The 57671-nt window shown below is 34.0% G+C and carries 57 protein-coding genes and 4 pseudogenes (1 of these 61 running past the window's edge); 27 read left to right on the top strand and 34 right to left on the bottom strand.

Features of this window, described 5'->3' with window-relative positions:
* From uvrA to D1003_RS00755, 4 genes are all read right to left on the bottom strand, one after another.
* On the bottom strand, positions 1-1209 hold the 5' portion of the coding sequence (uvrA, locus tag D1003_RS00770) for an excinuclease ABC subunit UvrA (protein ID WP_153935327.1). The gene continues 1557 nt to the left of window position 1, outside the view; only the first 1209 of its 2766 coding nucleotides appear in the window; its start codon is at positions 1207-1209; its stop codon lies beyond the left edge, outside the window.
* A gap of 47 nt (positions 1210-1256) precedes the next feature.
* Entirely contained in the window at positions 1257-2780 is a 1524-nt protein-coding gene (gene eptA / locus D1003_RS00765) for a phosphoethanolamine--lipid A transferase EptA (RefSeq protein ID WP_153935326.1), read from the bottom strand.
* Complete coding sequence (locus D1003_RS00760) at positions 2767-3600, bottom strand: phosphatase PAP2 family protein (protein ID WP_153935325.1); 834 nt, start codon at positions 3598-3600, stop codon at positions 2767-2769. The genes eptA and D1003_RS00760 overlap by 14 nt, the downstream gene beginning before the upstream one ends.
* A 121-nt stretch (positions 3601-3721) precedes the next feature.
* A complete protein-coding gene (locus D1003_RS00755) occupies positions 3722-4375 on the bottom strand; it encodes a hypothetical protein (protein ID WP_052911254.1) in 654 nt (217 codons plus the stop codon).
* Positions 4376-4809: 434 nt separating this feature from the next.
* Between D1003_RS00755 and tsaE the strand changes: the two genes are divergently transcribed.
* The 9 genes from tsaE to D1003_RS00710 are packed head-to-tail and all read left to right on the top strand — an operon-like array spanning position 4810 to position 12183.
* A complete protein-coding gene (gene tsaE, locus D1003_RS00750) occupies positions 4810-5217 on the top strand; it encodes a tRNA (adenosine(37)-N6)-threonylcarbamoyltransferase complex ATPase subunit type 1 TsaE (RefSeq protein WP_153935324.1) in 408 nt (135 codons plus the stop codon).
* Between the two features lie 49 nt (positions 5218-5266).
* Positions 5267-6457, top strand: coding sequence for an alanine dehydrogenase (locus D1003_RS00745; protein WP_004917747.1), 1191 nt, complete (start codon positions 5267-5269; stop codon positions 6455-6457).
* Positions 6457-6828, top strand: coding sequence for a hypothetical protein (locus D1003_RS00740; protein ID WP_004917745.1), 372 nt, complete (start codon positions 6457-6459; stop codon positions 6826-6828). Before D1003_RS00745 ends, D1003_RS00740 begins: the two co-directional genes overlap by 1 nt.
* Complete coding sequence (locus D1003_RS00735; RefSeq protein WP_052911256.1) at positions 6828-7670, top strand: prephenate dehydrogenase; 843 nt, start codon at positions 6828-6830, stop codon at positions 7668-7670. Before D1003_RS00740 ends, D1003_RS00735 begins: the two co-directional genes overlap by 1 nt.
* A gap of 10 nt (positions 7671-7680) precedes the next feature.
* Entirely contained in the window at positions 7681-9429 is a 1749-nt protein-coding gene (locus D1003_RS00730) for a TrkH family potassium uptake protein (protein ID WP_153935323.1), read from the top strand.
* Positions 9430-9436: 7 nt separating this feature from the next.
* The gene (locus D1003_RS00725; RefSeq protein ID WP_014938997.1) at positions 9437-10129 is read left to right on the top strand and encodes a TrkA family potassium uptake protein; all 693 of its coding nucleotides are present in this window, start codon (positions 9437-9439) and stop codon (positions 10127-10129) included.
* Between the two features lie 3 nt (positions 10130-10132).
* Positions 10133-10753, top strand: coding sequence for a CoA pyrophosphatase (locus tag D1003_RS00720; RefSeq protein ID WP_153935322.1), 621 nt, complete (start codon positions 10133-10135; stop codon positions 10751-10753).
* 28 nt (positions 10754-10781) lie between these two features.
* Positions 10782-11588 (top strand): 1-acyl-sn-glycerol-3-phosphate acyltransferase, encoded by an 807-nt coding sequence (locus D1003_RS00715; protein ID WP_153935321.1) that lies wholly within the window; start codon positions 10782-10784, stop codon positions 11586-11588.
* Positions 11572-12183 carry an L-threonylcarbamoyladenylate synthase gene (locus D1003_RS00710; RefSeq protein ID WP_153935320.1) on the top strand — a complete coding sequence of 204 codons (612 nt, stop codon included), beginning with the start codon at positions 11572-11574 and terminating at the stop codon, positions 12181-12183. The genes D1003_RS00715 and D1003_RS00710 overlap by 17 nt, the downstream gene beginning before the upstream one ends.
* On the opposite strand, the gene D1003_RS00705 is transcribed toward D1003_RS00710, so the two are convergent.
* Positions 12180-13457, bottom strand: coding sequence for a replication-associated recombination protein A (locus D1003_RS00705; protein WP_153935563.1), 1278 nt, complete (start codon positions 13455-13457; stop codon positions 12180-12182). The genes D1003_RS00710 and D1003_RS00705 overlap by 4 nt on opposite strands.
* Before the next feature lie 79 nt (positions 13458-13536).
* On the opposite strand from D1003_RS00705, the gene yidD reads away from it, so the two are divergent.
* The 10 genes from yidD (at position 13537) to clpP (ending at position 23098) form a co-directional block, all read left to right on the top strand.
* The gene (yidD, locus tag D1003_RS00700) at positions 13537-13791 is read left to right on the top strand and encodes a membrane protein insertion efficiency factor YidD (RefSeq protein WP_153935319.1); all 255 of its coding nucleotides are present in this window, start codon (positions 13537-13539) and stop codon (positions 13789-13791) included.
* 6 nt (positions 13792-13797) lie between these two features.
* Positions 13798-14661: a prolipoprotein diacylglyceryl transferase gene (gene lgt / locus D1003_RS00695; protein ID WP_153935318.1), complete on the top strand. Its 864-nt coding sequence runs from the start codon at positions 13798-13800 to the stop codon at positions 14659-14661.
* Between the two features lie 113 nt (positions 14662-14774).
* A complete protein-coding gene (gene mscL, locus D1003_RS00690) occupies positions 14775-15146 on the top strand; it encodes a large conductance mechanosensitive channel protein MscL (RefSeq protein WP_153935317.1) in 372 nt (123 codons plus the stop codon).
* Between the two features lie 73 nt (positions 15147-15219).
* The gene (locus tag D1003_RS00685) at positions 15220-15876 is read left to right on the top strand and encodes a YggS family pyridoxal phosphate-dependent enzyme (protein WP_153935316.1); all 657 of its coding nucleotides are present in this window, start codon (positions 15220-15222) and stop codon (positions 15874-15876) included.
* Between the two features lie 29 nt (positions 15877-15905).
* The gene (locus D1003_RS00680; protein WP_052911265.1) at positions 15906-17090 is read left to right on the top strand and encodes a sigma-54 dependent transcriptional regulator; all 1185 of its coding nucleotides are present in this window, start codon (positions 15906-15908) and stop codon (positions 17088-17090) included.
* Between the two features lie 38 nt (positions 17091-17128).
* A complete protein-coding gene (locus tag D1003_RS00675; protein ID WP_153935315.1) occupies positions 17129-18466 on the top strand; it encodes an MATE family efflux transporter in 1338 nt (445 codons plus the stop codon).
* A gap of 72 nt (positions 18467-18538) precedes the next feature.
* Positions 18539-19651 carry a peptide chain release factor 2 gene (gene prfB, locus D1003_RS00670; protein WP_311709584.1) on the top strand — a complete coding sequence of 371 codons (1113 nt, stop codon included), beginning with the start codon at positions 18539-18541 and terminating at the stop codon, positions 19649-19651.
* 77 nt (positions 19652-19728) lie between these two features.
* Positions 19729-20406 (top strand): DedA family protein, encoded by a 678-nt coding sequence (locus tag D1003_RS00665; RefSeq protein WP_153935313.1) that lies wholly within the window; start codon positions 19729-19731, stop codon positions 20404-20406.
* 15 nt (positions 20407-20421) lie between these two features.
* Entirely contained in the window at positions 20422-22344 is a 1923-nt protein-coding gene (gene dnaG, locus D1003_RS00660) for a DNA primase (RefSeq protein WP_153935312.1), read from the top strand.
* A 79-nt stretch (positions 22345-22423) separates the two neighbouring features.
* Positions 22424-23098: an ATP-dependent Clp endopeptidase proteolytic subunit ClpP gene (gene clpP / locus D1003_RS00655; protein ID WP_052911268.1), complete on the top strand. Its 675-nt coding sequence runs from the start codon at positions 22424-22426 to the stop codon at positions 23096-23098.
* A gap of 143 nt (positions 23099-23241) precedes the next feature.
* Here clpP and frr read toward each other — a convergent pair whose 3' ends face one another.
* Positions 23242-23796, bottom strand: a complete 555-nt coding sequence (gene frr / locus D1003_RS00650; RefSeq protein WP_014938951.1) for a ribosome recycling factor — start codon at positions 23794-23796, stop codon at positions 23242-23244.
* A gap of 37 nt (positions 23797-23833) precedes the next feature.
* Entirely contained in the window at positions 23834-24541 is a 708-nt protein-coding gene (gene pyrH / locus D1003_RS00645) for a UMP kinase (RefSeq protein WP_004917986.1), read from the bottom strand.
* A 207-nt stretch (positions 24542-24748) separates the two neighbouring features.
* Here pyrH and truB point away from each other — a divergent pair, with 207 nt between their 5' ends.
* Genes truB through rluF form a run of 3 tightly spaced genes read left to right on the top strand, consistent with a single transcriptional unit; the run spans position 24749 to position 26738 of the window.
* Positions 24749-25447, top strand: a complete 699-nt coding sequence (gene truB / locus D1003_RS00640) for a tRNA pseudouridine(55) synthase TruB (RefSeq protein WP_052911223.1) — start codon at positions 24749-24751, stop codon at positions 25445-25447.
* 4 nt (positions 25448-25451) lie between these two features.
* The gene (locus tag D1003_RS00635) at positions 25452-26012 is read left to right on the top strand and encodes a hypothetical protein (protein ID WP_185114019.1); all 561 of its coding nucleotides are present in this window, start codon (positions 25452-25454) and stop codon (positions 26010-26012) included.
* 3 nt (positions 26013-26015) lie between these two features.
* Positions 26016-26738 (top strand): 23S rRNA pseudouridine(2604) synthase RluF, encoded by a 723-nt coding sequence (gene rluF, locus D1003_RS00630; RefSeq protein ID WP_015345531.1) that lies wholly within the window; start codon positions 26016-26018, stop codon positions 26736-26738.
* Here rluF and D1003_RS00625 read toward each other — a convergent pair.
* From D1003_RS00625 to D1003_RS00615, 3 genes are read right to left on the bottom strand one after another with little or no spacing between them, the layout of a single operon-like run.
* Positions 26735-27190, bottom strand: coding sequence for a phosphohydrolase (locus tag D1003_RS00625; RefSeq protein WP_014938946.1), 456 nt, complete (start codon positions 27188-27190; stop codon positions 26735-26737). The genes rluF and D1003_RS00625 overlap by 4 nt on opposite strands.
* A gap of 48 nt (positions 27191-27238) precedes the next feature.
* Positions 27239-27625 (bottom strand): acyl-CoA thioesterase, encoded by a 387-nt coding sequence (locus tag D1003_RS00620; RefSeq protein WP_004917996.1) that lies wholly within the window; start codon positions 27623-27625, stop codon positions 27239-27241.
* A 48-nt stretch (positions 27626-27673) separates the two neighbouring features.
* Positions 27674-29347, bottom strand: a complete 1674-nt coding sequence (locus D1003_RS00615) for an APC family permease (RefSeq protein ID WP_153935311.1) — start codon at positions 29345-29347, stop codon at positions 27674-27676.
* Between the two features lie 124 nt (positions 29348-29471).
* Between D1003_RS00615 and D1003_RS00610 the strand changes: the two genes are divergently transcribed.
* Together D1003_RS00610 and pepE are read left to right on the top strand one after the other, a co-directional pair.
* The gene (locus D1003_RS00610; protein ID WP_153935310.1) at positions 29472-32999 is read left to right on the top strand and encodes a T9SS type B sorting domain-containing protein; all 3528 of its coding nucleotides are present in this window, start codon (positions 29472-29474) and stop codon (positions 32997-32999) included.
* A 34-nt stretch (positions 33000-33033) separates the two neighbouring features.
* On the top strand, positions 33034-33726 hold the full coding sequence (gene pepE, locus D1003_RS00605; protein ID WP_153935309.1) for a dipeptidase PepE: 693 nt from the start codon (positions 33034-33036) through the stop codon (positions 33724-33726).
* A 483-nt stretch (positions 33727-34209) separates the two neighbouring features.
* On the opposite strand, the pseudogene D1003_RS11420 reads toward pepE, so the two are convergent.
* A pseudogene (locus D1003_RS11420) lies at positions 34210-34290 on the bottom strand (hypothetical protein); the annotation flags it as partial.
* An 11-nt stretch (positions 34291-34301) separates the two neighbouring features.
* Positions 34302-34547 (bottom strand): annotated as a pseudogene (locus D1003_RS00600) (AAA family ATPase); the annotation flags it as partial.
* A gap of 409 nt (positions 34548-34956) precedes the next feature.
* Here D1003_RS00600 and D1003_RS00595 point away from each other — a divergent pair.
* Together D1003_RS00595 and D1003_RS00590 are read left to right on the top strand one after the other, a co-directional pair.
* Positions 34957-37317 (top strand): outer membrane beta-barrel family protein, encoded by a 2361-nt coding sequence (locus D1003_RS00595; RefSeq protein ID WP_153935308.1) that lies wholly within the window; start codon positions 34957-34959, stop codon positions 37315-37317.
* Positions 37318-37494: 177 nt separating this feature from the next.
* Positions 37495-38151 carry a TetR/AcrR family transcriptional regulator gene (locus D1003_RS00590; RefSeq protein ID WP_153935307.1) on the top strand — a complete coding sequence of 219 codons (657 nt, stop codon included), beginning with the start codon at positions 37495-37497 and terminating at the stop codon, positions 38149-38151.
* A 291-nt stretch (positions 38152-38442) separates the two neighbouring features.
* On the opposite strand, the gene D1003_RS00585 is transcribed toward D1003_RS00590, so the two are convergent.
* From D1003_RS00585 to D1003_RS00565, 6 genes and pseudogenes are all read right to left on the bottom strand, one after another.
* Positions 38443-38613, bottom strand: coding sequence for a topoisomerase C-terminal repeat-containing protein (locus tag D1003_RS00585; protein WP_260393262.1), 171 nt, complete (start codon positions 38611-38613; stop codon positions 38443-38445).
* Positions 38610-38867, bottom strand: coding sequence for a hypothetical protein (locus D1003_RS11000; protein ID WP_185148327.1), 258 nt, complete (start codon positions 38865-38867; stop codon positions 38610-38612). Before D1003_RS11000 ends, D1003_RS00585 begins: the two co-directional genes overlap by 4 nt.
* Positions 38842-39324: a hypothetical protein gene (locus D1003_RS00580; protein ID WP_153935306.1), complete on the bottom strand. Its 483-nt coding sequence runs from the start codon at positions 39322-39324 to the stop codon at positions 38842-38844. The genes D1003_RS11000 and D1003_RS00580 overlap by 26 nt, the downstream gene beginning before the upstream one ends.
* A gap of 142 nt (positions 39325-39466) precedes the next feature.
* Positions 39467-39831, bottom strand: a pseudogene (locus tag D1003_RS00575) (DNA-binding protein).
* Between the two features lie 564 nt (positions 39832-40395).
* Positions 40396-41223: a carboxypeptidase-like regulatory domain-containing protein gene (locus D1003_RS00570; RefSeq protein WP_153935304.1), complete on the bottom strand. Its 828-nt coding sequence runs from the start codon at positions 41221-41223 to the stop codon at positions 40396-40398.
* Between the two features lie 163 nt (positions 41224-41386).
* Positions 41387-41878 (bottom strand): GNAT family N-acetyltransferase, encoded by a 492-nt coding sequence (locus D1003_RS00565; protein WP_153935303.1) that lies wholly within the window; start codon positions 41876-41878, stop codon positions 41387-41389.
* A gap of 115 nt (positions 41879-41993) precedes the next feature.
* Between D1003_RS00565 and D1003_RS00560 the strand changes: the two genes are divergently transcribed.
* Complete coding sequence (locus tag D1003_RS00560; RefSeq protein ID WP_153935302.1) at positions 41994-42959, top strand: NAD-dependent epimerase/dehydratase family protein; 966 nt, start codon at positions 41994-41996, stop codon at positions 42957-42959.
* A gap of 57 nt (positions 42960-43016) precedes the next feature.
* Here D1003_RS00560 and D1003_RS00555 read toward each other — a convergent pair whose 3' ends face one another.
* The 16 genes and pseudogenes from D1003_RS00555 to D1003_RS00485 all read right to left on the bottom strand — a co-directional run.
* The gene (locus tag D1003_RS00555) at positions 43017-43850 is read right to left on the bottom strand and encodes a hypothetical protein (protein ID WP_260393260.1); all 834 of its coding nucleotides are present in this window, start codon (positions 43848-43850) and stop codon (positions 43017-43019) included.
* Positions 43851-43930: 80 nt separating this feature from the next.
* Positions 43931-44140: a hypothetical protein gene (locus D1003_RS11140; protein WP_260393259.1), complete on the bottom strand. Its 210-nt coding sequence runs from the start codon at positions 44138-44140 to the stop codon at positions 43931-43933.
* 116 nt (positions 44141-44256) lie between these two features.
* On the bottom strand, positions 44257-45072 hold the full coding sequence (locus D1003_RS00550) for a hypothetical protein (protein ID WP_153935301.1): 816 nt from the start codon (positions 45070-45072) through the stop codon (positions 44257-44259).
* A complete protein-coding gene (locus D1003_RS00545; RefSeq protein WP_153935300.1) occupies positions 45072-45680 on the bottom strand; it encodes a hypothetical protein in 609 nt (202 codons plus the stop codon). Before D1003_RS00545 ends, D1003_RS00550 begins: the two co-directional genes overlap by 1 nt.
* Before the next feature lie 7 nt (positions 45681-45687).
* The gene (locus D1003_RS00540; RefSeq protein ID WP_153935299.1) at positions 45688-46791 is read right to left on the bottom strand and encodes a glycosyltransferase family 4 protein; all 1104 of its coding nucleotides are present in this window, start codon (positions 46789-46791) and stop codon (positions 45688-45690) included.
* Positions 46791-47162 (bottom strand): hypothetical protein, encoded by a 372-nt coding sequence (locus D1003_RS00535; RefSeq protein ID WP_153935298.1) that lies wholly within the window; start codon positions 47160-47162, stop codon positions 46791-46793. Before D1003_RS00535 ends, D1003_RS00540 begins: the two co-directional genes overlap by 1 nt.
* Positions 47163-48083, bottom strand: a complete 921-nt coding sequence (locus D1003_RS00530; RefSeq protein WP_153935297.1) for a hypothetical protein — start codon at positions 48081-48083, stop codon at positions 47163-47165. It abuts the gene before it with no gap.
* Positions 48084-48086: 3 nt separating this feature from the next.
* Positions 48087-49232, bottom strand: a complete 1146-nt coding sequence (locus D1003_RS00525) for a glycosyltransferase family 4 protein (RefSeq protein ID WP_153935296.1) — start codon at positions 49230-49232, stop codon at positions 48087-48089.
* 11 nt (positions 49233-49243) lie between these two features.
* Positions 49244-49798, bottom strand: a complete 555-nt coding sequence (locus D1003_RS00520) for a LemA family protein (RefSeq protein WP_153935295.1) — start codon at positions 49796-49798, stop codon at positions 49244-49246.
* Between the two features lie 256 nt (positions 49799-50054).
* A complete protein-coding gene (groL, locus tag D1003_RS00515) occupies positions 50055-51683 on the bottom strand; it encodes a chaperonin GroEL (RefSeq protein ID WP_153935294.1) in 1629 nt (542 codons plus the stop codon).
* 77 nt (positions 51684-51760) lie between these two features.
* A complete protein-coding gene (gene groES, locus D1003_RS00510; RefSeq protein WP_153935293.1) occupies positions 51761-52039 on the bottom strand; it encodes a co-chaperone GroES in 279 nt (92 codons plus the stop codon).
* A gap of 241 nt (positions 52040-52280) precedes the next feature.
* Positions 52281-52694, bottom strand: coding sequence for an META domain-containing protein (locus D1003_RS00505; protein WP_153935292.1), 414 nt, complete (start codon positions 52692-52694; stop codon positions 52281-52283).
* Between the two features lie 15 nt (positions 52695-52709).
* On the bottom strand, positions 52710-55109 hold the full coding sequence (gene pheT / locus D1003_RS00500; protein WP_153935291.1) for a phenylalanine--tRNA ligase subunit beta: 2400 nt from the start codon (positions 55107-55109) through the stop codon (positions 52710-52712).
* Between the two features lie 138 nt (positions 55110-55247).
* A complete protein-coding gene (dnaN, locus tag D1003_RS00495; RefSeq protein WP_153935290.1) occupies positions 55248-56378 on the bottom strand; it encodes a DNA polymerase III subunit beta in 1131 nt (376 codons plus the stop codon).
* 157 nt (positions 56379-56535) lie between these two features.
* The gene (locus D1003_RS00490; protein ID WP_153935289.1) at positions 56536-56748 is read right to left on the bottom strand and encodes a hypothetical protein; all 213 of its coding nucleotides are present in this window, start codon (positions 56746-56748) and stop codon (positions 56536-56538) included.
* Between the two features lie 159 nt (positions 56749-56907).
* Positions 56908-57671, bottom strand: a pseudogene (locus D1003_RS00485) (ATP-dependent helicase); the annotation flags it as partial.

Below are 57671 nucleotides of genomic sequence, written 5' to 3'. Positions count from 1 at the left end.
TACCCATTCGGTTTCTTTTCTTAATCTTAGACCTTCGCAGTCAGGACATTTGGTTTTACCTCTGTAACGAGAGAGCATCACTCGGTATTGTATCTTATACAAATTCTCCTCCAGCATACGGAAAAACTGGTCTATACACGGAAAGTTTTTAGCTCCCGTTCCTCTCCATAAGAGTTGTTTTTGCTCTTTAGTAAGTTCAAAATAGGGTTTATGGATTGGAAAATCTGGAGCGTTTTTGATAAAGTGCATTTTCCACTCGCTCATCGTTTCTCCTTTCCAACAGGCCACGGCATCTTCGTAAACCGAAAGCCTTTTATTAGGAATTACTAAATCTTCGTCTATCCCAACTACTTTACCATAACCCTCGCAAGTAGGACACGCTCCGTAAGGATTATTAAAACTAAAAAAATGAAGGTTAGGTTCTAAAAACGAAATCCCATCAGCTTCAAAAAGGTTAGAAAAATGTTTTATATTTTGAGTTTCAATATTTTTTAAAGCACAAGAGCCGTGCCCCTCGTAGAACGCCGTCTGGATAGAATCTGCTAAGCGTTGCAGAAAATACTCTTCGTCCTCGTAAACAAAGCGGTCAATAACCAAATTAAGCAACATCTCTTTTTCAGGAACGAAGCCAAAACTCTCTAAATCTTCTATTTCAGCAATATTTCCGTTAATTTCTAATCTAGTAAATCCTGAAACTTTTAGCGTATTTAATAGTGATTTAAAATCACCATCAGCAAAAGAAAGCGGTGCTGTGAGTAGAAACTCTTGATTAGGATTTTCTTCTATGTAAGTAATAACATCAGAAATGCTGTCCTTTTTCACCTCATCACCAGATACAGGCGAATAGGTACGCCCCACACGAGCAAACAATAATTTAAGATAATCGTAAATTTCGGTGGAAGTTCCTACTGTGGACCTTGGATTAGAAGAAATTACTTTCTGTTGTATGGCGATAGATGGTGCTAAGCCTTTAATATCGTCTATCTTTGGCTTTTCCAATCGTCCCAAAAACTGTCTAGCATAGGAGCTTAAACTCTCCACATAACGCCTTTGCCCTTCGGCATAAATAGTATCAAAGGCTAAAGACGATTTCCCACTACCAGACACGCCAGTTACTACCACTAGTTTGTTTTTAGGTATGAGAACATCTATGTTTTTAAGGTTGTTAAGATGTGCGTTTTTAACAAAAATATTATTTTTAATATTCATAAAATCCTTTGACTACATTAAAAAATTTAATAAAAAAGAAAAACTATCTATTTAAAAATATTCATTTCTTCTTTATAGATAGGGCTTTCTACTCCTAAAAAGTTAAGCACACTGTGAAATACATGGTTTTGAGAAAGCACCTCGTTTGGCTTTAATTTTTTATGACTATTATCCGACAACCAAACAATAAATGGTATTTCATACTGCTCTTTAGGTGCAATACTTAAAGGTACTCCGTGCATATATAAGTTTTTCTCTCCCAAAGACTCGCCGTGGTCAGAAACAAATAACATTGTACTTTTATAATCCTTTAACTCTTTTAAATTCTCGATAACATTATGTAAGATATAATCTGTATAAACAATCGTGTTATCGTAAGCGTTTACCAATTCTGTTTGAGAACATTTGCCCAACTCTACGCTATTGCAAACAGGTTTAAACACTTCAAATTTTGATGGATATTTTTGACTATAAGTAGGTCCGTGGCTGGTACTTGTGTGTAACACTACCAATACTTTATTCTTTTTACTTGCTAATATCTGCTCCTTTAATCCGTTTACAAGCACCTCATCATAATCACATTCGGGCTTGTTGCAGTCTTTCATTAGAGCTTCTTTGTTTTGATAATTTGCAATATGTAGTGGCGGTTCACCCCAGTTGGTCGTTCGCCAAATCACTTCTACATCGTTACGATATAAATAGTTGGGTAGTATTTCATACAAATCATCAGTATTGGTATGTTCTAAAATACATTTAACTCCTGCTGTGGTATAAGTGGCACAAGAATTAGCCTTAAAATGAAAAACATTACTCGTTTTTGATAGTAATGGATTGGTATTTTTATTATAGCCATAAAGCGAAAAATTCTGACTTCTCGCCGATTCTCCTATCACCAATACCACCACCGACTTTTCGTTGTCTTTTATCTTGGCATTCGGTAGCAAAATTTCCTTTTCATTCTTTTTATACTTGTGAATGTGATACAACGCCGTGTTCACACTATAAGACCAAGGCATTGCCAAACCACCTAACTGTTTAGAGTTTTTGTCTACCCAAAGCCAATTACTCGCGTTTACAAAAGCCATCACCACCATAAACAACAACGCCATCGCCATCGTCTTAGCAAACTGCTTGAAGGTGCTTGGGATAATTTTAGTCCTAACAATATAAATACTCGGCAAAATGCCTAACAGAACTAAATACAACACCAACTTAATTGAAAAGAAACTACTAGACTCTTCATAATTGGTATTAAATACATTGCTTATCATACTTTCGTCTATAATCACACCATAAGTAGTGATAAAATAGACTGAAACCGCATTGATAAGGAAGAATAACACTAATAAAAACTTACCCACAAAGCGTGATAAATACAAAAATAAATAGAATGCAAAAAAATTAGCCACTACCATTACCACCACTAAACTTGCAATAAGCAGCACTCCATTAAAACTTGTATAATCTATATTATTAACCACATAAGTGTAAAACGGAATGTGAAATAATAACAAATGTAACACACTCATCAAAAGTGCGAAGTGAGTTACTTTTAAACTACTTTTTAACATAGAGAAATCCTATTTTAAATAATGATATTACTAAACACACCAGTGGGAGATAAAACACCACTAAGCCTTCGGTAAAGATATTTTTTGAAATAATGATGATACAAGCTGTAAATAGTACCATAAAAATGGGAGAATACTTCTTATCAGCTATCCAACTCCAGATTTTATATTTTTGGCTAAAGAGTATTCCCAAAACTCCTGAAATATAACCTATAATACCACCAACAATAGTGTCAAGAGGATAATGAGCTCCCACGCCTACCCTTGTAGATACTAGCATTAAACCCATAATGATAATAAAGAAAGACCACAGCATCTTATAAATTAAATTCCTCGGCATAAAACTGAACATCAGCACTGTAAGTATCGTAAAAACAGTAATAGAATGTCCCGATGGCAAACTGCTATGCCCCGTAAGTTTTTCGCCAACAATGATGAAAGTATCAACATCAAACATTGCAGCTGGTCTTGGCACTGAAAATAAATTTTTAAGCCCTTTTGAAAATAAAAGCGAAACAAGCGATGCCGAAATCAAAGCCTCCCAGAGTTTCGGAGCATAAATAATGAAAATACTCAAACACGATAAGAATACCAACGCATTTCCGAATTGTGTAAGATTTATCATCAAACTAGGATATTGCCCCAACTGATGATTGATATAAAGAAATACTTCCTTCTGAACTGCAACATAACCACTGACAGACAAGGATTCTTGACTCCAAAGAAACAAGGCTATCATCAACAACAAGGCTGCCGGCAAATAAAGAAATGAAACCACTACCTTAGATTGGTTCTTTACGACATTTGTATTCATTACCATTACTAAATCTATTCTGGCAAAGATACAGATATTTTTATCCTTATGAAATTTTGTATTGTATTACAATCTAACCTAAAGTAGTGGTTCATTAGTAGCTCTTATGCCTTAACATTTATTACGACTAGCTTCTAACGAATTTTGCCAAACTTTCTAATAATTGCGGTTTATCCTCTAAGGCAATCTTGGCAATGCTATAAAACTCTCTCACCCACTTATCCACCTTTGTTAGTGCTTCGTTTTTATCTTTGGTGGCTTGTTGGCTTTCGCCTTTTTCTTGAATGTAGGCAGCATAGGCTTTTTCGGTTTTAGTGAGCTGTGCTAATTGTGCCTCAATGGTAGTTTCTGTAACTTTGAGCCTTTGGAGCGGAGTGCGAAGGCTTTCTTCTGCCTTTAGTGTGTTATAGAATACCCCAATGTTTTCTAGCAAAGAGGCAAGGGCATAAGGCGGACGCCCTTTAAGACGTAAGTTATTCAGCACCTCTGGGTTTTCTTTGTAGATGATGCGTGCCTTCTTTCGGTCGGTAGCATAGGTTGCATTAAGTAGGTCTAGCTCTTGCTTAAAGTTGGCGTAGGCTTGGGTTTCTTCCTGCCCCTCTCGAATGTTAGTTTGGTAGAGATTTTGGGCTTGTGTGTAGAGGGCTTTTCCTTTTTCTATTTCATCTTTGGTGTAGCCATATTCCGCCAATTCGGTGGCAAGAGGAGTGCCTTCTGTGAGATTGTTAAATAAAATACCAATGTTTTGTAAACTCTTCTGTTCGCTGATATACTTGCTCATATTCTTCTATTTTTAATAATTTTATAATTTTTCTATCTGTTTTTTGAATTATCCATCGTTGGTTTCTATTTCTACCTGGTTAGTTTCTATATCTGCTCAGTTAGTTTAGTTATCTGCCTAGTTGGTTTCTATATCTGCTTGGTTGGTCTGGTTACCTGCCTAGTTGGTTTCTGTATCTGCTCGGTTAGACTTTATTTTTATATTGAAGTATCGGTTATCTGCTTATTAGTTGCGTTAAAGATAAAAATTTTTCTGTAAATCTGTAAGAAATAAACTTAAAATAATTATCAAATGCTACCTCGTTACTATTGTCTTGCTTTATTTTTAGTTTTAATCCTGTCACGAATCAGAAAAATCCCCTAGCTCCTCCCCCATAATCTCTCTGTTTTTTATTTAATTTCATAAATATAGCTTAACTTTGCTCCTTAAAAAAAATGGAATTTACAATCTCTACCATAGAAGAGTGGCAGGAAGTTATCCGCCAGATTTTGCCTCAACTGAAACACCCTATCCTTTTATTGAAGGGTAACTTGGGGGTTGGTAAAACTTCTTTCACTCAATTTTTACTAAAGGCACTTGGTAGTACCGATGAGGTTTCTTCTCCTACTTATGCTATTGTGAATGAGTATACTTGCCCGAAAGGCAACATTTATCACTTTGATTTATACCGAATGAAATCTGCCGATGAAGCCTTTGACATCGGTATTGAAGAATATCTGGAAACGGGGTTTTTGTCTATTATAGAATGGCCAGAAATCTACGAGACTGAACTTGAGGGACTCCACTACCACGAAATGAAAATAGAAAATATAGAAGGAGAAAGGCATATTGTGTTTAAATGATTCTTATATTTGCTTATATTTTTCATATACTGAATAATTCCTAATAACTATGAGTAGTACGATATTTACTCCATTTAAAGAAGAACAACTTCTACCAAAAGAAGAACGATTAGAAATTATAAAAAAAGGGCAAAGGCTTTTCATAGGTATTCCTAAAGAAACTTGCCTAAACGAAAAAAGGCTCTGCCTAACTCCCGATGCGGTGCAGGTTCTCACGCAAAATGGGCATCAGGTTATTATAGAAAGTGGGGCTGGTGAAGGCTCGTTTTTCACCGATTTGCAATACTCCGAGGCGGGAGCCATCATCACCAACGACCCTAAAGAAACTTTTGGGCAACAGCTTGTGCTAAAGATAAATCCTCCTACAGAAGAAGAAATTGAGTATCTAAAACCGTCTTCTTTTCTAATTTCAGCGTTACAAGTTAATCTTCAGACGCCTCATTATTTTAAAAAATTAGCCGAAAGAAAAATCACTGCCATTGCTTTTGAATTTATTAAAGATGAATACCAGCAGTTGGCATTAGTAAGATTGATTGGCGAAATTGCGGGCAATGTTGCTATTCTTTATGCTTCGGAACTTTTGGCACAGTCCAACGGCTTGATGTTAGGCGGTCTTACAGGCGTAAGACCTACCGAAGTGGTGGTTTTAGGGGCGGGTATTGTAGGTGAGTTTGCGGCAAAAACGGCTATTGGACTTGGGGCTAATGTTAGGGTTTTTGATAACTCTCTGGCAAAGCTAAGACGACTGCACAACTTTATAGATAATAGAGTTTCTACCTCGATTATAGACCCTAAAGAGCTAACGAAAAGCCTTAGAAGAGCCGATGTTGTAATAGGAGCCTTGCAAAGGCACAATCTGCCTCCTGTTGTAACGGAAGAGATGGTACAACTGATGAAAAAGGGCAGCGTTGTTATAGACCTTACCATTGATTACGGTAAATCTATTGAAACCGCAGAACTAACTACCCAAAGCAACCCTATTGTTATAAAACACGAGATTGTTCATTCTGGAATTCCGAACCTAACGTCTAAAACGCCTAGAACTACTACCAAAGCCATTAGTAATTTCTTCTTGAGCTATCTGCTACAGTCTGACCACGAAGGTGGATTGGAAACGATGCTCCTAAAAGATAGCAGTAGCAAAGATGCTATCTATATGTATAAAGGCCGACATACGAAGAAAATTGTTTGTGAAAAATTTGGATTAAACTACCACGATATAAACTTATTAACCTTCTAATGAGAAAACTCAAATTTTATTTAATAGGACTTATACCAGGATTTATTATTGTATTTTTTGTACTTAATCAGAAAGGAGTGAGTTGTAGTGGCTACCTTCCTAACAGCCGTGTAATTGCAGAAACACTGTCTAAAGAGTTCAGCTACTCCGAAGAGTTCAAGGTTCAAATGCAACATCTACAAATCACCGAAAGTTTTTTAAAAGATAGCCTTATTACCCACGGCGAGATAAACTTCCAAAAGAGTAATGCTCAAAAAAAGCCTTGCCCTTCTTATCTACTCTACTATCCTAAAAAAAATCCGATGTACGAAATCAGTTTTGAAAAATGTGAGAAAGAAGCTCGTTTCTTTAACCTTAAATCTCTTAAATAATGGTTGTAGGACTAATTGGCGTTGGGCTAATTGGCGGCTCAATGGCTCTAAAACTGAAAAGTAAAAACACTTCAATACAAATATGTGGTACAGATAACTCCACTGACCACCTCAACGAAGCCCTAGCATTGGGCATCATAGATGAAGCTGATGATTTGGAAAATACGGTAAAAAAGGCTGACCTCATCATCATAGCGATTCCTGTAGATGCTACCCAAAAGATACTACCTAATGTATTGGATTTACTAGACCAACATCAAACCGTAATGGATACTGGTTCTACAAAATTGGGAATTGTAAATGCTATCAAAAATCACCGAAATAGAACTCGTTTCGTAGCTTCGCACCCTATGTGGGGGACGGAAAACAGCGGACCTAAGTCAGCCCAATTAGACTCTTTTTCTGGCAGAGTAGCCGTTCTTTGCGATGCTGAAGATTCTGCAAAAGACGCTGTGGAAAAAGTATCCGAAGTTTACCAACTTTTGGAAATGAACCTCGTGGAAATGACTTCCGAACAGCACGATATACACACGGCTTATATTTCGCACATTTCACACATTACCTCTTATGCTCTAGCCAATACGGTTTTAGAGAAAGAGAAGGAAGAAGATACTATTTTCCAGTTAGCCAGTTCGGGATTTTCTAGCACGGTAAGGTTAGCAAAATCTCACCCCGAAATGTGGGTTCCTATCTTTAAACAAAATAAAGAGAATGTACTAGATGTACTTAATGAGCATATTTCTCAATTAAGAAAATTTAAAGCCGCATTAGAGAAAGAAAATTATGATTTCCTAGAAGAACTCATCAAAAATGCTAACAGAATAAGAGGTATTTTGAAATAAATTTTTAATAATGATTATTAACTTTAAACTTCTCTATATATTTTCCTTTATCATCAGCACCCTAGGGATTGTTGCGTTCTTTGGTGATTTTGGTTTTAACCAATCTAAAGATTCTAGAATGATGTTTGATGGCTACTACCACTTCGCTATTGCTATAGGACTCATTTCCACTGCTGCCAGATATTATGAGAAAAGAACTTCTGTTAATCGGAAAGCTTTCATTTTTGATTTAGCTACGGTAATATTTACGGTGGTTATTTTCTACTTTCATTTTTTAAGCCCATTGTACGGTAGCCTAGACCGTTTTTTTGAAAGTAGATATTGGGTTATTATGGCAGTGGTATTTACTTTTATAAGAGAGTTTTCGGATTTGAAAATCAATTTTAAAAGGACGATACTCAATCCAGCCCAATTATTCATCAGTAGTTTTATTGTGATTATACTAATGGGAGCTTTTCTGCTCACGCTCCCCAAAGCTACCACACACGGGATTTCGTTTTTAGATGCTTTGTTTACCTCTACTAGTGCGGTTTGTGTTACGGGCTTATCGGTACTGAATACAGGCAGTGACTTTACAACTTTTGGTAAACTTATCATTATTATTTTAATTCAAATTGGAGGTTTAGGAATTTTAACTTTCGCAAGTTATTTTAGCTACTTTTTCAAAGGTGGCACTTCTTACGAAAACCAATTGGCTCTAAGCGATATGACGAGTTCAAAAAAACTCAGCGATGTGTTCTCTACTCTAAAAAACATTATTCTCATTACTTTTGGAATAGAACTCTTCTCTGGAGTTTTGATATATACAAGTGTAAGCTCCACTCTGTTTACATCGGAGTTTCAACATATCTTTTTTTCTGTTTTTCATTCTGTATCTGCCTTTTGTAACGCAGGGTTTTCTACTCTAGATGCTAATCTTTATGATAGTGCTTACAAATACAACTACTATTTACATTTAGTTGTTATTTTTACTTTTGTTTTCGGAGGTTTAGGCTTCCCTATCGTGGTAAATATCATCAATTATATTAAATATAAAATCGCCCATATAAGTCCATTCTCCGAACAAAAAAGAAGGTACAGACCTTGGGTATTAACCTTAGATAGCCGTATCACTTTGGTAACTACCGTATCTCTCACAATAGTTGGTACTATTATTTTTTACATTTTAGAATATCACAACACTTTAGCAGAACATGAAGGTTTTGGGAAATTCGTAACCGCTTTATTCGGTGCTACTACACCTAGAACGGCAGGGTTTAACACCATTAACAATGCCTCTATGTCCTTCCCTACCATTATGGTTATATTTTTACTTATGTGGGTAGGAGCTTCGCCACAATCTACCGGTGGTGGTATTAAAACAAATACTTTTGCCATAGCGTTCCTCAATGTGTTAAGCCTTGCCAAAGGCAAATCTAAAGTAGAAATTTTCCGAAGAGAAATCGCTGATATTTCTATACGAAGAGCCTTTGCTATTATGACGTTATCTCTTATGGCGATAGGATTGGGCGTGATGCTCATTACTTTTTTTGACCCAGACAAAAACCTTCTAGATATTTCTTTTGAATGTTTCTCTGCTTATAGTACCGTAGGACTAAGCTTAGGCATTACCGCCTCTCTAAGTGAAGCCTCTAAAATGGTACTCATAGGCATTATGTTTGTGGGGCGTATCAGTATGTTGTCATTAGCTATTGCTATAGTTAAAAAATCTAAGTATAAAAATTATAGCTATCCAAAAGAAGAAATAACCATAAATTAAAAACGAAATGAAATATATTATAGTAGGATTAGGAAACTTTGGAGCTTCTTTAGCCCAAAAACTAACGGCTCAAGGCAACGAAGTTATCGGGATAGATAATAGTGCCGCCAAAGTAGATGCCTATAAAGAAAAAATATCGCATACCATCTGTATGGATTCTACCGATGAATTTACCGTTTCGGGACTTCCCATCAAAGAGACAGATATTTTCGTGGTTGCCATTGGCGAAGACCAAGGCGCTAATGTAATGACCACCGCTCTACTTAAAAACTTACAAGTGAAACGACTCATCAGCCGTGCCATCAATCCTCTGCACGAAAAAGTATTACAAGCCATCGGCGTTGATGAAATAGTACACCCTGAAGAAGAAACAGCAGAAAGATGGGCGAAAAAATTATGCCTAAGCAATATTGTAGATTCTTTTGAGTTGAATCAAGAATACAGTATCATAGAAGCTAAAGTACCAGAGGAATATATTGGGAAGACCATTCGTGAAATAGATTTCCGCCAAAAATACAACTTAGTTGTACTCACTATTATAAGAAAAGTAGAAGTTAAAAGTCTTTTAGGCAAAACCAAAACAGAAAACAAAGTACTAGGTGTGGCAGCTACAGATACTCTACTAGAAACTAATGATATACTAGTAATTTATGGTTCTAACAAAGATTTAAAAGGTTTTTTAAAACAAAAAATGGATTAAAAAATGAAACTTGGTAGAGATTTAATCAAACGAATTAAAGCCGCTCCTCTAGAAGGAGAAAATGCTCATAAAATTTATGCTCCACCCCAAAGACCTCTCTACTCCTATGACGAAATAATGGTTAAAAAACCAAAGTTAGCTGCTGTTAACATTTTACTTTATCTCAAAAATAACCAATGGCATATCCCACTTATGGTAAGAACAGCTAATGTTAATGACAAACATAGTGGACAAATCTCTTTACCTGGTGGAAAAAAAGAAGTTTCTGATGAAACATTTGCCCACACCGCTCTGCGTGAAACTACAGAGGAACTAGGCATTATTCGTCCTTACTTGAGGTTGATACGAAGTTTAAGTCCGTTGTATATTCCGCCTAGTAATTTTTATGTTCATACTTATGTTTCGTATACTAAAAAAAATCCAAAATTCACTCTACAAGAATCTGAAGCCCAAGAGCTGATAGAACTACCTCTATCCTTACTTTTAGACCTACCAAAACAACCCTCTAAAATTTTATTTGACAAACATATAGAAGTCCCTGTGATACAATATAAAAACTATAATATCTGGGGAGCCACCTCTATGATTTTGTACGAGTTTAGCCAGTTGTTAAAAAATATGTAAATTTGCACGCTAAACACAGGCGTAACCGATGGCAAAAAAAACAATATTTACCGATTCATTCGGGAATTTATACTTTCTTAAAAGATTTATTATTTTCATTTTAGGGATAATATCTTACAGAAGGTTCAACGGATTTAATAAACTTAAAATATCAGGTACTGAACATTTGGTAGACTTACCAGAAAGTAATGTTTTGTTTGTATCTAACCACCAAACCTACTTTGCTGATGTTGCAGCTATGTATCACGCTTTTTGTGCCGTAAATAATGGTTATCATAATACGATAAAAAATCCTGTTTACTTACTTAATCCTAAAGTAGATTTCTACTATGTGGCCGCTGAAGAAACGATGAATAAAGGTATCCTTGCCCGAATTTTCAAACTGGCAGGTGCTGTAACAGTAAAAAGAACTTGGCGCGCCGAAGGTAAAAATATCAATCGTATGGTAGATATGAGTGAGGTAGAAAACATCATTAAAGCTTTGGATAACGGTTGGGTAATCACTTTCCCACAAGGGACAACTTCGGCATTTGCACAAGGGAGAAAAGGAACTGCCAAATTGGTAAAACAACAACGCCCTATTGTAATACCTATCAAAATCAATGGATTTAGAAGGGCTTTTGACAAAAAAGGGCTTAAAATTAAAGTAACAGGCGTAGAACCAACTATGGAATTTAAACCTGCTCTTGATATTGATTATGAAAACGAATCTGCACAAGAGATTTTACAAAAAATAATGGAAGCTATAGAACAAACTCCTGAACATAATATCCTCCACGAATACGACGAGGAACTGAAACGAAAAAAAGAAAAAAACTATGGCGAAAGTCATTAAAATCTATCCCGAAAATCCCCAAGAAAACCTTATAAAAGAGGTAATTAAAACCTTAGATAATGGGGGGCTAATCATTTATCCTTCCGATACAGTTTACGCCTTGGGGTGCGACATCAATAACATTAAAGCAATGGAAAAACTAGCTTCTCTAAAGAAAATAAAACTAGAGAAAGCTCATTTTTCTATTATTTGTAACGATTTAAGTCATCTTTCGTCTTTCACTAAACCTATTGACAATTCTGTTTTTAGATTATTAAAAAGTCATATTCCTGGACCGTTTACCTTTATTCTAGAAGCTAATAAGAATTTACCTCTTTCTTATAAAGGTCATAAAACCGTTGGTATTAGAGTGCCAGACCACCCTATTCCGCAACTTATTGTAGAAAAATTAGGCCGTCCTATTGCTTCCACTTCTATAAAAGACGACGATGAAATTATAGAGTATTCCACAGACCCAGAACTTATCGCTGAAAAGTATGACCACTTAGTGGATATTGTCATTGATTCAGGCTATGGTGATAATGTGGCTTCTACCATTGTAGATTTAACTTCTGGTATTGCAGAAATCATTAGACAAGGTAAGGGCGAACTCTAATATTTATCGCCCCACTTTTTAGAAATTTGTTCTTTTATTTTTCTTTCGGTAGCATTATCTCCTGAACGATAAAAAGAAACTCCAGATAATTCTTCAGGAAAAAATTCTTGTGATACAAAATTTCCCTCGTAGGCGTGAGCGTAGCGGTAATTTTTACCATAGTCCATTTCTTTCATAAGTTTTGTAGGTGCATTTCTTAGGTGCAACGGCACAGGCAAATGAGTCGTTTTTGTCGCCATCGCCATTGCCTCATTGATAGCTTGATACGCTGAATTACTCTTAGGTGAGGCCGCTAAATAAATCACACATTCGCTAAGGATAATACGAGATTCTGGATAACCTATAACATTAACCGACTGAAAACAACTGTTAGCCATTGTAAGAGCGTTAGGGTTAGCCAAGCCTATATCTTCTGCCGCCAATATCAAAAGTCGCCTTGCAATAAACTTAATATCTTCGCCCCCCACGAGCATTCTCCCTAACCAATACAAAGCAGCATTAACATCGCTCCCTCTAATGGATTTTATAAAAGCCGAAATTACATCATAATGCTGCTCTCCATTTTTATCGTAAACAGGTACAGTTTCTTGTAAAACTTTCAGAATAGCCTCACTAGATAACTGGTTTTGTCCAGAACCTTTATACTGATTAAGCACCCACTCTACTGAATTGATGAGTTTTCTAGCATCTCCTCCCGAATATTGTATAAACCCTTGATTATCTTCAATAGTAAACTCTGTATTTTCATCTTGATTGAAACGAGCGACCGCAATAGTAGCTAATTCCTCCAATTTTTCGTAGCTCAATGGTTTTAAAACGTAAACTTGAGAGCGAGACAATAATGCAGAAACTACTTCAAAACTAGGATTTTCGGTCGTTGCTCCTATCAGAATCACCCAGCCTTTTTCCACAGCGTGAAGCAAAGAATCCTGTTGTGATTTGTTGAATCTATGGATTTCATCTATAAACAAAATAGGAGATTTACCAGAAAATAAGTGTTGTTTTTTAGCATCATCTATCACTTCTCTTACCTCTTTCACCCCACTAGAAACCGCAGAAAGTTTAAAAAATTTTCGTCCCGATTGCTCCGAAAGAATTTCTGCTAAGGTAGTTTTACCCGTTCCTGGAGGGCCCCATAAAATCAGAGAATTAAGCCGGTCGGTTTCCAGCATTTTTCTTATAGTTCCGTCTTTACCTGTAAGATGTTCTTGCCCAAGCATTTCATCTAAGGTTTTTGGGCGTAATTTCTCTGCTAAAGGAATATTTGAATTCAAAGTATGAGGCATTAAAATTATTTAAACTTGAAACAAAATTAAACTAATTTTCATTTTTTTAGTCTATTTTTGCAATGTTTTGAAAGCAAATTTTAATAACATATTGATTTTCCCCTTGGTAATTCTCATCAAGTTTTACCAAAATGCCATCTCTCCTTGGTTAGGAAATAATTGTCGTTATCAGCCCACCTGTTCACATTATATGCTACAAGCCTTGAGAAAACACGGACTTCTAAGTGGATTTTGGCTAGGTATAAAAAGAATTGGGCGATGCCACCCATGGGGAGGAAGTGGCTACGACCCTGTACCAGAAAAGAAACATAAAATAAACTAAAACATAATGACACCATTTTTATACACCACCTGGAATCCATCTAAAGGAATAGAGTTAGGTAATTTTTTCACTATTCACTATTACAGTCTAATGTTTGTTTTAGCATTCGGCTTAGGCTTTTTGATTATGAAAAAGTTTTTCAAGATAGACGGTGTAGATGAAAAATATTTAGAACCTCTATTTACATGGACTTTAGTCGGTACCATCTTTGGAGCGAGGTTAGGACATGTTATTTTTTATCAGCCTGAACTTTTTAAGGAAGATTTTTGGTCAGTTTTTCTGCCTATTCGTACGCAACCTAGCTTTGCCTTTACAGGTTTTTCTGGACTTGCAAGCCACGGAGCTGCCATTGCGCTTATACTTACCACGCTCTATTATAGTTTAAAAATCATCAAAAAAAATCCGTTTTGGGTCTATGATAGGTTAGGTATTGTAATTGCCTTAGCTGGTGTTTTCATTAGGATAGGAAACTTTTTCAATTCAGAAATTATCGGAAAACCAGCCCCAGAGGGTTCTCCTTTTGCCGTATTATTCCCTCAACAGAGTATGGAATATGGTGCAATTGTCCCTAGATACCCTACACAATTATTCGAGTCTTTTGGCTACCTATGTCTATTTATTTTACTCATTTTCTTATACTTTAAAACCAAAAAGAAATATCAACAAGGGTGGTTATTTGGTTTATTTTTGGCTCTCTTGTGGGCAATAAGATTTACTGTAGAATTTTGGAAAGAACCACAAGGTGATGAGTTTATTCAGTTTGCAGGGCTTAACACAGGTCAAATTTTATCTATCCCATTTATGATAGCCGGAGTAGCCATTATGTTTATATCAAAACGATTTAAAATTAGCAACAATTTATATAACTAACTATTAACATATTACATTATTTTAATAGATTTTATTTGTACTAAATCATAATACTTAACGATACGATTAACATTTTTGAATATCTTTGCACGAAGGAAAATGTAAAAATTATTATGGGATTTGTTAAAGAATTTAAAGAATTTGCTGTTAGGGGCAATGTTATCGACTTAGCTGTCGGTGTAATCATAGGGGGAGCTTTCGGAAAGATAGTGAACTCTCTTGTAGAAGATGTTATTACGCCTGCACTTCTGAGTCCAATGCTAGAAAAAATTGGAGCAGAAAATATAGCTCAATTATCTTGGAATGGTATTAAATATGGGAGTTTTCTTTCTGCAATTATTAGCTTTCTATGTATTGCTTTCGTACTTTTTGTGATGATTAAGGGCATTAACAAACTGAAAAAAGAGGAAAAAGTAGAAGAAGTTCCAGCTGGCCCTACACAAGAAGAACTTTTAGCGGAGATAAGAGATTTACTAAAAAAATAATTTCAAGAATATTTTTAAACCGCCATAAGGCGGTTTTTTTTATTTTTGCTCAATATTGTTATAATCTTGTATTATGTCTATAGAAACTAATTATACCCAACTTATATCACAAATTCCTAAAACTGTAAATCTTGTAGCAGTTTCTAAAACTTATCCAGTTGAAGATATACAAAAAATTTACAATTTAGGGCATAAAGTATTTGGAGAAAACAAGGTACAGGAGTTGGTTGCTAAACATACTAAGTTGCCAACTGATATACAGTGGCATCTTATAGGTCATCTACAAACCAATAAGGTTAAATATATTGCCTCTTTTGTACATACTATACAAAGCGTGGATTCGGAAAAACTACTACAGGAAATAGATAAACAAGCAAGAAAAAACAAGAGAATCATCAATATTTTACTTCAAGTTAAAATTGCAGAAGAAGATACCAAAACAGGTATGGAAGTTAATGAAGTAAAAGAGTTATGTGTTAAAATAAAACAAGGTGAATTTCCTAATATCAAGCTACAAGGATTGATGGGAATGGCAACTTTCACCAACGATGAAACACAAATTCGCAGAGAGTTCTCATTCTTAAAACAGATGTACAACCAACTTTCGCTCACTTATCAACTTAGCACCTTATCTATGGGTATGAGTGGTGATTTTCCATTAGCAATAGAATGTGGAGCTAATTCTATTAGGGTTGGGTCTGCTATATTTGGTATGAGAAATTATCAGTAATTTAGAATTTAAATAATTATCTTTGTTCTATGCAAAAAATATTAATCGTAGAAGACGAAAAAGCCATTTCAGGTTTACTTAAAAATATTCTTTCTGAGGAAGTTAAAGATTATGAAATTTTAGTAGCAGACGACGGATTAGAAGCTTATAAACTAATAGAAAAAGAAGATTTTTCTTTAGTAATATCCGATATAAAGATGCCCAAAGTATCAGGTACAGAACTTTTACAAAAAGCATTGGAAATAAAACCAGATACTGCTTTTGTGATGATTTCTGCCCACGGAGACATCAATACAGCGGTGCAATGCCTTAAACAAGGAGCTTACGACTTTATAGAGAAGCCTATAGACCTCAACCGACTCATCACGAGTGTGAGAAATACTTTGGAGCGAAAGGAACTAAAGACTTCTAATCAAATTTTAAAGAAGGAAAATACTCAACTTAAGAAAAAAGTAAATAAGAAATATCAAATGATTGGTAGTTCGGAAGCCCTTAAGAAAATCCAAAATATGATAGACAAAGTGGCTCCGTCTGATGCTAGAGTTCTCATTACTGGACCTAATGGTGCTGGTAAGGAACTAGTGGCTCACGCTTTACATTCCCAAAGTGAACGCTCCAAGGGACCTATGGTAGAAGTAAACTGTGCTGCAATACCTTCAGAATTGATAGAAAGTGAATTGTTCGGACATATGAAAGGTTCTTTTACAGGTGCGGTTAAGGATAAGTCTGGTAAATTTGAGCAAGCTAATGGAGGAACGATATTTTTAGACGAAATAGGTGATATGAGTTTGGTGGCACAAGCCAAAGTGCTCAGAGCCTTACAAGAACATAAAGTATCTCCTGTGGGAAGTGATAAAGAAATAAAAATAGATGTAAGAGTCTTAGCAGCGACTAATAAAAACTTACAAAAAGAGATAGAGGAAGGACGATTTAGGGAAGATTTATACCACCGACTTTCGGTAATAGAAATACAAGTTCCTGCTCTTAATGATAGAAAAGAAGATATACCTCTACTAGTGGAACATTTTGCACAAAATATAGCTTCTGAGAATGGTAGCCCTGTAAAAGAATTTAGTAAGGAAGCTCTAAAAGCTCTTCAAAATTATGATTGGACAGGTAACATTCGTGAGTTAAGAAATGTGGTGGAAAGGCTAATTATATTAGGCGAAAACCCTGTAAGTGAGAATGATATTTCCAACTTTGTTAAAAAATAACAAGAGAAATATTAGCCCTATAAACTTATCATAATGTTATGTCTTTCTTAGATACAGCTTATACCAAACGACTTATGAAACTTGCCTTACCCGTGATGCTAACACAGGTAGGGCAAGTTTCCGTTAATTTATTTGATAATATTATTGTAGGAAACTTACTAGGTGCCGATGCACTTGCTTCGGTTTCTTTAGCAAACGGCATATTTTTTTCCATTTTTGTAGTTGCTTTGGGATTTTCTTTGGCTATTCCTCCTTTGGTTTCGGAAGCCCAAACTAGAGGAGACCATCAACAGATTAACCAAGTTTTTAGTCACGGACTTATTGTAAATATTAGTATTGGGCTGCTTCTCATTCTGTTAATTTTTGGCATTAGTCCGTTGATGTATCATCTTGACCAACCTCCTCATATAATGCCCGATGCCGAAATCTACCTTAAAATAGTTGTGGTAAGTATTTTCCCCTTTATGATATTTCAGACCATGCGAGAGGTTTCAGAAGGACTTTCATTTACCATCGGAGTTACCAAAGCAACCATTATTGCGAATATCATCAATATTATTTTAAATTATATTTTGATAAAAGGATTTTGGATTATCCCAAGTTTTGGAGTTGCAGGCTCGGCATATGCTACACTTATTGCAAGAATATTTATGATGTTCTTTCTATTTTTCGTAATGAGAAAAGAGAAAACAACTCGCCGATATATGGAAGACTTTAGTTTAAAACTAAGTTTACTTAAGAAACAAGTGTTTATCAAACTCCTTAGGCTAGGATTTCCAATGTCTTTACAAATGTTTTTTGAGGTAACTGCATTTGCAGCCGCCGCTTTTATTTGTGGTAAAGTAAGTGCTAGAGATATTGCCGCTCATCAAATTGTGTTAAGTATGGCTTCCTTCACTTTTAATCTTTGTATTGGGTTTAGTGTAGCTTCCACTATTATGGTTGGTAACAAAGTAGGCGAAAAAAACTTTGACGAAGTAAAAAAAGTAGGTGTTAACAACCTGAAAATAGTATTTTTATTTATGCTAATTTGCGGTATGGTTTTCATACTTGGTAGAGAAGTTCTTCCTACTTTCTTTACTAAAAAAGAAGATGTGGAGGTATTAGTTTTAGCTTCTCAACTGATGATTGTTGCCGCTCTTTTCCAACTTTCAGATGGTATCCAAGTTACGGCGTTAGGTCTTTTGAGAGGATTGCAAGATGTTAAAATTCCTAGTTTTATTACATTTATCGCCTATTGGCTAATTACCTTACCATTAGGATATTATTTATGCATCAACCTAAATATGGGAGCTTTTGGAATGTGGATAGCTCTTGGTATTGGCTTAACAATTTCCGCCACGCTTCTGGTAAGACGATTTCTTACAACGGTTTGATTTTAAACTCAATTAAAAAGTTCTATTTCGGTTTAGCTGAATTTCGTTATTTTTGTGGAAATTTTCGTAAAAGTGGTTACATTAGATCAAGCAAAAAATATCAGTCAAAGAGTATCAGACCTTCACAAATATCTTCAAATTGATAAAAAAAAGTTAGAAATTACCAATGATGACGAAAAAACTGCTGCTCCAGAATTTTGGGACAATCCAAAGGAAGCAGAAGTTTTTTTGAAACAACTTAGGTCTAAAAAAAAATGGGTGGAAGATTACGAAGAAATCCATACAGGATTGGAAGATTTACAAGTTTTATTTGAGTTCGCTAAAGAAGACCCCGACAGTGCACAAGAACTAGAAACCGCCTACCCTACTCTACTAGAAAAAGTAGAAAATTTAGAGTTTAAAAATATGCTTTCAAACGAAGGCGACGAACTTTCTGCTGTACTCCAAATTACAGCTGGAGCGGGTGGCACAGAGTCTTGCGATTGGGCAAGTATGCTGATGAGAATGTATCTAATGTGGGCAGATAAAAACGGATACAAAGTAAAGGAACTCAACTTCCAAGAAGGTGATGTGGCTGGTGTAAAAACCGTAACATTAGAAATAGAAGGAGAATACGCCTTTGGATATCTTAAAGGAGAAAATGGAGTGCATCGTTTGGTAAGAATTTCTCCATTTGATAGTAATGCTAAAAGACACACTAGTTTCGCATCAGTATATGTTTATCCTCTAGTAGATGATTCAATAGAAATTAACATCAACCCAGCCGATATTAGCTTTGAAACCATGAGAGCCTCTGGAGCAGGTGGACAGAATGTAAATAAAGTAGAAACTGCCGTAAGACTAAGACACGCTCCAACAGGAATTATCATAGAAAACTCCGAAAGCAGGTCTCAATTACAAAACAAAGAAAAGGCTCTACAACTTCTTAAATCTAGACTTTATGAGATAGAACTTGAAGAACGAATGAAGGCTAGAAACGAAATAGAAGCCAATAAAATGAAAATAGAATGGGGCAGCCAAATCAGAAACTATGTAATGCACCCTTATAAATTGGTAAAAGATGTAAGGTCAGGGCACGAAACTTCTGATGTAGATGCTGTAATGAATGGAGAAATCACACCTTTTCTAAAAGCCTACCTTATGGCAGACGGCACAGCCGCTACCGATAACGATTTAGAATTATAAAATTTGTTAAATCTCTTTATAGATAGGACTAAAAAGAATTTAATTAAGTATTTTTGTGCATCAAGTAAAAAATAAGTATGGATCATTTTGAAAGTTGGAAAGACCTCCTAAATCCTGAATTTTATATCAAAATGGGAGGATTTTGGTTAGTGTTATTTATCATATTTGCAGAAACAGGACTTTTTGTAGGCTTTTTCTTACCAGGAGATAGTTTACTTTTCATCTCTGGTATCTATGCCGTTCCTATGATTACGGAAACTTTTGGCATCATTAAAAGTGATTTCTTAAGCACCGTTATACTGGCTAGTGCCATTGCCATTGCTGCTATTTTAGGAAATATGGTTGGCTATTGGTTTGGTAGAAAAAGTGGACCTACTTTATACGAAAGACCAGATTCTTTCCTTTTCAAGAAAAAATATCTTTTTAAAGCTCACGATTTTTATGAAGAACACGGTAGAATAGCCATTATAGCAGCTAGATTTTTACCCATCGTGAGAACTTTTGCACCTATTGTAGCTGGTATTGTGGGAATGGAGAAAGGTAAATTTATGCTTTACAACATCATTGGAGCTATTGCGTGGTCATTTTCACTTATTTTTGCAGGGCATTATTTGGATAAATTATTTTTGGACCAGTTTGATATAGATTTAAAAAGACATTTAGAAATAATAATACTGTTTATTGTAGTCATTACAACAGCACCTGTAATTATTAAAATGTTTTTCGGAAAAGATAAGAAGCAAGATAGCATCTAATTTCATCATAAAAATTTGATAACTAAAGAAACGATAGACAAAATTTTTTCCGCCGTACGAGTGGAAGAAATTGTGGGTGAATATGTTCAACTCAAAAGAGCGGGGTCTAATTATAAAGGACTCAGCCCTTTTGTAGATGAAAAAACACCTAGTTTTATTGTGTCTCCTTCCAAGCAAATTTGGAAGGATTTTTCCTCTGGAAAAGGAGGTACAGCTATTTCTTTTTTAATGGAGATAGAGAATTTCAGCTATCCCGAAGCTCTCAGATTTGCCGCAAAAAAATACGGCATCGAAATAGAAGAACATCAAAGAGAGCTTACCGAAGAAGAAAAAACAGCCCAAACCGAAAAAGATTTACTCTATAAAATACACGAAGTAGCCAACCACTACTATCAAAAACAAATTTGGGAAACCGAAGAAGGTAAAAGCATTGGTTTATCTTATTTCAAAGAAAGAGAGTTACGAGAGGATATTATAAAAAAATTTCAGCTAGGCTACTCTCCTATTCAAAAAAATGCCTTCACAGAGTATGCTATTTCTAAAGGCTACACCAAAGAAATTTTAGAAAAATCAGGATTATCCATTTTTACAGATTATGCTCCTGATGGCTTAGACCGTTTTAGAGAAAGGGTTATATTTCCCATCCATAGTTTTTCTGGAAGAGTCTTAGGGTTTGGAGCTAGGATTTTAAAATCTAATGTTAAAACTGCCAAGTACCTCAATTCTCCTGAGACAGAAATTTATCATAAATCTAATGTTCTCTATGGGCTTAACCAAAGTAAACAAGCCATTTCTAAACAGAATTTATGTTTACTAGTAGAGGGTTATATGGACGTGGTAGCACTGCATCAAGCGGGGATAGAGCATGTGGTAGCGAGTTCTGGGACGGCACTTACCACAGAGCAAATTAAACTCATTAAAAGGCTTACAGAAAATGTAACCATACTTTTTGATGGAGATGCTGCAGGAATTAAGGCTAGTTTTAGAAGTATAGATATGCTCCTTTCTGAAGGAATGAATATCAGAATCTTACTTTTCCCTGATGGAGACGACCCAGACTCGTTCTCTAGGAAACACCCAAAGGAGTTTGTAGAAGATTTTATACAAAATAACGCCCAAGATTTCATCAATTTTAAAGCAGAAATTCTACTCAAAGATGTAGAACACGACCCTATAAAAAAATCCGAAGCCATTAGAGATATTGTAAAATCGGTGGCATTTGTCGGGAATGTTTTAAAACAAGAGATTTACCTCAAGGAAATTTCTAACAAATTTGGGCTTTCGGAACAGAGTTTATTTAACGAACTAGGCATACAACAACAGGTTAAAGAACAGCAACATTTAACACCTAAAAAAACTACACCTCAGCCACAGCCTAAGCTAGAGATTATTACTTCGGACTTTACTAAAGCCAACACCACCCTACTCTATTTGGAAGAACAAATGGTAGAACTAATGTTAAAGTATGGAGATTATATTATTGAAATGAAAGATGCCGAAGATAAAGTTTACCAAACCACCGTTATTGAAGAAGTAATATGCCGAATGGAAGAGGATAATTGTGAGATACAATCTGAAACCAATAGGAAAATCATCAACGAAATAAAACAAGGTATCCAAACCAATGAACTGAGGTCAGAGCGTTTTTTCATTACCTTAATGGATGAAGAAATTACTAATAAAGTAGCCAATGCTTTAGTAGAGCCCTATCAGCTAAGTGATTGGAAAAAACATAATATTTACCTTTTACCAAAAGAAAAATCTATCAATAAATTAGTTACCGATACCATCTATCGCTACAAGCGAGAATACATTATGAAAATGATAGAGGATTTGAAAAATACCGAAATTGAAGATAAAACAGAAATTTATCAAAAAATAATCAAACTAACGATGCTAAAAAATACCATAGACCAAAAATTGTTTCGTGTTTTATGACAGAATGACTATTTTTACCGCTCAAAAAACTTCGGGTACAATATTGGTATTTGAATTTGAAAATAAAATATAACACAATATGGATATTAAAAAGGAATTTAGAGATTTTTCGGTAAAGCACTTAGGAAATAATGGACTAGCTACCGACCAATATATGGGGACTTTTAACCCAACCAACCTTACGCCATACATTATGGAGGAACGCCGTATGAATGTAGCACAAATGGACGTTTTTTCTAGATTGATGATGGATAGAATTATCTTTCTAGGCACTGGTATAGACGACCAAGTTGCTAATATTGTAACGGCTCAGCTTCTATTTTTAGAGAGTGCAGACCCTTCTAAAGACATTCAGATTTACATTAACTCTCCTGGCGGAAGTGTATATGCAGGGTTGGGAATTTATGACACGATGCAAATCATTAAGCCTGATGTAGCTACTATCTGTACAGGTATGGCTGCTTCTATGGGAGCCGTGCTTCTTGTAGCGGGAGAAAAGGGTAAACGCTCTGCTCTTAAACATTCTAGAGTGATGATACATCAGCCTAGCGGTGGAGCTCAAGGTGTGGCTAGCGATATGGAAATCAATCTTAGAGAAATGCTGAAGCTAAAGAAGGAACTTTATGATATTATCTCTGAACATTCTGGACAATCTTATGAATGGGTTGAAAAATCTTCCGATAGAGATTACTGGATGACCTCCGAAGAAGCTAAAGAATTCGGAATGATAGACGAAGTTCTAGCTAGAAAATAAATAGACTGATATAAATACAAACCCCTAGAAATTTCTAGGGGTTTATTGTATTTAATCTGAGCTTGGGTTATATTCCCCAATTCTTCTTCCTCTAAGAATAACTCCTAAAAAAACAAAGCTACCTAAAAAGGTAGCTTTAGTTTTTATATTTTCATAATATCCACTTCTTTATGTTTGTAGTGGTCGTCTATCGTACTAATGTACTTATCTGTAAGCTGCTGAACCTCGTTTTCGGTATCTTTAATAATATCTTCGGATACCCCATCTAGCTTCTTAAGGTCTTTCATTGCATCTTGTCTTGCATTTCTTACAGTTACTTTAGTCTGTTCCGCTTCCGCTTTAGCTTGCTTTGCAAGGTCTTTTCTTCTCTCTTCAGTTAGCGGGGGTACATTTAGGATAATAGTATCACCATTGTTAGACGGAGCAAACCCTAAGTTAGAGTTAATAATCCCCTTCTCTACATCCTTAATAGCCGACCTGTCCCAAGGTTGGATAGCAATAGTCATCGCATCAGGGATAGAAACATTCGCAACTTGGTTAAGAGGAGTAGGGCTACCATAGTATTCCACCATTACATCTTGTACCATAGCCGTAGAAGCGCGCCCAGCTCTAATCTTTAAGAAAGCGTGTTCTAGGTGTTTAATCGCAGCGTCCATTTCCTGACGAGCATTGTCTAATATCAACTGTATCTCTTCCATTTTATTTAATGATTATTTTTTTAATTATATAAAACTCTTAATTTCTTACCACCGTTCCCACTTCTTCGCCCTGAACTACCTTTAGAAGGTTACCTTCCTTATTCATATCAAAAACAATGATAGGAAGTTTGTTCTCTTGGCTAAGAGTAAAGGCAGTCATATCCATTACCTTTAAATTCTTTTCATAAACTTCATCAAACGAAAGGCTGTTGAATTTCACAGCATCTTTATTCTTTTCAGGGTCGCTGTCGTAGATGCCATCTACACGAGTACCTTTAAGGATAACATCAGCCCCTATTTCTATGGCTCTTAGCGTAGCCGCAGTATCCGTAGTAAAGTAAGGGTTGCCCGTACCAGCTCCGAAGATAACTACTCGCCCTTTTTCTAAGTGTCTAGTTGCTCTTCTTTTAATAAAAGGCTCGGCTACCTTATCCATTTCAATGGCAGATTGTAGTCTTGTTTTAATGCCGATGTCTTCCAAAGCACCTTGTAGAGCCATACCATTGATGACGGTTGCCAGCATTCCCATATAGTCGCCTTGCACTCTATCCATTCCTTTGGCAGCCCCTGCTAGCCCTCTGAAAATATTGCCTCCTCCTATCACGATAGCGACCTCGCAACCTTGGTCTACTACTTTCTTAATCTCTGTGGCATATTCCTTTAGTCTGTCGTTATCTATACCATATTGTAGGTTTCCCATAAGTGCTTCACCACTAAGTTTGAGAAGGATTCTTTTATATTTCATAGGTGTAATTTTAATTAAATCAATACTTACTTTGGACGAAAATTTCCTTTGCAAATATAAGTATTACGACAGAATTAACTCTCATTTGATTTAATTAAATATTAAAAAAGTATTTCTATTAAGCTAAGTTAATTTTATGAATAAACTTTTGATGATGCTAATGAGTAAAACTTAATTGTTATTTTTGTAGCAGAGAATATAGAAGTAATGACATTAGAAGAAATACAAGCTGGACAGGTATTTTTGGTAGATAAGCCTTTGGATTGGACTTCCTTTCAGGCGGTTAATAAAATGAAATTCAAACTGAAAAGAGAGTTTAAACTAAAGAAGATTAAAATTGGTCATGCAGGAACATTAGACCCTAGAGCCACAGGGCTTTTGGTGGTCTGCACGGGCAAGGCAACTAAGACTATCCCAGAAATACAAAATGCTCCAAAAGAGTATCACGCCGAAATAAAAATTGGAGTTCAGACGGCTTCTTATGACACCGAAGAACCAGAAATATTACCCCAAGATATTAGTACCATCACTAAAGAGCAAATTTTAGAAACTTTGGATAGTTTTGTGGGAGAGATAGACCAAACGCCACCTATATTTTCTGCGATTAAAGTAGATGGCGAAAGAGCATACAATCTTGCCAGAGCAGGTGAAGAGGTGGAACTAAAGAAACGGAAAACCACCATTTACTTTATAGACAATATAGAGGCTGATTTGCCTTTTGTGAGGTTTAGTGTAGGGTGTTCTAAAGGGACTTATATCCGAAGTTTAGCACACGATATAGGTCAGGCTTTAGGTGTAGGAGCTTATCTTACACAGCTGAGAAGGACTAAGATTGGTGATTTTTCTGTAGAACAGGCTTCGGAACAATTTTTAACAAATGAGTTTAGTTTTACCAATAATATTTAATGATATGGATAAAATTTTTGTATTCTGTTTTGCACTTACTTTTTTAGGTAGCTTTGCTCAAGAACAAAAATCTGATAAGTTGGGAATATTCACAGGAATAAATGCTAATGTAGGGTTAGATTTAGCCTCTATTCTTAGAGGAAATAATACCAATACAAATAATAATACACTGAATAATAGCCGAAGCGATGAAAAATTTGCTTATGGGTTTGCTTCTGAATTGGGCGTACAACCTTTTAATTGGTTGGCTATTTCGGGAGGGATTAAGTATAGCTATGTTTCGGATAATTACCATTTATTGTATTACACCATCAACCCGTATATATTTGTTACCAAAGCCGAAGACCATGATTTTGGTTATATAGGATTGAAATTGGGTAAACAGTTCAATCGTTCCGCAGCCAATGATACAGCGTACTGGGGACTAAGTGTTGGTAAGTTTGATGCTTCTATTTATCGTAATTTAGGGCAAAAGTTTGAGCTGTCTTTAGAAGGGTACAGTATGGGGAATTGGTTCATAGGTTTCTCTTATGGTATTGTATTTTATAGTAATAAAAATTTATAGTTGGTGGAAAAGGTTAGAATCAATAAATATTTATCGGAAGTAGGCTTTTGTTCTCGTAGAGAAGCAGATAAAATATTGGAACAAGGGAGAATTACCATCAATGGTAAAATACCAGAATTAGGGACTAAAGTAAGTGCAGAAGACGAGATAAAGGTAGATGGGAAGCTTATTACCGAGCCAAAGGAAGAGAATGTTTATATTGCATTTAATAAGCCAGTGGGCATTGTTTGTACAACGGATACTAAACGAGAAAAGAATAATATTATTGATTACATCAAATATCCCAAACGCATCTTCCCGATAGGAAGATTGGATAAGCCTAGTGAGGGTTTAATATTGCTGACTTCAGACGGTGATATTGTTAATAAAATATTAAGGGCAAGAAACAACCACGAAAAGGAATATATTGTAAGGGTAGATAAGCCTATTACCAATAAATTTTTAGAACAGATGAGAGCGGGAGTGCCGATACTAGGCACAGTTACCAGAAAGTGCGAAGTGGAGCAGCTGGATAAAATGCAATTTAGGATTGTACTCACCCAGGGTCTGAATAGACAAATCCGCCGTATGTGCGAATATTTAGGATACGAAGTGAAGAAGCTAAAGCGTATCAGAATTATGAATATCCATTTAGATTTACCAATAGGAAAGTGGCGAGAGCTGACACCCAACGAGATGAAAACCCTCAACCATCTGATTAAAGATTCAGCGAAAACTTACGATTAGTATTTTTCTATAAGATAATGGTAGGCTTTTAGATATTTATTAAACCTTTTCAAATCTTTTTCTGTGAGCGGGCGGTTTACCCTTTTTAAATCCATATTATCGGTTAAATCGTTTATTTTAACGGCAATAGCTAGAGGCGATTGTTCAATACGTTTAATAAAATCGTCATAGCTTTCCTCTGGGTTGGTCTTAGAAAGGCATTCTATCGCGAATAATATTTCATCTGGGTAGCCTTGTTTTTTTAGATATTCTATGCTGTATTCTGGGCAGTCTTCTACAACATCGTGTAGTACGCCTACTATTTTTTCGTCTAGAGTTTTACCGTAATTCATCACTCTCATCACATGCCCTATATAAGGAGCTTTGTATTTGTCGGTTTGTCCACGGTGGGCATTTTGGGCAATTCTAATGGCTTTGTGCAACAATTCTTCTTTCATCATTTTGTCTGTCATCTGATAATTCTAATAACAAAAAATAATTAAACTATTTTTAGTAATAGATTAGTCAAGTATTTTAACTGGTTTTTTGTTCTCATCTATAGCAACGAGAGTGAAATCACCAAATACTGCTTTTTCTCTTGTGTTAGCATACATTTCTTCAATAAAAACCTCCACACTTACTTTTAGACTGGTGTTTCCTACGGATTTTACCTTCCCTACAAGTTCTACTAAAGTATCTGCAGGAATAGGTTTTTTAAAATCAATTTGGTCGCAACTCACTGTTACAATGGTTTTCCTAGAAAATCTAGTTGCAGTAATGAAGGCAACTTCGTCCATTATTTTCATAATAGTGCCGCCAAACATAGTATTATGGTGGTTAGTAGTGTCAGGAAATACTACCTTAAAAGTGTGCGTTTCAGATTGTTTTATTCTTTCTTCGTAAGTCATTTTAATTAAGTGTTTCTAGTCATCTCACAAATATAATCTTTTTTTGACTTATTGTTGTACTCTAAGTTTACTGTTTTTGTAGCCATAACCAAAGTAAACTACCAAACCAATCCCAAACCAAACAATAAACCAGAACCAGTTTTCGTGAGTCATTCCCGTAAGGAGATAAAGGCAAGAACTTAATCCTAATAGTGGAATAAGAGATAGGTTTTTAACAAAAGCTAATAGAGACAAAACTAGGTTAATGATTAGATAAATAAATATGGCCAATCTAAATTCTCCTTCTTCAGGGTCGTTCCAATCCATCAAAGTACTGAAAAATTCAGGAATGAGATTATAGAAGAAAACGACTCCACTGATAAATAAAACTGGGAAAATATATTTAGCATTGATGTAAGGCATCTGGAAACGACCTTCTACTTTTTCTTTTCTTGGTAAGAGAAGAACGCCACCACACACTAAAACAAAGGCAAATATGGTACCGATACTCGTAAAGTCTAAGATGAAAGATTTATCTGTAAATAAAATGGGAATGCCTACAACCAAACCTGTAATAATGGTTGCAAAAGAAGGTGTTTTCCTTGTAGGGTGTATTTGTTGAAATTTTTTAGGAAGTAGTCCGTCGCGGCTCATAGAGTACCATATTCTAGGTTGTCCCATTTGAAATACGAGAAGAACGCTAGTTATCGCAATAATTGCAGTAATTGAAACCACAAGTTCCATCCACGCGACATTAGCGTTAGATGGTTCAAAAATAAATGAAAGTGGGTCGCCTACACCATCAAACTTTCTATAATCTACCATACCTGTAAGTACTAATGTAAGTAACATATAGATGGCCGTGCAAAGCACTAAGGAGATTATCATACCTTTCGGAAGTGTTTTTTGAGGATTTTTGGTTTCTTCGGATAAAACACTCAAAGCATCAAATCCGATATAGGCGAAAAATACGCCAGAAACGGCACTCATCACTCCAATAAATCCATTAGGCATCATTGTAGGCTGGTGAGTAATATTGCTTAAGGGAACCCAATTATCTGTATTGATGTAGAATACACCTACAGCAATAATTAGAACAATAACAACTAACTTTAGAATTACCAATAAATTATTGAAATTTTTACTTTCTTTTACTCCTACATAGCATACCCAAGTAATTAACCCATTGATAACTAGAGCAGGAATATCCACAATAAGTTTTAATCCACCAACAACAGGAGCGGTTTTCCAAGCCGAAATAAGGGCAGGGTGAGTAGACCCTTTGAAAAAGGCTTTTTTAGCTTCGGAGTAGCTACAAGTGAGGTAGTCAGGTATATTAATTCCTATTCTGGAGAGAAAAGAAGTAAAGTAATCTGACCAAGAAAAGGTAACATAAATATTTCCGAAAGAATATTCCATAATTAGTGCCCAGCCTATTATCCAAGCTATAAGCTCGCCAAAACTTGCATAGGCATAGGTGTAGGCAGAACCAGCAGCGGGAATTCTACTGGCGAACTCGGCATAACATAGAGCCGTGAAACCACAAGCTACTCCACAGATAATATAAAGTGTAATAACTCCAGGACCTCCTCTAAAAATAGCTTCGCCTAGACTACTAAAACTACCAGCGCCTATAATGGCAGCAATCCCAAAGAATACAATGTCCCAAACCCCTAAGGTTCTCACAAAAGAGCTTCCTAGGTCATTAGGGTTATATGATTTTGTTTTAAATAGTTGTTTCATACCTTATAAAGATGAACATTAAAAAGGGAACAAATGTAAAAGTTTTTTTCTTAAAAATACTACTTGTTTATTTTTTTCGTATTTAAAGCAGTAGAGTTGTTTATAAATTTTGCAAATTTGTAAGATGAAAAAGTTAATACTTGTCTACTTATTCCTTTGGAGTTCTGTTTTTTTTAGTCAAATAATTATAAATACTGCTGATAATACAGCTTTGCCAGCGACGGTACACTATTGTGAAGGCAGTATTTATAATCTAACGTTGAATGCTGAATCTATAAGTACAGGAGATTATAGTATTACAGAAACTACTTTAAACATAGCTAATCCGTATACTTTTGTTCCTTTTGATGCAAGAAATGAAAATAATAAATTTTCTAAAGCCATAGATATTGGCTTTTCTTTTAGTTTCTATGGCAAATCCTATACTAAATTGGTTGTGGGTTCTAATGGTAGATTGGTTTTTGGTGATAATGCTGATTTAGAGAATTTATATCAAAGCAATTATCAGGATAAAGTTTATAGCGGTAATGGTACGGAGGCTAATCGTCAGTTGCCTAGTATAATTTATAATCAGGTAGATATATCAAACCCTTCGAGGATTTTAAACCTAGCTAATTTATTTTTAGGGTTTACAGATATGAATTATTCAACCTCTAATACTGTGGATTATAGTAAGATAACTTATTCTAGAACCACTTATAATAGTAGAAGAGGATTGCTAATTTCATTTGAAAATGTTACCGAATTTCATTCAAATTACAGTAGAACAATTAGTTCCAAAGTATTGTTGTTAGAAGATAATTCTTTTATTGTTAGAGTAGTTAAAGGGTTGGGGCAAAACGCTATTCTTGGGATTCAAAATTCAGATGCAAGTAAATATAAACTAGTTAGAGAAGTCTACAACAACACCAACTGGACTGAAAATGGGAATACAGCCTATTTATTTACGCCTAACCAAACGCTTACACCAAGTGCAAAATGGTTTGTAGATGGTGTAGAACGCTCTACAGATAGAAATTTCACCTATCTGCCTGTAAATGATACAGAAAGATTAAAAGCTGAAATCACTTTTTCAGACGGTACCACACCTATAGGAAATCCAATTTCTCAAGAGGTTGAGTTTAAAAAAGTATTAACTCCAAGTATTAGCTCTGAAAGACAAACAGGTTGTGCTGCAGGTTATAAACTTTCTGTACAAAACCCTATTACGGGTATCGTATACCAATGGTACAAAGAAGGAGAATCTTCTGCAGTGACAACAGGCAATTCTTTTATAGCGACTACAAACGGTAATTACTATGTTAAAGCCAATGGTTGCCAAGAATCGGCTAGAACAACGGTAGATATTAGTTCTGATTTACCACCTATAGGTTTTTTAGAAAATCAGATTTTTACAGAGTGTGATGCTTTAGGGAATAATCAAAAAGAAATTAACCTTTTGGATAAGGTAGGTTACCTAGCTGGAACAGATTATACAGTGGTGTTTTTAGATGAACAAGGTAATGTAGTAGCTACAGAAGCCAATGGTTATAAATATACCATTGCTACAGGAGCGGAAAAAATATTGCAAATGAAAGTATCTTCCAGCAACTGTACGGAAACTAGGAGTTTTAAATTAAGTTATCTATCTTTACCTAAAGCCTCAATGGTGGAGCAAGTGTGTTTTGATACAACTGCTTATAACCTTAGAGAAAGTTTTGAAAATGTTTATTTCGGAGGTCGAGGTTATACCTTCCTTTATTCGGTAGATGGTGGCAATACTTATAGTGCTTTGCAAGAGGTGAATCCTAGAGTAAACACACAACTTATGGTTAAAATAAAACACCCTAATTTTAGTTGTGAAAGCGTTATAAACCTAAATTTTGAGTTTTTGGATGAAGTTAGAATAATGCCTATAACCCCTTTTCCTGAACATTGTTTCAGTTCTACAGAATATTTTGACCTTAACCAAACTAAAAGAGAGCTAGAATATAGTCCAGATATTGAAGCTACATTTTATACAGATGTTGCTTTAACACAACCAATTCGTAATCTTAACTATAGAGGTAGTGGCATTATTTACGTTAAAATAAAGAATACAGCCACAGGGTGTACTGCTTCTTTAGTACCTACATTAGAGCTCAAAATCTATCGTAAACCATCTATATATACTAATTTGTTAGAGCAAAAAATATCCGCTTGTGGTTCTTCTGTTTTTGATTTAACCATTACAAACACAGACCGATTTATTAGAAATAGAGGACAATGGAATGGCGATTTAGTGATAGAATATTACGATAGTAATAACCAAAGGCTTACAGAAACTGAATGGAAAAACTATAACCTAAGCACTCGTGGCAGACCGTATGCTATTTTTGTTTTTAATACTACTAATAATAGAGAGTGTTTAGATAGAATTGACTATGATTTGATAGAACTAATAAAGCCACAAGCGATAAGTAATCAGATTTTAATCTGTACTGAAAGTAGCTATACTTTAGATAATTTTAGATCAAAGGTTATCAGCAATCCTAACAACTATACATTTTTAGACGAAAACGGAAATCCACTCACTTTGGACTTTTCTTGGAGTGCTTTGCCTTATGTAGTGAAATTCTACATTAAAAATAATGAAACAGGTTGTCTGTCTGATTTGCAACAGATTTCATTTGTGAAAAACACCTCGGTAACGGTTAATAATACTATCAATACACTTGAAATATGTGATACTAACTTTGACGGAATAGACACCTTTAACCTTAACTATTGGAAATCTCAAATTACGTCAGACAACGCTGCTACATTCGAATTTTATAGAGATGCCGCAAGAACGAATTTAATAAATAATCCACAGAATTACCAAAATCAAACTGCCTTTGGAGAGAGAATTTATGGTATTGCTAAAAAAACAGGACAATGCCCAAATCATTTTGAATTTGATTTAAAAGTTAAAGTTCCAACCGAAATATCGCCTATTAGCGATATGTATTTGTGCTATGGTGAGTCTTTGTCAGTTTCGGTATCCAATGCGTCTGCTTTTACTTCTATTAAATGGAAATTGCCAGATGGTACTACTAAAACAGGTGTAAGCCTTAATTTAAATTACTCTGAAGTTCAGTGGGGAGTTTACACGGTAGAAACGGTTAATGCTGTGGGTTGTCCGTCAATAATAACTTTCAAAGTAACAGACGAACATCAGCCTAAAATTGTAAATGTTATAACTAATAATGATAGAATAGAAGTTACTGCCGAAGGAGGCGTTCAGCCGTATACCTACATTTTTAACGGAGTTCCGCAGCAATCCAATATACTTTTGAACCCCGCAGATAGCCAATATACCATACAAGTAAGAGCGGCAAATGGATGTTTAGGTGTACCTTTGTCCGTCTATTTTCTGAAATTTACTAATGTGATAACGCCTAACGGAGATGGTAAAAATGATGTTTGGATAGTGGAACATTTGGATAAAATGAAAGAAGTAAGTATGGTTATAATGGATCGCTATGGGAAACCTGTTTTTAAAGCCGAATCTGGTGATAATTTGGTTTGGGACGGTACAGAGAAAGGAAGAGAATTACCGAGCGCCACTTATTGGTATATTGTAAAATGGTATAACCCAGCTACCCAAAGAAGTGAAGCTAAACAAGGTTGGATTTTGCTTAAAAACTATTGATACTAAATCTTTACTAAACTTAAATATAATTGTAATGAACATTATTTTAGCATCTACCTCTACCTTATACGGAGGAAAATATTTAGAGTATTTAAAAGACGAAATTATAAATCTTTATCAAGGGATAGATGAAGTTTTGTTTATTCCGTATGCTCGCCCAAATGGTATTTCTCACGAGGAATATACTTCTACAGCAAGAACTTTTTTTGAAAGCATAGGCATAAAGATAAAAGGACTTCACGAGTTTGAAAATGTTAAAGAAGCATTACAAAATGCAAAAGCTTATTTTACAGGTGGCGGGAATACTTTTTTACTTGTAAAAACTTTACACGAATTGGATTTGATGATTATCTTGAAAGAGCAAGTGCAAAGTGGAAAGCCTTATCTAGGAACAAGTGCAGGGAGCAATATAGGTGGACTTAATATGAAAAATACTAATGATATGCCGATTGTATTCACACCTAGTTTTGAGTGTATGGGATTGGTTCCGTTCAATATTAACCCGCACTATTTAGACCCTGACCCTAATTTAAAACATAATGGCGAAACTAGAGAAACAAGAATTAAAGAGTTCCTCTCCCAAAACAATACGAAAGTAGTAGGGCTTAGAGAAGGTAATTGGATACGCAGGATAGGAGGTAAAATAACCGTGGAAGGCTCTCGTCTTACTAGAATATTTGAAGCAGGAAAAGAACCTTACGAAATAGAAAGCGGTACCGAACTTTAATAAGGCTTAATACTAGAAAACAATGATTAAATTTGTTTCCAAATCTTATTGAACAGGATCAAAATTAGCGGTTCTGAATTAAACATTCAGTCAAAAATACCTTGTAATGTCTGAGTATTGGAAATTCCAGAAATGATTTTAAAAAAGAATATAATTGTAGAAGCTAAAAATAGGATTGTAATAGTGAGACCAATTGAAAGCATCTCAAAACTTATGGTAAATATGGAGAGTTATTTAAAGGCACAAGTATTCTCGAACCGGGCTTTGGTTTTCAGGTAACAAATGAATAACGAGCTGTTACAAATAGATAACAGGTTGTTACAAATCATATTTTATCACTGAAAAATAGATGATGACTACTGAAAAATCAATCATCAAACACTGAAATATGATATTTTATCACTGAAATATGAATAATATTGGCTAAAAAGCTAAATGTGGGTATTGTGATATTGTGGTGAAAGCGGTAATCCCTTTGCTAACGATAAAGACTTCCACAATAATAATGGTAACGACAGGAAATAATATCGGGTGGTCTTTAATGGCATCAATTTCAAAAACGATTTATTGTTTGTTGAGCTTTTGTTAATCGTACTGAATTGCTCGTGTGCTTTCCGTTTAAAATGTTCATTCTGCATCACGATTTTCAAATCCTGTTCCTGCAAATTACTGATACTATACTGTGGATAATCACAATCGAATACTACCACATTATAGCCCATTCAGTAATGAAGCAAACTGGCGGCTAAAATCGTAAAAGTGGGTTTTCCTACACCGCCTTTTTGGGTAGCAAAGCTGACAAATTTGGGTTCTTTTTTCATACTTCTCATATTTAATGGATATTTAATTTATGTACTTACTTATCTATCTATACACATACATATTTACTTACTCATATACATTTGTATTTAGATACATTCGTACTTATGTAATTGAATACATAGGACTTATATACACACCTACCTACATAGTTGAATACATACCGATTTATAGATATACAATACTCACTTATGTACTTTATTTACGCATATACTTACTTGCGTAAGTAGGTAGCTATGTAGATATGCACATACATTTGTACGCACCAAAGGAATATCAAATAGGAATATGGCTAAAATAGGCGGTATTTATTGGCATTTTGTGGCTCTTTATGGCACTTAAAAAAATCATAAAAAAGATTTGTTCATTCAAATTTATTTTATTTCCTTTGTCAGAGAATAAATTTAAGAAATGAAAAAGTGCAGATTATTTTTTTTGTTACTCGTTGTAATATCTGGTAGCATCAATGTTTACGCCCAGCAATATCAAATTAAAGGTAAGGTAATTGGAAACTCATCAAATAAGCCGATTGAGTTTGTTAATGCAGTATTGATGAAAAAAGATAGTGTTTATAGTGGCGCTGTAACGGATAGTTTAGGGGTATTTATAATAACAGCTCCAAAAGGAGACTACACCCTAAAACTAGAGTATTTTGGGGAAGCTTTTACAAAAAAAGGAATGAATATTTCAAATGATGTGGATTTAGGGATATTAAAAGTGAAAGAAAGTACTGAATTGCAGGAGGTTGTTATCAATGTGAAAAGAAAAATAATTAAGCAAGTAGGAGATAAACTTCAATTTGATGTAGAAAATTCTCCTTTTGCTAAAGGAAACTCTGCGGGAGAGTTACTCTCAAAAACGCCAAAAATTATGTCTGATGGAAGTAGTGGGTTTAAAGTGAAAAATAAAGCGGCTTTAGTGCTAATTAATGGACGTAAAATGAATCTTTCTCCCGAGGATTTACAAGCGTACCTGTCTACCATCAATTCTGAAAACATAAAGCGTATTGAGGTTCAAGAAACAGCAGATGCTACTCAAGATGGTTCAATCAAGAATGGAGTGATTAACATTGTTTTGAAAAATAATCCTAAAGGCTTACGTTTGGTTTCTAAGCAATATATGAAATATTATACGAAAGAAAACCAACACTATGTATCGGGCTGGAATGCTCAATATGGCTCAGAAAAATTATATATGTACACCAATTTGAATTTTCAAAAAGAAACAAACAGGGGTGCTTCCTTTACACATTTCTTTCATAATGATGGAACGAAACAGTTTTCTGATGGCATCTTTGAGAATAATCAAAAATATTTTAACTCGCAAATCGGTGCTGTTTATTACATCAATCCTAAAAATGAATTAGGTATTTCACTTACTTATAACCAATGGAAAAATGATTATGATGAACCTGGAGAATTTACAGTTACTAAACCCAATCAAATGCAGATAGTTTCTGATGGATTGAGTTTAACAAGAATGTTGGTTAAAAATAGATTTGCACAATTTAATTACACCTTAAAATTAGATGAAAAAGGAAGCGATTTACGTGTTTTATCAGATATGGGGGAGAACTATTTTAGTAACTCTTCTCAAGTTGATACTCGTTATCCAAACATTCTTGCAAAAGACAATCATATACAAACTAATGGACTTTCTAAATCCCGATATCTCAGTAGTCAAGTAGACTACAATCAAACATTTGACGATGGTTTGGGATTGCTTATTGGGGCAAAATTTAATACCATTTTTAGAGATAATGAGCAAAAAAACTTTATCCTCGAAAATCAAAAATGGAATCCTCAAAAAGATAAAAATCAGAACTTTACAAGTAATGAAAAGATTTATGCCACGTATGCTAGTGGTAGCAAACAATGGGGAAGTAATTTCTTAAAATTAGGTTTAAGAATGGAATATACCAATATGAATGGCAACGATAATATCACAGGAAAAGGTGTTGGAAAACGCTATACTGATTGGTTTCCAAGTTTTTACTACAAATACGATTTTAATAAAAATATTTCGGCAAATGTAAATTATAGACGAAGCATAAGTCGTCCAAGTTTTAGTGATTTAACACCATATATCTTTAAAACAAATGATTTTCAATATTCGGAAGGTAACCCTGAATTAAAACCTTATTATACCAATAGCTATAAATTAGGATTTGATTACAAAAAATATTCATTGACATTTGGTTTCCAAAAAACAACAGATTACATTAGAGATATTTATATCACAAACTCTGATAAAATCAATATTGTGAAACCCGCAAACTCAGGAGTGGAAGAATTATGGAGTGCCGATTATACCTATGCAGATAATGTAACAAAGTGGTTGTATATAAACTTGTCAGCCGGCATATTTAACGGCAAATATGATTTGCCAGAAGGAAGATTTCAGGGAACTAATTGGTATGAAAACATTTTTGCTAGAGTAAAATTACCAAATGATTGGAGTATAGAAGCTGAACATCGTTTTCAGAGCAATGAAACCTCATTCAATAATCGTAGTAGATACAATACTTCTACAGATTTTTCGATTCGCAAAACTTTGCTAAATAATTCTTTGCTTTTATTCTTCCGAGTACAAGATGTATTCAATTCTAAAAGAACAGATTTAGTGAGTTATTATCCTGACTTTCATTATCAATTCTATATGAAACCTACCACAAGAAACTTTACTTTTTTGATACAATATACTTTCGATAACAAAAACAAAATAAAAAAACAAAGTATAGAAAGTTCTGACGAGGTTAGAGGAAGGTTATAAGCTTTTTTATGAAAAAGACCATGAGGAGTTAATGTCTTAAAACTTATAACTCAAATATGCATAAAGATAAGAAATATCCTTAAATAAGGATAAAACAAAGTAAATGGTTAAATATAATTGTCATTTAAAGCAAAAAATATTACCTTTGGAGGGGAAGTTTATATATTAGTAGTTTATATGAGTGAGGAAAATAAAAGAAAAAAATATTCGGGTTCTATTAGAGATAAATCAAGAACTAAAAACAAACTTATTGACGCAGTTGGTAAAGTGTTAGAAAGTCAGGGTTATACAGGTTTAAAAAATGCTAAGAATATTGCAGATGTTGCTGGAGTTGATAAAAGGCTTATATGGACTTATTTTAATGGAGTCGAAAACTTAGTAGAAGAATATATAAAAAAGAATGAATTTTGGAAAGAAGGACTTTCAAATGAATTACTTAATAAACTTTTGACTAAGGCAGAAGATTTGGATGCTGAAAAAGTTATTTTTCTTTTGAAAAACCACTTTGAAAAATTTAATACAGATATTCCTCTTCAAAAGTTAATTACTTGGGAGGTTAGTGAAGAAAATGAAATGCTTAGAAAAGTAGCCGACCGTAGAGAGCAGCTTGGTGAACAGCTATTTTCTTTAGTAGACGAAAAATTTGCTAAATCTAATGTAGATATTAGAGGTGTTGTTGCTTTATTATTAGGAGGAACATATTATCTTAATCTACACGCTAAAGCTAATGGTAGTTTATTTTGCGGTATTGATTTGAATACAGAGGAAGGAAAAAATTCAATCTTAAATGCTATTGAATTCATTATAAATTCTTCTTTTGATAAGTTAAAATAACATAATGGCAGAGTTTTGTAAAGAATGTACTCGTAAAATAGAAGTCCCTTTTGATGTTTGTTTTTTTTCATTTTTGACAAATTAAAAAGTTTCCATTTTACAGAAGATAGATTAGAAACTACTTGACTGTCCAACCCCAATAAATCCCATTTTATCGAATTTTTATTTATTTGCATTGATACCCACTTTTTGAGTATTAACGCAAAATTTCAAAAAACAAGTTTAAATGTTTATCCATTGACGGCATTTTTCGCCGTCAAATACTTATTGTTTAAACCTGTTATGCTTTGATTACTTCCATTTTCCTTTTTTATTTTTAGAGCGAGGCGGAAACTCAAATGAGGTAGAACCGTCTTCTTGAAGAACCAAATAAGCATCAAAACTTTTTCCCGCCTTACTTTTTAATCCTTTTAAAAGCGTTGTTTTTCCATTTTCTAGCAAAGCCATTATCAGCTTCATCATTTACCTGTTTTCCGCAGACATTTCTGAAAAATAACCACTGACAATCTTCTTCCATACCTAGGAGCATCTATAGTTCCTCTTGATTTAACAAAATTTAATCCCATAGAATCCGCATTATTTCTATATGTTGAAAGATTCATTGATCTCTGAGAATAAACTAGATTATCTCCACTTGTAACAACTGAAAATTTACTAGTTGGATTCAAATCTCCAATACCAACATTTCCTTCATCCGTAAAATATATTTTTATCATCTGTTCTAGAGGTTACTCCATCAGATAGATTCTTAATTTTCACAGTAGCACTTGCTGTATTATTTATCCAAACGTTATTACTGCTCCCTGCGGTACTCTTTACCCACTCTGTACCGTTGTAGTAATAGTAGCCTTTCTCTGTAATTTTAGCAACCTTAGGGTCAACACCTGTGTAGGCATTTATAGTACCTTTGACCTTAGTAGCATCATCTATTACATACACTAGAGTCCCTTCTACAGGAGCTTCGATACTTGCCACACGAATTTCACTTAATTTCGGAGCTAAAATCCCCTCGTTGGTCTTAGCATCATCTTGGCTATTGGTTGCACTGGGCTGAACATCTAAAATAGCTCTAGGTGAGGAGATATTAACCCCTACTTTTCCGCTTTGTCCATAAACCGCTAATCCTAGTCCTAAAAAAGCTAACACACTTAATTTTGTCATTTTTGTTTTCATAAAATTTAATTTTAAAATTGTTAATGATTTTGTTTATTTTTTTTCTTTGTCATTCTTTGGGTTAAAAATTCCCTAGCGTGGCGTTTGGATTTTCCTAACTAGGGAATTAAGATTTCCTAGCTAGGAAATTTTTTGCGGGTAGCTAGGCTTTTTCAAATTTCAGCGTTTGCAGCATCTTTTAAGGTCAGAACCTAGGGTAAACAATACCTTTGCCGACTTTACTGCTGCCGAAGTTACTTCCTCCTCTTTGGCTTTGCCCTCGATGCTAACGAGTTCGCCTAGTCTTACAATTTGTCCGTCTGAAAGTGAATTTTGCATTACATTTACAAGTGCATAAAGCACCGCTCTGATGTCGGCTCCACTTACGGTAGAAATCTTCTCAATGTCTTTGGTAAGACCTTCTAGAGTTTTCTCTCCTTGATACACAGGCGATGCATAGAACTTTTTGCCGCCTCCGCCCGCCACTCCTAGCTGGGCTTTCTGAATGGTTTTGTACTTAATTGACATAATCTATAATATTTAAAGGGTTTAAGGTTCAATGTTTAAGGTTTAAAGTTCTAGGTTCGTAGTTCAATAGCTCTTTGGATTCCTTGAATATTTGAACTTTAAACCTTGAACTCATAAGAAAACGCCTTTCCCCTCTAAACACACACAAAACGAGAGGAAAGTCTAAGGCAGAAAGAAAGAAAAGCTCTCTTTCTGAATACTAAAAGCACCCAACAAGAACGACCAAGTTTGTAATACAAAACAATGGTGCTTTTAGTAAATGTTGATGAAAGCTAAAAATAGAATAGTATAAACACAAAAAAAACCAATAAAAATTGGCGGAATAATATTTTGGTTTAACGATAAAAGTCTAAAGAATTTTCTAGATAATACGACACATACCCACGAAACTATCTGTGTGTTTACAAAATTATTCGGAACAGCCAAATAATTTTGTAACTTTTTCAATGAAACTAAATTAATCAAAATAGTTGAATTGAAAAGCATATGCGGAATAAATGTTTGGCTTTCCAATTCAACACCTTAACACCACCTTTTGCAAATACTATGTTATCTACCGTTTTTTTACTTTTCAATTTTCACATCAATATTTAGTGCTGGTTGTGCAATAGTTTTTTTCAACCAAGGACCATAAAAATTGCGATAATAAACAGTCTTGAACATTGCTCCACTCAAATAAATCCATCCATCAAATCCATTCATTACTTGCACGGTCACAAAAAAATCCTGTTTGTTAATCCAAACATTTTTATCACTGACATCAAAAGAAAATGTTCCGTCTTTTATTTTATCTTCTGTTAATTCAACAGTTAGATTTTCGTTTAATAATGATTTGTCTGGAAATCCGTCTTTTTTTGAATAAACATTAAAGCTCATCAAAAGTGGTTTGTCAGTTTTCAAATTCACGATATTTAGATTGATTTTTTGTAGTTTCACTTTTTTGTTATTATTGAAAGCTAAGCCAAATTCTTTTGATTTATCTTCTTTGCTTCTTGCTGGATTAAAGCCAAATTGAATTTTTTTAGTTTTTGCATTCGTTCCCCAATTTTTTTCATAATATTTTTTTGGATTCAAAAACACTTCCTGAATTCCCACAACCTTTTCATTTAGAAAAACTGTATGATCTCCATTTATGAATTTTTGTATTGATTGTGAGAAGTTTACAAAACCACCTATTTGAACAGTCAAATTTTTATTACGATCAACATTTGTCAAATCAATTGAGTAATTACCATTTTCATCTGCAATTGTACCAAAATTTTCATTTTCAATTCCAATTCTTGCGAAAGGAATTGGTTCATTATTTTCTTTTGAAATAATTTTTCCACTGATTGTTTGTGCTGTAAAAATTCCGTAAAATAATGACACTAAAATTCCAAAAATTTGTTTCATTGATGTATTTTTTAAAATGGTAGATAACGTTGTATGTTATTGATAATGTGTTGCATAAAACTGGGACAAATGTAGGTTCTTTTTTTTAAATATACAAACTTTGGGGGCTAGACTTACATTTCTTTCTTCTTGATATATCTAAAATGTACTACAACTTATAGAGTTATTTTACACTTATTTTCATAATATAATCGTCCATCACAAAGCCCTCACCTACTTCTAGCACCACTTCCTGCTCTACCTCAAACCCTTGGCTTTTATAGAAATTAAACGATGAATTTTTCTTATTAACATTTAGTATGATAGACTTATCCTTATGGCTTTTCACTTCTCTTTTTAAAAAGTCTATTGCCTCCTTTCCCAATCCTTTCCCTTTAGCCTCTGCTAAAAGATAAAGCCTATGTAATTTGGTGATTTGAGGTTCGTAGCCTATTTCAAACCCCATAAATCCTACCTCTACGCCACCGTTCAACATCAGATAATAATGATAGTTAGGGTTATCAAAATGTTGGTTTAGCTCCTCATCGGAGTACATCATACCCAACATATAATCTATCTGCTCTTGCGAGATAATTCCTATATAATGGCTATTCCACGACTGCCTTGCAAGACTTTGTATCAATGGTATATCCTCTCTTTGGGCTTTTCTAATCATTTTATCACTTTAAATTGAATACAAATCTAATCATTAAATTAAAATTTCTAACCAAAAACATTTCCAAAAAATAGGCGTATTTAGTACCTTTGTAAAAACGAAATCGGAACAAACTATGGAAAGTAAAAATGAAAAAATACTCATCACAGGAGCTTTAGGGCAAATCGGTACCGAACTTACAGCAAAACTAGTAGAAATCTACGGTAAAGATAATGTTATTGCTTCTGGGATTGATAAATGGAGAGAAGGCATTACTACTGCTGGACACTACGAGAGAATAGATGTAACCAACTTTAAACTATTGGAAGATTTTATTAAAGAAAATAAAATCACTACGGTTTATCACTTAGCTTCTCTTTTGTCTGGAACTTCGGAGAAACAACCACTTTTTGCTTGGAAACTCAATCTAGAACCACTACTTCACCTCTGCGAATTAGCACGAGAAGGCTATTTAAAAAAGATATTTTGGCCGAGTTCCATCGCTGTATTTGGTAAAGGTATCCCAAAGCACAATGTTGGGCAAGATGTGGTGCTTAACCCTACTACCGTGTATGGTATTTCTAAAATGGCTGGAGAAAAATGGTGCGAATACTACCACGATAAATATGGTGTAGATGTGCGTAGTATAAGATATCCTGGACTTATTTCTTGGAAAGCTCCTGCAGGCGGAGGCACTACCGATTATGCCGTGGAAATCTTCTACGAAGCGGTAGAAAAAGGCGAGTACCAATGCTTTATTTCAGAAAACACGGCTATGCCTATGCTCTATATGGACGATGCTATAAACGCTACCATAAAACTAATGCAAGAACCTGCAGAAAACATCAGTGTTTGGGGTTCTTACAATTTAGGAGGTATGTCTTTTACACCCGCAGAACTTGCAAATGAAATTAAAAAAGTAATGCCTGATTTCAAAATCTCTTACCAACCCGATTTCAGACAAAGCATCGCCGACTCTTGGCCTGCTTCTATAGATGATAGTAAAGCCAAAGAAGATTGGGGACTTTCTTATGAGTTTGACATCAAGATGATGACCGAAGAAATGATAAAAAATCTGAAAGTTAAGCTAGGGAAAAGCTAGTTATCTCTCTTTTAAATTATATATTAGGACTAGCTTAATTTTAGGTTAGTCCTTTTTTTATTCATAATATTCTATCTTTCTTACCCACTTATACAAAGCTATTCCATTAACTGTTTTGGTAATTTCAGTCCAATTATTTTTATCATCAAATACATAATCAAAAGAAATATCATACTTATTTTCTCCAGCGATAAGATTTAAATGGACAATCTTATCATTTTGTAATTTGTAACTTCCTATCCTAGAGGATTTATTTTTAGATTTACTACAACAATAATGGATAGATATCTGATGCTGTTCATCATATGAAAAATGTTCATAGTATTTTACTCCACTATTATATTTTTTTTCAACTCTAATTAAATTACCTTTCTGATAGTAATATTTAGTTTGTTCATACAAATTTGGGAATTTGTACTTTGTATCATTTTCAAACAATTCAAATTTTTGGTTTTTAACAAGTCTTTTTTCAGAATCGTAGTGATTCACTATATCTTTATAAATACTTGGAGGAATACCATATATACCATAACTCCAAGCTCCATATTGGTATTGTTTCCAAGAATATGGATTTTTATAAACTCTATATTTCAGCAATCCATTATCATCATATACATAATTATACTCACTTACAGCTTCATCACCGTGAAATATCTTCTGAACCTTTAATTTACCATTTTCAGTTTTTTCATAACTATGATGAGCGTAATTAGTCCTCAGATTTTTCTTGATAATATTTACTTCGTTATCATTCAGATAATCATAATGAGTTTCAAGAATAGTAGATCGGACAGAGTCCAATTTTCCGATGATTCTATTTTTAGAATCGTAGTTTCTTTGATAAGAAGCAATACAAGTGTCTTTTTTATCAAACCAAGTTTCTTTAATCATATTACCACGATTATCAAAAACCTTTTTATAGTTTAAATAATGACAAAAATCATAGGTATACCATACCTTTCTAAAGCTTTCTAAGGTCTCTTTAGCTCCTCTAAATCCTGTGGTCCATAATCATCTTCGTAATCTAAAAACTGTGGAGTTGTAATTTCTGTTAAAAATATTACTTTTTCTCTTAAGGTCTTAACCTTACCATAGAGTGTATCTTTAGGCAAATGTTGTTGAGATTTTCCTACAACAAAAGCCAAAACTGAAACCATATAAATAAGCTTTCTAATTCTCATATTACACAATAATTAACTTAAAACGTATATCATTTCTAGCCAACCTACGACAAAATTTATTATTAACAAATAAGAGTAACGGATAATTTAAATTTTCAAGTATTATATTTATATAATTAGATAGTACACTTATTTAAGAGTTTTTTCCTTAGAAACTGATTATCATACTCCCTTGGAAAAGGAATGAAGACTGTTTTGTTATGAAATTTTTTTAGCATCTTTACAGCATTATATCCTGTACCCGAAAAAATTTTATTTGCTTTCTCTAGCATTCCTAAAGGAGGTTGCTGCATCTTGAACACTACTGAATCATTCGCCAATAAATTATCTTCTAATATTGTGGTAAAAATGACAATTTGTTCTGATGTATACATTCTTGCCATTTGATACAAGTATTTTACTTCCTGTAGTGGCTGACTATGTATAATAACAGAATATGAAGACTTAGGAACATTAAGGCTCGTTTGTTTTGAATTCTGGTATTTAATTTCTATCTCAGTGGTAGTTTCGCAACTATAATTTTCTATATCAATACCAGATTCAGTTAAAAAAACTTCATTATAAATGTGATTAGAAGGATATTTTTTAAAATATTCATTTGAAAGTATTCTTGCTAATAATACTTTTTTCCCTTTAAACAAAGATAAACAATCACCTAATTCACCAAAAAAACCTTCAGGAAATACATCTACAATTACTTCAGAAATAGGAAAACAATATAGAATTTTTTTAAACTCAATCTCAAATTGTAATGCATTACAAAAAGTACTTCTTGGTAACTTTATCACCGTCCAGTCCTTTTCCCAAAAATATCCAAATTGAGATTGTGTAACTATAATACAGTCTTTAACTGGAATACTCTGTTGGTTAATAAAATCGGACACCCTTTTCAGGTGTCCAAGTCCAGTTCCATAAGCATAAATAAGGTACATTATTTAGTTCTACAAAAATATTCTAAAATTATAAAAAGACGTTGCTCCATAGGTATTTCCTCAATACCAAGAACTCCCAACACATACTGATTATTTGTAGGACTTATGATATAAGATTCTTTCCCATTTACATTTACTTTTCCGTCTTTTATAGTAATAGTAGCTATTTTATGCTCATTTTTAATGATTTCTATACTCCCATTTCTGTTTTTTATTTCGAATGGATTAGTACTTTCTTCATTATCCGAAATTTTTATTTTATCAGGATATATTTTTACCTTCCACAAGAGCTTAGATTCAGTATTTCTCAACTTAAAACCATCATCCTTTAGTTTTACCTCATAGGTAAAAGCTCCATTGCTATAGTATTTTTTCTTATCTCCTTTCGATTTGGACTCGTAAATTTTATCCGCAATTTGGATTTTTGAGTCCTCCAAATTAAACGCTCCTATAGGCTTTCCAGAAAAATCTTTAATTTGTATTGATGCATCTATTACTTTAGCTGAAGAGCTTGTAATTTCTGATGTATTTTTAGACTGAGTAGCCTCCTTATTACAAGAAACTATTACAAACAATACCGTAAAAAGGGTTAAAAAAATGTTTTTCATGATAATTCTATTTTAAGTGTTTTATATAGTTATTGATTTCGTCTTCTTCTCTATACAAATTTTTAATTTTTTCATGTAGATTCTTCTGAACAGCTTCTATCTCACCTGACATAACAAGTTCTTCGTAGCGAAAAAGAGCATCAACGAAGCTATTCTTTACTAAAGGATTAAATAAAATTCCAGAGATAGAATCTTCAATAATATCTGGAATACCTCCGATATTTGATGCTATAACTAATTTTCCACATGCTGCTGCTTCCAATAAAACATTAGGCATTCCATCATAAAATGAAGGAATACAAATAATATCAGAAGAGTGATATAGCAGTTTCATTTCCATACTATTAACAAAAGGATAGCTCTTCACATCAAAGGATAGCTCAGATAGTTTATCCTCTATTTCTTTTGGAATATCCCCTACTAAACGAACTTCGTAATTATTCTTATTTTTGAAATTTTCAAAATTTTCAAGAAACTGTAGTGTCCCCTTTTTAGGTTTTAATTGTCCTGTAATAGTGATAATTTTCTTCCCTCCATTTGATGAAAAGTTTTCTAGACTTTCCTTTTCTAAAGAATGTAGTTCCCACTCATCCACATTAATACCATTTGGCGTATAACAAACTTCTACTTTAGGGAAAATTTTTTCTATTTTTCTACATTTTTCCTGCGTTACTGAAAAAATCTTCGCAGAGTTTTCAAGTGCATAAAATAGAACATTTCGTCTCTTAGAAAAGATAAACTCATCAAAATCATTTCCTCTGATACAAGTGTAAAGTGGCTTTTCAAAATACTGAGCAACTATTGGCGACCACATTAGCGGTAGATAACCACCAAATGCCATTACAATATCAAAAGAAAACTTTAATATATGACTTTCAAGAAAAGTTTGAGCTAAATTTAATGTATATTCTTCGGAAGGATATATTGCTATAGATGCATAGTTTCCGTTAATCTCTGTTCTTATCTCAAAATTATATTTCCTATTAATAAAATGTAATACATGAACTGTAACTCCGCTCTTGCGAAGATTTCTCACTATTCTTTTACAAGAATTAGCCATTCCTCCTTTAGAAGGAATATAATTTTGAGTAATAAGTAGAACTTTCTTCATTAACTCTCAAATGACGATGAACTATTTGTAGAATCATTAGAGCCTGCAAATATTACTGTATCAAAAAGACTATCATATTGATCTGCCATAGCAACTAAATAAGGATACTCTTCATGAAACCGAGTGTTCATTTTTTTTCGCCAAATAGCACGATCAGAGGAGTAAAGCTCTATTTGTGAGGTTATCCTAGGGTCTAATACGGCCTTGCAAGTAAGGCAAAGTTCATTTAAAGCTGAGCTTAATTTATGTTGAAAAACATGGTTTTTACAGACCTTTTTTCCACAATTACTACAAGTACACACCGCATCATTTGTACAAGTATCTACCAAAAAAAGACCTATTTTTTCTTGACAAGTTATATCTTTTTCCATTTAATTTGTATTTCTTAAGGTAAAACATCCATAACAAATATTCAGTAAATTCATTACCTCTAACGTAAAGTAATCTACTGAAAACAAATGAATAGAGTTATACATATATGGTGAATAGTCCTCAGGCTTTTCTTCTCTAATATCAAATTTCCTTTTAGCTTTCAAATAGTAAAAATTATCATCTTCTTCTATTTTTAAATCATAAGAGTCCACATCAGGCTTTAAGATATAGAGTGATTTAGGTATTTTCATTTTCAAAATAAAAGGATAAGTCGTTTTATATTTATTCTTCACTTTTCTCTTTCCGCTTATTCCTCTTTTATTTATAACACGATTTCTCAGAACTTCTATAAAACTAAAGTTAGCTTCTGCTCCATCTTTTAATTGACAAGTGCCGTTACAAATCTCTCTTTCATAAAACTTCTCTACTCCAGATATAAAACCTTGAGTTTTAAAATTAGCATCGTTAGAACTTTTAAAAAATTCTGAAGACATAGTCTTCTTTACATTTGCTCTTAGAGAAATAACTCCTGTTTCTGGCATTTCTTCTTCCATTAAAGTAAAAAGTGCAGTAAAATAGCTGGCAAAAAAATCGTATCCATCAGCATATTTTTTATTAAAGTTTCTTCTGTAGATATAATTCAAAATACTCCCTAAAACAAGTAGGACAAATAATGCTAAGATAAAAATTTTAGGAACAAGGATAGTTGTTAAAATAAATATTCCTAATAGAATTACCCACATAATTGCGGTCTTTTTCTTTCTTGCCTTAAGAGCCTCTTCTCTTTGTAGTACACAAAGCCTGAAAAAACGTATCCATTTAATTGGTGTTTTTTTTGAGCTAAACCCTCTCAAAAGATGAGCCTGCTCTATTGGAGCCATATTTTCTGAGGATAGAAGAATATTTGAATTTTCTAACATTTTTTATGATAATAGATTTCTATATACTTTTTTTAATTCTTCATTATGATGCTTCCAAGTGAAGTTATTTTGATAACGCTCATATGCATACAGTGCCTTTTCTTTAGCCAAATTTTGATTATCTAATACGAAACGAATACATCTACTTAAATCCATCTCATCTTCAGGCCAAAAGTAGTAAGCATAATCTCCCATCAATTCTTTAACCACAGGTACTTCTGACGAAATAAGAGGCGTTTTACAAGCCATAGTTTCTAGAACTTTTATCGGACAACATCCTTGGGTAATATTTCTAAGTCCAAATTTCAAAGGAGAAACTGAGGCTTTTGCACCTCTCACAATATGATGTAATGTAGCTTTATCTAGCTCATTATAAAATACCAATCGTTCAGAAACACCTATATTTTCTGCTAATTTTATAAAATTCTTATTGGCTTTTTCTTTAACTGATGAGCAAATAACCAGCGAAAAATCTTCATAATCTCTTAAATAATGTAGAGATTTTATTAGTACATCTAAGCCTTGCCAAGGTTGTAATGCTCCAAAATACAAAATATAATTTTTTGGAAGAGATATATTAAATTGAGGCAAACCTTCAGCAACATCACCACCGTTGGGAATTACTGTGATTTTATTTTCAGGAATACTAAACTCTTCTATAAGATAATTTTTAGTAATATTAGAAGGTGTTACTATATGTTGACAGCTTTGTAGACAAAGAGCTTCTAACCTTCTAATTTCCTCTAAGAGTTTGGGAGTGAGCAGAGGGTATTTTTCAGGAAGCTCTATGGAAGTAAGAGCATTAACTTCAAAAATAGTTTTTAGTTTTGGACGATTTATCATTCCCAAACCTGACCAAATATCCCGAAACTGTGCCACTCCTTCCGCAGCTACAGTTTCCATACAAGCAAATATCTTCTCCGAAAAAAGAGTTGCTTTTCTTAAGTAATTTCCTGTACTATCATCAAAATAAAACGGATGTACTTTTACATTTTCTGGTAAACAACTATGTTCTCCTCCTGAAAGACAAAACAAATCTACTTGTTTGGAAACTTCTGAAAGAGCAATACATGTATTCTGAATATGAGTAGATGCTCCCTTGCTTGTAGGAAAGGCATCAAAACAAGCATAGAAAACTTTTTCACTCATATCTTATTTTATTAAAAGCTAACTTTTACAGACTCACGCTCTACCTTATTCTCAATTTCAAAAAACTCGGATTTGCTAAACTTAAACATATTAGCAATGATATTAGACGGAAAAGATTCTACGGCAATATTGTTCTCCTTTACCATACCATTATAGTATCTTCTTGCCATTTCTATATCATCTTCCATACTATTGAGATCCTGCTGTAGTGCAATAAAATTAGTATTAGCCTCTAAATCTGGGTAATTCTCTGCAACAGCAAAAAGATTCATCATAGCATTCTGCATTGTTTTTTCTGCTTTGATTTGTTCTGTTGGAGAACTAGCAGATGTAGATAGTTGACGAGCCTCAATTACTTTTTGGAGTGTACTACTTTCATGTAAAGCGTAACCTTTTACAGTTTCTACAAGGTTGGGAATAAGGTCATTTCTCTTTTTTAAGAAAACATCTACAGAACTCCACGCCTCCTGCACATTAGCTCTTTTTCTTACAAGTCCATTATAAATAGAGATAACTACAAAAACCACTAATACTACTACCACTAAAATCACTAATAATACTGTCATAATATACTGTTATTTAAACATACTCCACAAATCTAAACATAATTTTTCAAAAAAAAATTATTTAATACATATAATTTTAATACTAATGTAGTTATTTTCATACAACATACTATAAAAATATATTGATAATATTCTTCTAAAAATAGAATTATTGATATTTTTTAATTATCGTAATTTATGAATTAATAACTATTGTAAAAAAGAAAAACCGCCTAAAAAAGCGGTTTTTTTTATTTTAGTTAAATTGCAATGAAAATTACATCATACCTGGCATTCCACCTCCCATTGGTGGCATTGCAGATTCTTCTTTAGGTAATTCTGTAATTACACACTCCGTAGTTAATAGCATACCAGCCACAGAAGCTGCATTTTCTAATGCTACTCTAGTCACTTTGGTAGGGTCTATAATCCCTGCTTCTAGCATATTAACATACTCATCTGTTTTAGCATTATATCCAAAGTCTCCTTTACCTTCTGAAACTTTAGCTACCACTACAGAACCTTCACCACCTGCATTAGCTACAATTTGTCTCAATGGCTCTTCTATAGCTCTTTTAACTATTTTAATACCAGTGTTTTCATCTTGGTTAACACCGTTAAGGTTCTCAAGAGAAGCAATGCTTCTTACTAAAGCTACACCTCCACCAGCTACGATACCTTCTTCTACTGCCGCTCTAGTAGCGTGTAATGCGTCATCTACTCTATCCTTCTTCTCCTTCATTTCTACTTCAGAAGCTGCACCTACATAAAGAACTGCTACACCACCAGCTAATTTAGCCAGTCTTTCCTGTAATTTTTCTCTATCGTAGTCAGAAGTAGTGCTTTCCATTTGAGCTTTGATTTGATTTACTCTAGCTTTAATTTGAGCTTCATCTCCAGCACCATTCACTACTGTAGTATTATCTTTATCTATAACCACTTTCTCTGCTCTACCTAGCATATCAATAGTTACATTATCCATAGTAAAGCCTCTTTCTTCAGAAACTACTTGTCCACCTGTTAAGATAGCAATATCTTCTAACATTGCCTTTCTTCTATCTCCAAATCCTGGAGCTTTTACTGCAGCGATTTTTAAAGAACCTCTTAGTTTGTTAACTACTAATGTTGCCAACGCCTCACCTTCTACCTCTTCCGAAATGATAAGTAAAGCTTTACCTTGCTGAGCTACTGGCTCTAAAACAGGCAATAATTCTTTCATTGAAGAAATTTTCTTCTCTACTAAAAGAATATACGGATTGTCTAACTCCGCTACCATTTTGTCTGGATTTGTAACGAAATAAGGTGACTGATAACCTCTGTCAAACTGCATACCTTCTACCACATCTACCGTAGTATCTGTACCTTTAGCCTCTTCCACAGTAATTACACCTTCTTTACCTACTTTACCAAAAGCTTCAGCGATAAGGCTACCTATTGCATCATCGTTATTTGCAGAAATAGAAGCTACTTGCTTGATTTTTTCAGAAGAATCTCCTACTGCTTGAGATTGAGATTTTAAGTTTTCTATTACAGTAGAAACTGCCTTATCAATCCCTCTTTTTAAATCCATAGGATTAGCTCCAGCAGCCACATTTTTAAGACCTTCTCTCACGATAGCTTGTGCTAATACAGTAGCTGTAGTGGTACCATCTCCCGCCAAATCGTTGGTTTTAGAAGCTACCTCTTTTACCATTTGAGCTCCCATATTTTCTACTTTGTCCTCTAGCTCTATCTCTTTAGCTACAGAAACCCCATCTTTAGTTACATGTGGAGCACCGAAAGACTTTTCTATAACTACATTTCTACCCTTAGGTCCTAAAGTTACCTTAACTGCATTTGCTAATGCATCTACACCTCTTTTAAGTGCATCTCTTGACTCTATATCAAATTTAATATCTTTTGCCATTTTGTTTATTTAATTAAATTATTGTTATGAAAACACAGATTAAACCTATGTATTACTTTATTTTTATTGATTGATTTTTAACCTAAAATACCTAAAAGATCTCCTTCTCTTACGATAAGATAATCTTTACCATCAAGTTTAAGTTCTGTACCAGAATACTTGCCATAAAGCACTTTATCTCCTACTTTTACAGTCATAGGCTCATCTTTTTTCCCTTCACCTACAGCTACTACTACACCTTCTTGAGGTTTCTCTTTCGCTGTATCTGGGATAATAATTCCTGATGCCGTTTTAGTTTCAGCTGCTGCTGGTTCTACCAAAACTCTGTCTGATAACGGTTTAAAATTTACTGACATATCGTTTTAAATTTTTAATTGTTTAATTTTAACTTCTACCCTAAACACGAAAAAAATGCCAAACACCATACAGCAACAATCATAAGACATTTTGACACATAAAAATGACAAAGATTTATAAAATATGACAAGAATTAAAACAGTGGTGATAAACACAATCTGGTCTTCCCTTATCTATACAAAAAAACGGATTGAAATATCTTCTTTTCAATCCATTTTTGTATTATTTAATCAAAACAATCTACTTCTTACTGAACTTCATTAGTGGTAGTTGGTCTTTGTAAAGCGTAAGAATAGTGCCATCACTTTCGTATCTATTGGCTTTTTCCAACATTTTTAGAAAGTTTTGCTCCACCAACATATCCTTACAAGCCATTCTAGTAGAACCTACATTCTCTACCGAAAAAGCTCCCGTTTGTGCATCTATTTTAAGCTGTCCAAAATAATTGTTACACCCAGAATTTCCTGATACCTTTTCTGTTTCTACCGTTAAAGTAGGCACTTTGCTAGAGCCGAGCCTACTTTCCGCTAAAATCCATTCTGTTGATAATAGACTAACTTGATTCTTTTTACTCTTAGTTGTAGTTGTATTACCTACCGTAGCACAAGAAAACATCAGTAAACCTATACCTAATGTTAATATTATATTTTTCATAACTTTTATTTGTATTTACGAGCGTAGCTCTGCATTAAAATTTTTCTCAAAGAGTGTGATTAACCCTCCCATTATTTCTGAAATTTCTTTTTCTTCTAATGTTTTTTCTTCGTTAAGAAGTTCAAAACTCAAAGCGTAAGATTTCTTTCCCTCTGGCAAATTCTTACCTTCGTAAACATCAAACAAATTAACCGATTTAAGATACGGCGATGGCTTCTTCATTACCTCTTGATATAAATCTGAATAAGTGATGTTCTTATCTAAAAGTAACGCTAAATCTCTTCTTATCTTATTAAATTTAGGTATTTCTCTAAACTTAAAGTTACCTTTAGTTCTCAACTCTTGACAAGCCTCTACTTCTATCTCTGCATAAAAAGCCTCCTGCTCCATATCTGCTGATTTAAGATATTCTAGTGCTACCTTACCTAGCCTTGCTAATACCTTACCTTCAGAAACAAATTCTAAACCATCACTGAAACGAGCATCTTGCAAAGGTTTCTCCTGAATAGTAATTCCTAAAACTTCTAACACTAATCTAACATAAGACTTTAAATGATAGAAATCTGTACTAGATTTAGGCACAAGCCAATTTTCAGATTGATGTCTACCAGAAATTAGCATTGCCAACTGCTTTCTTTCTTTATAAGTTTCAAATTTATGATAGATTTTACCTAACTCAAAAAACTTAACATCTGTATTTTTACGGTTAATATTATAGACTGTATTTTGTAATAAACCTTCTAATAAAGAGGTTCTCATAAATGCCAAGTCATTACTCAATGGGTTAAGTAATTTAACCGCATTGGTTTCATCTTTTACCGTAGTAAGAGAGTTGTTCATCACTTCATTAAATCCATTAGATTGTAACAATCTAGCCCAAGTATTTTCTAAAGCATCTTGGTCTTCAAAACTCAATTTTACTGGTGAAAATGCAATCTTCTGAGGACTATCTATTTTGTTATATCCATAGATTCTAAGCACTTCTTCTATCACATCTATCTCTCTAGTAACATCTGCCCTATAAGTCGGTACAGAAAGCTCTAGACCGTCTGGAATTTCGTTAAGAATTTCTATTTCAAGTGATTTCAATATTTTCTTTACAGTTTCACGGTGGATTTTAACTCCAAGAATTTGGTCTAACTTAGAATATCTAAATAGTACATAATGCGGATTTATTTTCTCAGGATATACCTCTATTAAATCCCCTACAAACTCCGCTTCTGCCACTTCTTTAAGAAGACTTATCGCCTTGGTAATGGCTACTCTAACCGCATTAACATCTACTCCTCTTTCAAAACGGAAAGATGCATCTGTATTTAAACCATGAGCTTTTGCCGCTTTTCTTACAGATACTGGATTGAAATAAGCACTTTCTAGGAAAACTTTTGTCGTTGAATCCGAAACGCCAGAATCTGCCCCACCAAATACCCCTGCGATACACATTGGTTTATCCGAAGCATCTTTTATCATAATTTCTGTACCGTTAAGCGTTCGCTCCACACCATCTAAAGTAGTAAATTTAGTTCCAGAATTACAAACACCTACGACTATTTTTTGTCTAGAAATTTTATCCGCATCAAATGCGTGTAGAGGTTGCCCCAAACCGTGTAAAATATAATTGGTAACATCTACCACATTATTGATAGGATTTAAACCTATGGCTTTAAGTTTATTTTTCAGCCACTCTGGAGAAGGCTTTACCTTAACATTATCCAAAACAGCTCCTATATATCTAGGGCAAAGCTCTGCATCTTCTACCTCTATAGAAAATCCGTGCTCACCTTCTGGCTGAAAAATATCAGACGATACCTTTTCAAACTCTGTATCTGTGATATTAGAAGCGTACAGAAAAGCATTCAAATCTCTAGCCACACCATAGTGAGACATCGCATCTGTTCTATTAGGCGTTAATCCTATTTCATAGACTTCATCTTTAGTAATTTCAAAATAATCTGCAAAAGGCTTTCCTACTTCGTGAGTTTCATCTAAAACCATAATTCCATCATGACTATTCCCTAACCCTAGTTCATCTTCAGCACATATCATTCCTTCGGATACTTCTCCTCTTATTTTAGCCTTTTTGATTTCAAAACTATTCCCTTCTTTATCATAAAGCGTTGTTCCTACTACCGCCACAGGCACCAATTGCCCAGCCTCTACATTAGGTGCTCCACATACAATTTCTAAAACTTGACCTCCTACATCTACGGTTGTTTTTTTGAGTTTATCTGCGTTGGGATGTTTTTCACAAGTTAAAACTTTACCTACCACAATACCCTCTAAACTTCCTTTTATACTCTCAAAAATTTCTATCCCCTCTACTTCTAGCCCTATATCTGTAAGGTAAGCTCCTATCTTCTCTGAACTCAAGTCGGTTTTGATATAGTTTTTTAACCAATTATTTGATATTTTCATTCTTTAATATGTGTTTGAAAATCTTTATTATTTTTAAAATATTGACTTAAATTTTCCTTAAAACAAAATTTGAGATTTGTGTTTCAAATCTCAAATTCTGAAAGTAATTTAATATATAATCACTTTATTTATTACTAATTACATTCCTATGACAGGCATAGAAAGCATTAAAATATGTTCGTTTTCATCTAACCCATCTATTGGCTCTAAAATACCTGGACGGTTAGGCTGAGACATTCTCATCAAGACATCATCAGAACTCAAAACTGATAACATTTCTGTTAAAAATTTAGAACTGAAGCCAATGTTGATGTCTTCTCCTTTATAATCGCAAGGAATCTGCATATCTGCTTTATTAGCAAACTCAGTATCCTCTGCATGTAAATGAAGAATATTACCTGATAGTTTAAATCTTACCTGATTGGTAGATTTATTAGACAAAATAGATGCTCTCCTAATAGAACTAAGTAACAAATTTCTGTTTACTGTAAGCAAATTAGGATTTTCTTGAGGAATTACCGCTGAGTAATTAGGATATTTACCGTCTATTAGACGACAAATCCAAGTATGATGACCAAAGGTAAATTTAGCCATATTCTCATTAAACTCAATAACGACCTCCTCCTCTGTATTAGCTAGAATATTTTTAAAAATACTCAATGGCTTTTTAGGCATAATGAACTCTATAGGCTCACTATTTTTAATGTCTTTTCTCTTATAAACTACTAATCTATGAGAATCTGTAGATACAAAATTAGCCTCATTTTCTCCAAACTGGAATAAAACCCCCGTCATTACAGGACGAAGCGTATCATTACTTGTAGCAAACAGAGTATTTACCAATGCTTCTGCTAACACCCCCGAAGGTATTGTAACACTTTGTGAAGCGTCAAACTCTGGTAATTCTGGATAATCCTCTGCATTGTCTAGAGCCACCTCATAATTATCTCTATCGTCTAGAATTTCTAGTAAAGCCCCCATTTCATTGGCAGACTCCTTTACTGTAAAAGTTAAAGGTTGCTCCCCAAAGGTCTTTATCAGTTCTTGAAAAGTCTTCGCAGGAACTGCTATTTTACCTTGATCTTCGGACATTACCTCCAAAGAAGTCACCAAAGTAGTTTCCCCATCAGATGAAGTAATCTTAAGATTTTGATTATCTAGTTCGAACAAATAGTTTTCTAGAATAGGGCGTGATTGTGAACTGGAAATCACACCACTTACCACTTGTAAAGCCTTTTGTAACTCGCTACTTGCTACGATAAATTTCATAAATAAAAATTATTTGGATACAAATATAAGTAATTGTAACAAAACAATAAAAAAAAGTAACCTTTTTTGAACTTTTAACCTTAAAAAGTTACTAACAAGCCCCGTCTCTGATTTAATGTTTAGGCTTTCATATCAATCTTTAGATAATAGAACTCAATTACTCATTGTTTCTACCTACCAGAATCCCCCAATTAGACCTAAAGCTAACAGTAGATTCTTTCAAAATTTGTTTTATTCTTTTAAATTCAAATGGAATACTTAAATCATCTCCTAAAATAGTTGCTTTGATTTCCTCTCCATTTTTCCAACATTCAATTCTTTTAGGAAAATCAATTGAATCATTTACGCAAACAAATCTATCGCTTTTCAATTCAGATATTTGGAATTTAGTCGGTTATTTTTCTTCACTAATTTTTACTATTAATCTGAGTTTGATTAATAATTTTGAGTAAAAATATTGCATAAAAAGAGAAATAGGTGTATATTTGATAGCTGTTTCTCATGATTAACCTTGATAGAATTACGGATATTTTTTGAACTGTTGCTGGTTTTTAGCAATCACCACATTAGCAGCATTTACAATATTCTGTGTAGAACGGTAGTTTTGCTCTAGTGAAACCGTTACGGCATCTGGATAATCTTTTTTAAAGTTCAGAATGTTATGAATATTAGCTCCTCTAAAAGAGTAAATAGATTGGGCATCATCTCCCACGACACAAATATTTTCAAATTTGGAGGCTAACGCCTTTACAATAAGATATTGAGAATGGTTGGTATCTTGATACTCATCTACTAGAATGTATCTAAATCTGTCTTGATATTTTGCAAGAACTTCAGGGAAACGCGTGAGGAGTTCGTTGGTTCTCAAAAGCAAGTCATCAAAATCCATTGCTCCGTTTTTAAAACAAACTTCCACATATTTCTGATAAATTTGCCCAATGAGTTTCATATTTGCTCGGGCATCGTTTTCCATAAGTTCAGGATTGTTATAGTAAGCCCTTACGGTGATGAGATTGTTTTTGTATTGAGAGATTCTGGCTTGTACTTTTTTAGGTTTGTATAAATCAGAGTCTATATTTAAGGTCTTTGATGACCTTCTTAAGTACATTAAGAGCATCTTGAGAGTCGTAAATGGTAAAGTTGGAAGGAAATCCTAAGTAATGAGCCTCGCTCCTCAATATTCTTGCAAAAACCGAGTGGAAAGTCCCCATCCATAGACTTTTAGCATCGCTTTCTCCGACCACTTTGGCAATTCTCTCTTTCATTTCTCTAGCGGCTTTGTTGGTAAAGGTA

The organism is Riemerella anatipestifer (assembly GCF_009663465.1).
In the GTDB taxonomy this organism is placed as follows: Bacteria; Bacteroidota; Bacteroidia; order Flavobacteriales; family Weeksellaceae; genus Riemerella; species Riemerella anatipestifer_C.
This window is presented reverse-complemented; position numbering and strand designations above follow the sequence as displayed.

What these genes read in the sequence shown, in the direction of transcription:
- eptA (WP_153935326.1), bottom strand. Translation starts at nt 2,780, where the DNA reads ATGTTAAAAAGTAGTTTAAAAGTAACTCACTTCGCACTTTTGATGAGT.
- D1003_RS00760 (WP_153935325.1), bottom strand. Translation starts at nt 3,600, where the DNA reads ATGGTAATGAATACAAATGTCGTAAAGAACCAATCTAAGGTAGTGGTT.
- D1003_RS00755 (WP_052911254.1), bottom strand. Translation starts at nt 4,375, where the DNA reads ATGAGCAAGTATATCAGCGAACAGAAGAGTTTACAAAACATTGGTATT.
- tsaE (WP_153935324.1), top strand. Translation starts at nt 4,810, where the DNA reads ATGGAATTTACAATCTCTACCATAGAAGAGTGGCAGGAAGTTATCCGC.
- D1003_RS00745 (WP_004917747.1), top strand. Translation starts at nt 5,267, where the DNA reads ATGAGTAGTACGATATTTACTCCATTTAAAGAAGAACAACTTCTACCA.
- D1003_RS00740 (WP_004917745.1), top strand. Translation starts at nt 6,457, where the DNA reads ATGAGAAAACTCAAATTTTATTTAATAGGACTTATACCAGGATTTATT.
- D1003_RS00735 (WP_052911256.1), top strand. Translation starts at nt 6,828, where the DNA reads ATGGTTGTAGGACTAATTGGCGTTGGGCTAATTGGCGGCTCAATGGCT.
- D1003_RS00730 (WP_153935323.1), top strand. Translation starts at nt 7,681, where the DNA reads ATGATTATTAACTTTAAACTTCTCTATATATTTTCCTTTATCATCAGC.
- D1003_RS00725 (WP_014938997.1), top strand. Translation starts at nt 9,437, where the DNA reads ATGAAATATATTATAGTAGGATTAGGAAACTTTGGAGCTTCTTTAGCC.
- D1003_RS00720 (WP_153935322.1), top strand. Translation starts at nt 10,133, where the DNA reads ATGAAACTTGGTAGAGATTTAATCAAACGAATTAAAGCCGCTCCTCTA.
- D1003_RS00715 (WP_153935321.1), top strand. Translation starts at nt 10,782, where the DNA reads ATGGCAAAAAAAACAATATTTACCGATTCATTCGGGAATTTATACTTT.
- D1003_RS00710 (WP_153935320.1), top strand. Translation starts at nt 11,572, where the DNA reads ATGGCGAAAGTCATTAAAATCTATCCCGAAAATCCCCAAGAAAACCTT.
- lgt (WP_153935318.1), top strand. Translation starts at nt 13,798, where the DNA reads ATGACACCATTTTTATACACCACCTGGAATCCATCTAAAGGAATAGAG.
- mscL (WP_153935317.1), top strand. Translation starts at nt 14,775, where the DNA reads ATGGGATTTGTTAAAGAATTTAAAGAATTTGCTGTTAGGGGCAATGTT.
- D1003_RS00685 (WP_153935316.1), top strand. Translation starts at nt 15,220, where the DNA reads ATGTCTATAGAAACTAATTATACCCAACTTATATCACAAATTCCTAAA.
- D1003_RS00680 (WP_052911265.1), top strand. Translation starts at nt 15,906, where the DNA reads ATGCAAAAAATATTAATCGTAGAAGACGAAAAAGCCATTTCAGGTTTA.
- D1003_RS00675 (WP_153935315.1), top strand. Translation starts at nt 17,129, where the DNA reads ATGTCTTTCTTAGATACAGCTTATACCAAACGACTTATGAAACTTGCC.
- D1003_RS00665 (WP_153935313.1), top strand. Translation starts at nt 19,729, where the DNA reads ATGGATCATTTTGAAAGTTGGAAAGACCTCCTAAATCCTGAATTTTAT.
- clpP (WP_052911268.1), top strand. Translation starts at nt 22,424, where the DNA reads ATGGATATTAAAAAGGAATTTAGAGATTTTTCGGTAAAGCACTTAGGA.
- frr (WP_014938951.1), bottom strand. Translation starts at nt 23,796, where the DNA reads ATGGAAGAGATACAGTTGATATTAGACAATGCTCGTCAGGAAATGGAC.
- pyrH (WP_004917986.1), bottom strand. Translation starts at nt 24,541, where the DNA reads ATGAAATATAAAAGAATCCTTCTCAAACTTAGTGGTGAAGCACTTATG.
- truB (WP_052911223.1), top strand. Translation starts at nt 24,749, where the DNA reads ATGACATTAGAAGAAATACAAGCTGGACAGGTATTTTTGGTAGATAAG.
- D1003_RS00635 (WP_185114019.1), top strand. Translation starts at nt 25,452, where the DNA reads ATGGATAAAATTTTTGTATTCTGTTTTGCACTTACTTTTTTAGGTAGC.
- D1003_RS00625 (WP_014938946.1), bottom strand. Translation starts at nt 27,190, where the DNA reads ATGACAGACAAAATGATGAAAGAAGAATTGTTGCACAAAGCCATTAGA.
- D1003_RS00620 (WP_004917996.1), bottom strand. Translation starts at nt 27,625, where the DNA reads ATGACTTACGAAGAAAGAATAAAACAATCTGAAACGCACACTTTTAAG.
- D1003_RS00615 (WP_153935311.1), bottom strand. Translation starts at nt 29,347, where the DNA reads ATGAAACAACTATTTAAAACAAAATCATATAACCCTAATGACCTAGGA.
- D1003_RS00610 (WP_153935310.1), top strand. Translation starts at nt 29,472, where the DNA reads ATGAAAAAGTTAATACTTGTCTACTTATTCCTTTGGAGTTCTGTTTTT.
- pepE (WP_153935309.1), top strand. Translation starts at nt 33,034, where the DNA reads ATGAACATTATTTTAGCATCTACCTCTACCTTATACGGAGGAAAATAT.
- D1003_RS00595 (WP_153935308.1), top strand. Translation starts at nt 34,957, where the DNA reads ATGAAAAAGTGCAGATTATTTTTTTTGTTACTCGTTGTAATATCTGGT.
- D1003_RS00590 (WP_153935307.1), top strand. Translation starts at nt 37,495, where the DNA reads ATGAGTGAGGAAAATAAAAGAAAAAAATATTCGGGTTCTATTAGAGAT.
- D1003_RS00585 (WP_260393262.1), bottom strand. Translation starts at nt 38,613, where the DNA reads ATGATGAAGCTGATAATGGCTTTGCTAGAAAATGGAAAAACAACGCTT.
- D1003_RS11000 (WP_185148327.1), bottom strand. Translation starts at nt 38,867, where the DNA reads ATGATAAAAATATATTTTACGGATGAAGGAAATGTTGGTATTGGAGAT.
- D1003_RS00580 (WP_153935306.1), bottom strand. Translation starts at nt 39,324, where the DNA reads ATGAAAACAAAAATGACAAAATTAAGTGTGTTAGCTTTTTTAGGACTA.
- D1003_RS00570 (WP_153935304.1), bottom strand. Translation starts at nt 41,223, where the DNA reads ATGAAACAAATTTTTGGAATTTTAGTGTCATTATTTTACGGAATTTTT.
- D1003_RS00565 (WP_153935303.1), bottom strand. Translation starts at nt 41,878, where the DNA reads ATGATTAGAAAAGCCCAAAGAGAGGATATACCATTGATACAAAGTCTT.
- D1003_RS00560 (WP_153935302.1), top strand. Translation starts at nt 41,994, where the DNA reads ATGGAAAGTAAAAATGAAAAAATACTCATCACAGGAGCTTTAGGGCAA.
- D1003_RS00555 (WP_260393260.1), bottom strand. Translation starts at nt 43,850, where the DNA reads ATGATTAAAGAAACTTGGTTTGATAAAAAAGACACTTGTATTGCTTCT.
- D1003_RS11140 (WP_260393259.1), bottom strand. Translation starts at nt 44,140, where the DNA reads ATGAGAATTAGAAAGCTTATTTATATGGTTTCAGTTTTGGCTTTTGTT.
- D1003_RS00550 (WP_153935301.1), bottom strand. Translation starts at nt 45,072, where the DNA reads ATGTACCTTATTTATGCTTATGGAACTGGACTTGGACACCTGAAAAGG.
- D1003_RS00545 (WP_153935300.1), bottom strand. Translation starts at nt 45,680, where the DNA reads ATGAAAAACATTTTTTTAACCCTTTTTACGGTATTGTTTGTAATAGTT.
- D1003_RS00540 (WP_153935299.1), bottom strand. Translation starts at nt 46,791, where the DNA reads ATGAAGAAAGTTCTACTTATTACTCAAAATTATATTCCTTCTAAAGGA.
- D1003_RS00535 (WP_153935298.1), bottom strand. Translation starts at nt 47,162, where the DNA reads ATGGAAAAAGATATAACTTGTCAAGAAAAAATAGGTCTTTTTTTGGTA.
- D1003_RS00530 (WP_153935297.1), bottom strand. Translation starts at nt 48,083, where the DNA reads ATGTTAGAAAATTCAAATATTCTTCTATCCTCAGAAAATATGGCTCCA.
- D1003_RS00525 (WP_153935296.1), bottom strand. Translation starts at nt 49,232, where the DNA reads ATGAGTGAAAAAGTTTTCTATGCTTGTTTTGATGCCTTTCCTACAAGC.
- D1003_RS00520 (WP_153935295.1), bottom strand. Translation starts at nt 49,798, where the DNA reads ATGACAGTATTATTAGTGATTTTAGTGGTAGTAGTATTAGTGGTTTTT.
- groL (WP_153935294.1), bottom strand. Translation starts at nt 51,683, where the DNA reads ATGGCAAAAGATATTAAATTTGATATAGAGTCAAGAGATGCACTTAAA.
- groES (WP_153935293.1), bottom strand. Translation starts at nt 52,039, where the DNA reads ATGTCAGTAAATTTTAAACCGTTATCAGACAGAGTTTTGGTAGAACCA.
- D1003_RS00505 (WP_153935292.1), bottom strand. Translation starts at nt 52,694, where the DNA reads ATGAAAAATATAATATTAACATTAGGTATAGGTTTACTGATGTTTTCT.
- pheT (WP_153935291.1), bottom strand. Translation starts at nt 55,109, where the DNA reads ATGAAAATATCAAATAATTGGTTAAAAAACTATATCAAAACCGACTTG.
- dnaN (WP_153935290.1), bottom strand. Translation starts at nt 56,378, where the DNA reads ATGAAATTTATCGTAGCAAGTAGCGAGTTACAAAAGGCTTTACAAGTG.